This is a genomic window from Aquisphaera insulae (assembly GCF_011064615.1).
Taxonomy (GTDB): Bacteria; Planctomycetota; Planctomycetia; order Isosphaerales; family Isosphaeraceae; genus Aquisphaera; species Aquisphaera insulae.
The window spans coordinates 173014-230684 of the sequence record NZ_JAALJH010000001.1; the positions used below are offsets into that span (position 1 = coordinate 173014).

The 57671-nt window shown below is 67.3% G+C and carries 43 protein-coding genes and 3 tRNA genes; 27 read left to right on the top strand and 19 right to left on the bottom strand.

Annotated features, from left to right (window positions below; translation table 11 throughout):
* Positions 1 to 124 precede the first annotated feature (124 nt).
* Together G6O54_RS00595 and G6O54_RS00600 are read left to right on the top strand one after the other, a co-directional pair.
* Positions 125 to 874 carry a cytidylate kinase-like family protein gene (locus G6O54_RS00595; RefSeq protein ID WP_165219161.1) on the top strand — a complete coding sequence of 250 codons (750 nt, stop codon included), beginning with the start codon at positions 125 to 127 and terminating at the stop codon, positions 872 to 874.
* 121 nt (positions 875 to 995) lie between these two features.
* Complete coding sequence (locus G6O54_RS00600; RefSeq protein WP_165219163.1) at positions 996 to 2222, top strand: tetratricopeptide repeat protein; 1227 nt, start codon at positions 996 to 998, stop codon at positions 2220 to 2222.
* A gap of 10 nt (positions 2223 to 2232) precedes the next feature.
* Here the strand turns inward: G6O54_RS00600 and G6O54_RS00605 are convergent, their stop codons facing one another.
* Positions 2233 to 3534, bottom strand: coding sequence for a tetratricopeptide repeat protein (locus tag G6O54_RS00605; protein ID WP_165219165.1), 1302 nt, complete (start codon positions 3532 to 3534; stop codon positions 2233 to 2235).
* Between the two features lie 173 nt (positions 3535 to 3707).
* On the opposite strand from G6O54_RS00605, the gene G6O54_RS00610 reads away from it, so the two are divergent.
* From G6O54_RS00610 to G6O54_RS00620, 3 genes are all read left to right on the top strand, one after another.
* Positions 3708 to 5687, top strand: coding sequence for a sulfatase (locus tag G6O54_RS00610; protein ID WP_165219167.1), 1980 nt, complete (start codon positions 3708 to 3710; stop codon positions 5685 to 5687).
* A gap of 138 nt (positions 5688 to 5825) precedes the next feature.
* Positions 5826 to 5996, top strand: coding sequence for a hypothetical protein (locus G6O54_RS00615; protein ID WP_165219169.1), 171 nt, complete (start codon positions 5826 to 5828; stop codon positions 5994 to 5996).
* Between the two features lie 12 nt (positions 5997 to 6008).
* A complete protein-coding gene (locus G6O54_RS00620) occupies positions 6009 to 7961 on the top strand; it encodes a sulfatase (protein WP_165219171.1) in 1953 nt (650 codons plus the stop codon).
* Between the two features lie 213 nt (positions 7962 to 8174).
* Here the strand turns inward: G6O54_RS00620 and G6O54_RS00625 are convergent, their stop codons facing one another.
* Positions 8175 to 8381, bottom strand: coding sequence for a hypothetical protein (locus tag G6O54_RS00625; RefSeq protein ID WP_165219173.1), 207 nt, complete (start codon positions 8379 to 8381; stop codon positions 8175 to 8177).
* A gap of 196 nt (positions 8382 to 8577) precedes the next feature.
* A complete protein-coding gene (locus G6O54_RS00630) occupies positions 8578 to 9675 on the bottom strand; it encodes a DUF1559 domain-containing protein (RefSeq protein WP_165219175.1) in 1098 nt (365 codons plus the stop codon).
* Between the two features lie 227 nt (positions 9676 to 9902).
* Here G6O54_RS00630 and G6O54_RS00635 point away from each other — a divergent pair, with 227 nt between their 5' ends.
* Entirely contained in the window at positions 9903 to 11579 is a 1677-nt protein-coding gene (locus G6O54_RS00635; RefSeq protein WP_250846641.1) for an ArnT family glycosyltransferase, read from the top strand.
* 31 nt (positions 11580 to 11610) lie between these two features.
* Positions 11611 to 13200 carry a hypothetical protein gene (locus G6O54_RS00640; protein WP_165219179.1) on the top strand — a complete coding sequence of 530 codons (1590 nt, stop codon included), beginning with the start codon at positions 11611 to 11613 and terminating at the stop codon, positions 13198 to 13200.
* Here the strand turns inward: G6O54_RS00640 and G6O54_RS00645 are convergent.
* Positions 13155 to 14723 carry a hypothetical protein gene (locus G6O54_RS00645; RefSeq protein ID WP_165219181.1) on the bottom strand — a complete coding sequence of 523 codons (1569 nt, stop codon included), beginning with the start codon at positions 14721 to 14723 and terminating at the stop codon, positions 13155 to 13157. The genes G6O54_RS00640 and G6O54_RS00645 overlap by 46 nt on opposite strands.
* A 113-nt stretch (positions 14724 to 14836) precedes the next feature.
* Positions 14837 to 16006, bottom strand: a complete 1170-nt coding sequence (locus G6O54_RS00650; protein WP_165219183.1) for a pyridoxal phosphate-dependent aminotransferase — start codon at positions 16004 to 16006, stop codon at positions 14837 to 14839.
* A 193-nt stretch (positions 16007 to 16199) separates the two neighbouring features.
* Between G6O54_RS00650 and G6O54_RS38680 the strand changes: the two genes are divergently transcribed.
* On the top strand, positions 16200 to 16973 hold the full coding sequence (locus tag G6O54_RS38680) for a DUF1559 family PulG-like putative transporter (RefSeq protein ID WP_205678633.1): 774 nt from the start codon (positions 16200 to 16202) through the stop codon (positions 16971 to 16973).
* A 55-nt stretch (positions 16974 to 17028) separates the two neighbouring features.
* Here the strand turns inward: G6O54_RS38680 and G6O54_RS00660 are convergent, their stop codons facing one another.
* Positions 17029 to 17448 carry a cytochrome c gene (locus G6O54_RS00660; protein ID WP_165219187.1) on the bottom strand — a complete coding sequence of 140 codons (420 nt, stop codon included), beginning with the start codon at positions 17446 to 17448 and terminating at the stop codon, positions 17029 to 17031.
* A 168-nt stretch (positions 17449 to 17616) separates the two neighbouring features.
* Here G6O54_RS00660 and G6O54_RS00665 point away from each other — a divergent pair, with 168 nt between their 5' ends.
* Both G6O54_RS00665 and G6O54_RS00670 read left to right on the top strand, forming a co-directional pair.
* A complete protein-coding gene (locus tag G6O54_RS00665; protein WP_205678634.1) occupies positions 17617 to 18771 on the top strand; it encodes an HAF repeat-containing protein in 1155 nt (384 codons plus the stop codon).
* A 127-nt stretch (positions 18772 to 18898) separates the two neighbouring features.
* A complete protein-coding gene (locus G6O54_RS00670) occupies positions 18899 to 19381 on the top strand; it encodes a hypothetical protein (protein WP_165219189.1) in 483 nt (160 codons plus the stop codon).
* A gap of 161 nt (positions 19382 to 19542) precedes the next feature.
* Here G6O54_RS00670 and G6O54_RS00675 read toward each other — a convergent pair whose 3' ends face one another.
* Positions 19543 to 19773, bottom strand: a complete 231-nt coding sequence (locus G6O54_RS00675; RefSeq protein ID WP_165219191.1) for a hypothetical protein — start codon at positions 19771 to 19773, stop codon at positions 19543 to 19545.
* A gap of 389 nt (positions 19774 to 20162) precedes the next feature.
* On the opposite strand from G6O54_RS00675, the gene G6O54_RS00680 reads away from it, so the two are divergent.
* Positions 20163 to 20717, top strand: coding sequence for a gamma carbonic anhydrase family protein (locus tag G6O54_RS00680; protein WP_165219193.1), 555 nt, complete (start codon positions 20163 to 20165; stop codon positions 20715 to 20717).
* Here the strand turns inward: G6O54_RS00680 and G6O54_RS00685 are convergent.
* The gene (locus G6O54_RS00685; protein WP_165219195.1) at positions 20691 to 22973 is read right to left on the bottom strand and encodes a cellulase family glycosylhydrolase; all 2283 of its coding nucleotides are present in this window, start codon (positions 22971 to 22973) and stop codon (positions 20691 to 20693) included. The genes G6O54_RS00680 and G6O54_RS00685 overlap by 27 nt on opposite strands.
* Before the next feature lie 315 nt (positions 22974 to 23288).
* On the opposite strand from G6O54_RS00685, the gene G6O54_RS00690 reads away from it, so the two are divergent.
* From G6O54_RS00690 to G6O54_RS00700, 3 genes are all read left to right on the top strand, one after another.
* A complete protein-coding gene (locus G6O54_RS00690) occupies positions 23289 to 23660 on the top strand; it encodes a ferredoxin family protein (protein WP_165219197.1) in 372 nt (123 codons plus the stop codon).
* Between the two features lie 181 nt (positions 23661 to 23841).
* Complete coding sequence (locus G6O54_RS00695; protein WP_250846642.1) at positions 23842 to 25119, top strand: cytochrome-c peroxidase; 1278 nt, start codon at positions 23842 to 23844, stop codon at positions 25117 to 25119.
* Positions 25120 to 25306: 187 nt separating this feature from the next.
* Positions 25307 to 28276, top strand: coding sequence for a YfhO family protein (locus tag G6O54_RS00700; RefSeq protein ID WP_165219201.1), 2970 nt, complete (start codon positions 25307 to 25309; stop codon positions 28274 to 28276).
* A gap of 34 nt (positions 28277 to 28310) precedes the next feature.
* Here G6O54_RS00700 and G6O54_RS00705 read toward each other — a convergent pair whose 3' ends face one another.
* From G6O54_RS00705 to G6O54_RS00715, 3 genes are all read right to left on the bottom strand, one after another.
* The gene (locus tag G6O54_RS00705) at positions 28311 to 30611 is read right to left on the bottom strand and encodes an RNA polymerase sigma factor (RefSeq protein WP_165219203.1); all 2301 of its coding nucleotides are present in this window, start codon (positions 30609 to 30611) and stop codon (positions 28311 to 28313) included.
* A gap of 593 nt (positions 30612 to 31204) precedes the next feature.
* The gene (locus G6O54_RS00710; RefSeq protein WP_165219205.1) at positions 31205 to 31795 is read right to left on the bottom strand and encodes a nucleotidyl transferase AbiEii/AbiGii toxin family protein; all 591 of its coding nucleotides are present in this window, start codon (positions 31793 to 31795) and stop codon (positions 31205 to 31207) included.
* A gap of 91 nt (positions 31796 to 31886) precedes the next feature.
* Positions 31887 to 31959 (bottom strand) — tRNA-Val (locus G6O54_RS00715).
* Positions 31960 to 32127: 168 nt separating this feature from the next.
* Between G6O54_RS00715 and xylA the strand changes: the two genes are divergently transcribed.
* Positions 32128 to 33441, top strand: a complete 1314-nt coding sequence (xylA, locus tag G6O54_RS00720; RefSeq protein ID WP_165219346.1) for a xylose isomerase — start codon at positions 32128 to 32130, stop codon at positions 33439 to 33441.
* A 210-nt stretch (positions 33442 to 33651) separates the two neighbouring features.
* Here xylA and G6O54_RS00725 read toward each other — a convergent pair whose 3' ends face one another.
* Positions 33652 to 34182 (bottom strand): type 1 glutamine amidotransferase domain-containing protein, encoded by a 531-nt coding sequence (locus G6O54_RS00725; RefSeq protein WP_165219207.1) that lies wholly within the window; start codon positions 34180 to 34182, stop codon positions 33652 to 33654.
* Complete coding sequence (locus G6O54_RS00730; protein ID WP_165219209.1) at positions 34179 to 35225, bottom strand: NAD-dependent epimerase/dehydratase family protein; 1047 nt, start codon at positions 35223 to 35225, stop codon at positions 34179 to 34181. The genes G6O54_RS00725 and G6O54_RS00730 overlap by 4 nt, the downstream gene beginning before the upstream one ends.
* A gap of 335 nt (positions 35226 to 35560) precedes the next feature.
* Between G6O54_RS00730 and G6O54_RS00735 the strand changes: the two genes are divergently transcribed.
* The 4 genes from G6O54_RS00735 to cobA all read left to right on the top strand — a co-directional run bounded on the left by G6O54_RS00735 (position 35561) and on the right by cobA (position 41343).
* A complete protein-coding gene (locus G6O54_RS00735; protein ID WP_165219211.1) occupies positions 35561 to 38269 on the top strand; it encodes a WD40/YVTN/BNR-like repeat-containing protein in 2709 nt (902 codons plus the stop codon).
* Positions 38270 to 38529: 260 nt separating this feature from the next.
* The gene (locus G6O54_RS00740) at positions 38530 to 38916 is read left to right on the top strand and encodes a TraR/DksA family transcriptional regulator (protein ID WP_165219213.1); all 387 of its coding nucleotides are present in this window, start codon (positions 38530 to 38532) and stop codon (positions 38914 to 38916) included.
* A complete protein-coding gene (gene lspA / locus G6O54_RS00745) occupies positions 38913 to 39560 on the top strand; it encodes a signal peptidase II (protein WP_165219215.1) in 648 nt (215 codons plus the stop codon). Before G6O54_RS00740 ends, lspA begins: the two co-directional genes overlap by 4 nt.
* 7 nt (positions 39561 to 39567) lie before the next feature.
* Entirely contained in the window at positions 39568 to 41343 is a 1776-nt protein-coding gene (cobA, locus tag G6O54_RS00750; RefSeq protein ID WP_250846644.1) for a uroporphyrinogen-III C-methyltransferase, read from the top strand.
* 119 nt (positions 41344 to 41462) lie between these two features.
* Here cobA and G6O54_RS00760 read toward each other — a convergent pair whose 3' ends face one another.
* The 6 genes from G6O54_RS00760 to G6O54_RS00785 form a co-directional block, all read right to left on the bottom strand.
* Positions 41463 to 41933 (bottom strand): Hsp20/alpha crystallin family protein, encoded by a 471-nt coding sequence (locus G6O54_RS00760; RefSeq protein ID WP_165219217.1) that lies wholly within the window; start codon positions 41931 to 41933, stop codon positions 41463 to 41465.
* 72 nt (positions 41934 to 42005) lie between these two features.
* Positions 42006 to 42431 carry an Hsp20/alpha crystallin family protein gene (locus tag G6O54_RS00765; RefSeq protein ID WP_165219219.1) on the bottom strand — a complete coding sequence of 142 codons (426 nt, stop codon included), beginning with the start codon at positions 42429 to 42431 and terminating at the stop codon, positions 42006 to 42008.
* A 66-nt stretch (positions 42432 to 42497) separates the two neighbouring features.
* On the bottom strand, positions 42498 to 42938 hold the full coding sequence (locus G6O54_RS00770) for an Hsp20/alpha crystallin family protein (protein WP_165219220.1): 441 nt from the start codon (positions 42936 to 42938) through the stop codon (positions 42498 to 42500).
* Positions 42939 to 43195: 257 nt separating this feature from the next.
* Positions 43196 to 44731 (bottom strand): M56 family metallopeptidase, encoded by a 1536-nt coding sequence (locus G6O54_RS00775; RefSeq protein WP_165219221.1) that lies wholly within the window; start codon positions 44729 to 44731, stop codon positions 43196 to 43198.
* Positions 44732 to 44908: 177 nt separating this feature from the next.
* Positions 44909 to 45340 carry a BlaI/MecI/CopY family transcriptional regulator gene (locus G6O54_RS00780; protein WP_250846645.1) on the bottom strand — a complete coding sequence of 144 codons (432 nt, stop codon included), beginning with the start codon at positions 45338 to 45340 and terminating at the stop codon, positions 44909 to 44911.
* Positions 45341 to 45528: 188 nt separating this feature from the next.
* Positions 45529 to 46224 carry a uracil-DNA glycosylase family protein gene (locus G6O54_RS00785; RefSeq protein WP_165219222.1) on the bottom strand — a complete coding sequence of 232 codons (696 nt, stop codon included), beginning with the start codon at positions 46222 to 46224 and terminating at the stop codon, positions 45529 to 45531.
* A gap of 187 nt (positions 46225 to 46411) precedes the next feature.
* Between G6O54_RS00785 and cimA the strand changes: the two genes are divergently transcribed.
* The 8 genes from cimA (at position 46412) to G6O54_RS00825 (ending at position 57367) form a co-directional block, all read left to right on the top strand.
* Positions 46412 to 48019: a citramalate synthase gene (gene cimA / locus G6O54_RS00790; protein ID WP_165219223.1), complete on the top strand. Its 1608-nt coding sequence runs from the start codon at positions 46412 to 46414 to the stop codon at positions 48017 to 48019.
* Positions 48020 to 48136: 117 nt separating this feature from the next.
* Positions 48137 to 50938, top strand: coding sequence for a valine--tRNA ligase (locus tag G6O54_RS00795; protein ID WP_165219224.1), 2802 nt, complete (start codon positions 48137 to 48139; stop codon positions 50936 to 50938).
* Between the two features lie 158 nt (positions 50939 to 51096).
* A complete protein-coding gene (locus tag G6O54_RS00800; RefSeq protein ID WP_165219352.1) occupies positions 51097 to 51480 on the top strand; it encodes a bifunctional nuclease family protein in 384 nt (127 codons plus the stop codon).
* Positions 51481 to 51595: 115 nt separating this feature from the next.
* Positions 51596 to 51682 (top strand) — tRNA-Ser (locus G6O54_RS00805).
* A gap of 111 nt (positions 51683 to 51793) precedes the next feature.
* Positions 51794 to 51878, top strand: a tRNA-Leu gene (locus G6O54_RS00810).
* 237 nt (positions 51879 to 52115) lie between these two features.
* Positions 52116 to 52700 carry a rhodanese-like domain-containing protein gene (locus G6O54_RS00815; protein WP_165219225.1) on the top strand — a complete coding sequence of 195 codons (585 nt, stop codon included), beginning with the start codon at positions 52116 to 52118 and terminating at the stop codon, positions 52698 to 52700.
* Between the two features lie 72 nt (positions 52701 to 52772).
* Positions 52773 to 53915 carry an efflux RND transporter periplasmic adaptor subunit gene (locus G6O54_RS00820; protein WP_165219226.1) on the top strand — a complete coding sequence of 381 codons (1143 nt, stop codon included), beginning with the start codon at positions 52773 to 52775 and terminating at the stop codon, positions 53913 to 53915.
* Entirely contained in the window at positions 53912 to 57367 is a 3456-nt protein-coding gene (locus G6O54_RS00825; RefSeq protein WP_165219227.1) for an efflux RND transporter permease subunit, read from the top strand. Before G6O54_RS00820 ends, G6O54_RS00825 begins: the two co-directional genes overlap by 4 nt.
* The last annotated feature ends 304 nt before the right edge of the window (positions 57368 to 57671 follow it).

Here is a 57671-nt window from a genome sequence, read left to right on the forward strand (position 1 = left end):
GGGAGGCCGGGCCATGCGGTCGTTGCACGGCAGACTCCTCTCGTGCCCTTCGCGGTCGTCCGATCGCCGGACCGGGGATCCTATCCCCCTCGGCATCCCCCGCCGGCTTCCTGGGGAGAATGCCATGTACACACGAGAGCAGGCCTTTCGGATCGCCTCTGCGCTCATGCGATCCGGGGAGCATCCCCATCCGCGAGGCATCGAGAGCCTCCCGCCAGCATTCACGATCGCGCTCAGCCGAGAGGCCGGCTCCGGCGGCCTCTTCATCGCCCGCGAGGTCGGGCGACGGCTCAATTGGCCGGTCTACGACGACGAGCTCCTGACCGAGCTCTCTCGGCAGTTGAGGGTCGACGTGCACTCAGTCGAGGCCGTCGACGAACGACCCAGGGGATGGCTCCTGGAGTGTCTCGAGTCGTTCGCCTCGAGGGCGACCGTCAGCGAGGCGAACTACTTCCGCGCCCTCGTCCGGATCATCCTGACCCTGGGGGCCCGCGGGCATTGCATCGTGGTGGGTCGCGGGGCCACCTGCATCCTGCCGGCGGAGACGACACTGCGCGTCCGGGTGGTCGCCCCCCGCGCGTCCCGCGTCGCACTCATCGCGCGCGAACGAGGCTGCGACCAGGAGCAGGCGGCCCGCTTCGTCGATTCCACGGACCTGGAACGGAGCAAGTTCCTGAAGGGCCATTTCCACCAGGACCTGACCGATCCCCTGGGCTATGATCTGATCCTGAACTCCTCCCGCTTTTCCGTGGAGGAGTCCTCCGAGATGGTCATCGAAGGGCTGCGACGAATGCAGGCTCGCCACGCCACGCGGGAGTCCGCACACGAGCACGAGCCGGAACGTCGGCCCGTCGCGTCCGCGAGCGTGGGCTAACAGCATCGCGTCAAAAGTCCGCCGTGCCCGGCGGCGCACTCCGGGGTATCCTGGTAACCAAGGGCGGCGATCGGCGACGTCCGCCGAGGGCTTGCGCCTCGACCCAGCGAGAAAGCCGCGGATGCAACTCGACACGGCGAGGCCGAGGCAGGGAAGGCGACGCACCGGCCTCGTCCTGCTCAGCCTCCCACTCCTGATCGCGATACTGGCATACGGCCTGGTCCAGCGGCGGCGCTCACTTCCGGCGGGCGAGAGCGACCCCGCCCGACTGGACCTGCTCCGCGCCGCCCTCGAGGCGTTCAACGCCCGCGATTACGACCTCGCAACCGCCACCCTGGACCGGCGGAGCGGAGTGGCCAGGCCGACCGCCCTCGACTGGATGCTCCGCGCCCGGATCGCTCGGGCACAGGACAGGAACGAGGACGCCCTCGGATATCTCGAACGGATCCCGGATTCGTCCGCGATCGCCTCGAAGGCCCGACTCTTCGCCGGCCAGATCCTGATCGGCCGCCATCAGGCGCGGCTCGCAGAGCGAGCCTTCCTGCGATCGCTCGAGCTGGAGCCGAGTCAGATCCAGCCGTACCGAGAGCTGATCTCGATCTACACGTTCCAGCAACGGAAGAAGGAGTGCGACGCACTGTTCCGGGAGCTCACGAGGTTCGCCAAGCTGGACAACGTGCTCGCCTTCGCCTGGAGCCAGAACGAATGCGGCCTCCTCGACCCCAAGGAGGCGATCGGCATCCTCCGCGAATGCGTCGAGGCCGACCCCGAGGATCGCGTGAGCCGACTCGCGCTGGCCAGGACCAGCCTCTCGACCCACGCGCATCAGGATGTCCAGTGGGCCCTCGCCCCGCTCTCGCGGGACGACCCGGACGTCCGCGCGATCCTCATCGAGGACGCCCTGGACCGAGCCGAGATCGAGGAGGCGGAAGGACTGGCGAAAGATATCGCCGGCGAGAGCCCCCTGGTGGCTCTCGCCAGGGCGAAGCTGGCCCTGGCGAGAGCCGATCTCCGGGCGGCTGCAAACGCGTTCAGGGTCGTCCTTCGCGACGATCCGTCGTGTCCGGACGCCATCCGAGGCCTGGGCCTGGTCCTCCGCCGGCTGGGCGATCCCGAGGCCGACTCCTTCCTCCGGACCTCGGCCCGACAGGACGAATTGAAGCGGTCGATCCACGCATCGATTCAAGCGGACCAAACCGACCCGATGCTCCATCTCAAACTCGGGATGCTTTGCGAGTCGCTCGACCTGAACGAGCAGGCTCGAGCGTGGTTTCGCCTCGTGCTCGCGAGCGACCCGTCGAATACAAAGGCGCGCGAAGCCCTGGTGCGCCTCGCCGAACGGCCCTGAGTTTCGACGCTCATCGAGGCTCCTCGCCGGTCTCGCTCCTCGCCGCCTCGACCGCGGCGGCCAGCGTGCCTCGGGAGGGGCCCGGACTCACGGGCGCGGCGCGGAGCCTCTCTCGCACGGCGCGAGCAACCGCCCGATCGCCGTCCACGGCCTCCACGATCCGAAGGAACGCACGCGCCTCGAACCATTCGCCAAGATCGAGCGCCAGCCCTGTCATCTCGGCCGCATCACGCAGGGGCTGGACCCGAGCGAGGAGCAGCCTATACCTTCGCTCCTTCGCGTCCACCTCGGCCTTCCTCCGTCTCATCCGCTCGGCGCCGGCGGAGTCTCCCTCACGAGTGGCCAGGTCCGCCAGGCGGTCGAGCGCGGGCCGGTCGGCGGGGGCGACCGCGATCAGACGTTCGAGTGCCTCCTTCTCCGCGGCGGCATCGTGGAGCCGGGCGGCTCGCCACGCGACGATCCGGCGCACATCCGCGGTCGTGGCCCCTTCCGCGGGGAGATGCTCCAGGGCCCGGTCCACATCCGCGGCCTGCCCGAACTCCATCGCCCACGCCAGCCAGGACCGCCAGACCGGCGGGTCATCGGACCGCCGCTTCAGGCAGGCCTCGAGCCACCTCCGGGCGTCGTCGGGCTTCCCTTCGAGGAGGGCGAGGTTCGCTCTTCCCAGCCACACCCGATCATCGTCGGGCGCCAGGCCGGCGGCGTGTTCGATCGCGGCCTGCGTGGCCTGGCGCGGGACCGGAGTTAGCCTCAGCTCCGGATGGACGCGGGCCAGGTTGATCGCGGCTTCCGACGCCCCCTCCCCTTTGTCATCCAGGGCCTGCCATCGCGCCTCGAGGAGCCGGAGCGTCTCCTCCAGGCGGCCCTGCTGACAGAAGAGGGGGCTGAGGAGGATCGGCAGGCTTGCCCCGTCGATCCGGGGATCGGCGAGGGCCTGCTGGACCACAGCCTCCGCCTCGGCGAGCCGGCCGGCCTCGGCCGCGAGTTGCATCCGCCCCTGAATCCCCCGAGGCGCGAAGCTGGATTCCGGCGCGACGCGGGCCCACGCCCGCTCCGCCGCATCGTTCCGGCCTCGAGCCGCCTCGCAGACGCCCAGCAAATACCAGGCTTCATCCGTCGACGGGCGACCGGCCACCAGGTCCGAGAGCTTCCGGGCCGCCAGGCTGTAGCGCCCCTGTTCGAGGTCCGCCTGCGCGTCCGCGAGGCTCGCACGAGACTGGCGAAGGTCGACCGCCCGCAGGCCAATCCAGGCGGGGAACGCAAGCAACGCCGCCGCGAGGAACCATCGGAAATCGAGTCGACCTGCTGCCATTCCCCTCGTCCCCGGACTCCCGGCGGCTGGGCTCGCCTGATTTCCGCATGCGACGCCTCCGTTCGTGAGACTACCCTCCCGCGAACGGTTCTTCCATCCGCAATCTCCCCCGTTCTCCGCCGCCTTCCCCCTTTGCTATGCTGGACCCGATGAGTGAGAGTGATTCGCCAATCGTGGAATCGGAGGGGGCGACGGATAGGGGGGAAGCCTCGCCGGCCGATCCGGGACGCTTCGGATCCCTGCCCCCGCTGCTGCTCCTGGCCTGGTGCGGCCTGCTCGCGGGACACTTCGAGTCGCTGGCGTTCACCGTCCGCAAACGCTGGTTCGACGTCAACCAGTTCCTCTGGACGACGCGGCACTACCCCTGGCTCTTGCCGCTCGTCAACCTCGCCCTCTTCCTGCTGGTGGGCTCGCTCCTGGCGATCCTCCTCCGGGCGGCCCGCGAACGCGGCCGATGGTGGGCAGCCCGAATCCTCTGCACGGCGACCCTCCTCCCCGGTTGCTGGGCGGTATCATCGAGGATCTATGCCATCGCCGGTCTCCTGTTCTCGACCGGCTGTGCCGTACGCTTGACCCCGGAGCTGGCCAGGCATCCCCAGGCGGTTCGCCGCGCGGTCCTGGGCACGTTCCCGTTGCTGGTGGCGTTGACCCTCGCCCTGGCCGCCATTCCCTGGCGGGACGATCGACGTGCCCTGTCGACGGAAACCGCCGCCCCCTTGCCCCCGACGGGGACGCCGAACGTCCTCCTGATCGTCCTGGACACGGTCGCCGCCGAGCACCTCAGCCTGCACGGCTACTCGCGACGGACCAGCCCGACCCTGGAGGAGCTGGCGGCACGCGGGATCCGTTTCGATCGTGCCGTGTCCACGGCGTCGTGGACGCTCCCTTCCCATGCGAGCCTGTTCACCGGGAGATGGCCACATGAGCTTTCGAGCGGCTGGAACACCCCCCTCGACGGGACGCACGCGACCCTCGCGGAGATTCTCACCAGGCGCGGCTTCGCGACGGCGGGGTTCGTCGGCAATCGATGGTATTGCTCCCGGGATTCGGGGCTGGCTCGAGGGTTCGCCCGATATGCGGACGACTCGTTCCCGAGGCTGACGCCGTTCGGCAAGGCCGAGCTCGTGGCTCGTCCCCTCCTCGGCCTCCAGACCGCGAGCCGATTCCTGGAGGACTGGCTGGCCATCGAGGTCCAGAGGCCGATCGTGGATTGGCTGACGCGACAACTCCAGTTGAATCGAAGGGGGACGGAGGACATCCGTCGCGAGTTCGTCGCCTGGCTGGAGGCACGACCGCAGCCGGAGCGGCCGTTCTTCGCGTTCGTCAACCTCTACGATGCACATTACCCCTACGAGCTCGCCGAGCCCAGCATCCATCGATTCCGTTCGCGGGCGCGGGCGGAGCGAGACGCGAACCTCCTGCGAGACTGGGTCTCGATCGTTGGAAAGTCGCCGACGGCGGAGCAGGTCGAGCTCGGACGCGATTTCTACGACGATTGCATCGCCGACCAGGACGAGCGCCTCGGAAGGCTCCTCGACCAGCTCGCCGAGAGGAAGGCCCTGGACCGAACCTGGATCATCGTCACGGCCGACCACGGCGAGAGCTTCGGCGAGCAGCCGGGCGTCTTCTGGCACGGCACCAGCCTCTTCCAGGCGCAGATCCACGTCCCCCTGCTCATCGTCCCGCCAGGCGGACTGGAGGAGCCGCGCGTCGTGGCCGACGCCGTCAGCCTCCGCGACCTGCCGTCCACGATCCTGGATGTGCTAGGGCCTGGCGGCAAGTCCGAGGACTCGCTCCCCGGCACCTCGCTGGCCCACCTCTGGACTCGGCCTCGCGGGGAAAGTCCAACGGCCACCCGCCGCGACGTCGGCCCGGCCCTCTCCGAGCTGATCCCGCTCGATGCCTTCGGCGCCAATCCGAGCGAGTGGGTCCACGCACCGGCCTGGCCCACGTCCAGCCTGACGCAGACCGGCCTGTCCTACATCCGCCGCGGTAAGGACGGAGCCGAGCTGCTGTTCGACCTTGCCGTCGACCCTGGTCAACAGAAGGACCTTGCGGCCGATCCGGCGTCCCGGCCGCGTCTCGACGCCATCCGGCGCGAGATCGACCGCCTCACCGACGGACCCTTGACTCCGGATCGATTTCGTCCCTGAGCCTCCGGACATCGCGGGAAAAGGGGAGGACATGGGGTCACTCGGATGTGTAGAATGTCCGCCGAAGCGGGCGTCGCTCGGCTCGGACCTGGCACATCGGCTCGCACCGCCTCACTCGATGACGAACGGGGTATCTTCATGATCATCGCATATGCCGGCCCGGAGACCATGCTTCCCATCGCCTCGGTCCTCGCCGGGGCCGTCGGCGTCGTCATGATGTTCGGGCGGAATGTCCTCGCGATCGGCCGCAGGGCGATCGCGAAATGCCTCCCCCGGTCCGGCGGCAATGCCGGCAAGCCGAAGGCCTGAGCCGAGGGTCCCTTGCACCCCACGACGGCCTCGCCACGGCTTCAGCTCATCCTCCCTTCCCTGGTGCTCGGGCTCTGCGGCGGGCTCCTCGAGGCGATCCTCATCGTCCTCCGGAAGTATTCCTGGAACGAATCCGGGAACCTGGAGACCGGTGCGGATTTCGCCTGGTCCGTGCCCCTGGTCCATGCGATCGCCCTGACGCTCGCCGGGCTCCTGATCCTGCTGGCGGACCGCCTTCGGAGCGGATGGATCACGTCCCGGGCCGCGACCTGGATGGTCGCGACCCTGGCCCTGTGGGGAGCCCTGCTTCGGCTACCCCTCTACGGCGCGGCGAGCTTCCTGCTGGCCGCCGGGATGGCCCGGCCCCTCTCGTCCTGGCTGGATTCGCGAGTCTTCGCGTCGCGACGCTCGTCGTGGGTCGCGGCGTCGGTGCTGGCCGGACTCGTCGCCTCGATCGCGGCCGGGACATCGGGGCGGTGGGCGATTGCGGAGCGAGCGGCCAGGGCCGCCCTGCCCCCCTCGCCTCCCGAGGCTCGCAACGTCCTGCTGATCGTCTGGGACACGGTCCGGGCCTCGAGCCTGTCGGCCTACGGCTACCCGCGGGACACCACGCCGAACCTGGCCCGCTGGGCCCGCAGGGGCGTGAGGTTCGAGCGGGCGCTCTCCACGGCGCCATGGACCTTCCCCTCGCATGCGAGCTTCTTCACCGGCGAGTGGCCCTATCGCATCAACTCACAATGGGACCATCGCCTTGTCGGCTCAGTCCCAACGCTCGCGTCTCACCTGGCGTCCCGAGGATTCGAGACCGCCGGCTTCGCCGCGAACACGAGCTACTGCAGCTATGAGAACGGGCTGAACCGCGGCTTCCTGCACTACGAGGATTTCCCGCTTTCGGTCGCCGGACTGCTGGGCCGGACGGCGGCCGGGAACTGGCTGCTGCAACGGGTCGTCCATCGAGGCGATGCCTATCGGCGGAAATGGGACAATCGCCAATCGAGGGACGGGGAGAGTCTCAACCAGGCGTTCCTGCGCTGGTTCGACGGGCGGCGGAAGGACCGTCCCTTCCTCGCATTCCTCAACTACTTCGACGCTCATGATCCGTACATGCCGCCGGACCGATTCGTCGGGAAATTCGGCAGCCGACCGACGAGCGCCGACGACGAGCAATTCCTGGAGGAGCTCGCCCACTCGGCCCGGAGCTTTGGGCTCAGGGAGGCGATCCTGGCGCGAGACTGTTACGACGACTGCGTCGCGGCGCTCGATGATCAGCTCGGACGCCTGCTCGCCGAGCTCGATCGGCGTGGGACCCTCGCCAACACCATTGTTGTCATCACCTCGGACCACGGCGAATCGTTCGGCGTCCACGGCAACTTCGGCCATGGCGGCAGTCTTTACCTGGACGAGGTGGGAGTCCCGCTGGTGATCATCGGGCCGGCGGTGCCCACCGACCGCGTCATCACCGCTCCCGTGAGCCTTCGCGACCTGCCGGCGACGGTCGTGGACCTGGCCCGGCCGGGGGAGCCGGCTCCCTTCCCGGGGCGAGCCCTGTCGTCCCTATGGCTCAATCCCGCGTCCGGAGGCGGAGTGAACGTCTCGGCCAGCTTTTCCGAGCTGGCGCACAAGCCGGCGGAGGAGGAACGCTCGGCCCAGGGCAAGAGCAAGAAGCTCCAGTTCTCGCTGGTGGCAGATGGCTACCATTACGTCCGCGACGGCCTGGGGAGGGAGCACCTCTTCGACCTGGGGCAAGACCCTAACGAGCGGTCCGACGTGGCGGGCAAGGAAGGGACGTCCGCTCGCACATTGCGGTTCCGTCGGTCCTTGCGAGACCTCCTCGATGCCGAGCGAGGGGCAGCCCCCATCGAGGAGGCCTATCTGAACCGCTTTCGCGAGGAGTTGCAGGCCGCGATCGGCGAGGGCGGTGCGGGCCCCGAGGAAGGTCGAGGGCCCGCAACTCTGCCTCACTGAGCGAGAGCAGGGACGTCATGGCCAGGGGACGCCGAGCGGCCTCCCCGGAAGCGAAGCGACACGAACAGCAAGCGAACCGGAGAGATCCAGAGAATCGCCTCCACAAAGGACGGCGATCCCCCGGCTCGCGGTTCGCTTCCAGAGTGACCCATCGCAGCTCATGCACGTCGAGCTGTGGACTTACGTTTCGGCGGTCGGAGGGGGTGGGTGAGATCACTTGCCCTTGGTCGCGGCCGCCTTGTTGGGGTTGCTCCTCATCCCCATCTTGTTGCCGGCCTTCTGCATGTACTCCTTGAACTCGGGCGTCGCCTGGGTGAGGCCGCCGCTCGGGTTCGCCGAGGTCGTGGGGCCGCTGTTGCCACAGCCAACGAAGGCGGACGCAACGAAGCAAACGGTCAAGGTGAAACAAAGTCGCTTCATGAAATGCAACCTCATGGGGATACCGCGTCCTGCCTAGCACGGAGTCAGGGAGATCGTCCGGCGGAGCGTGCGTGACGCGGTGGCGGATGAAAGAGTCAATCGAGCAAGGGCTCGGCGGTCGGATGACGATCACGGCATGCCCGCGATCGTCATCCGCGGCGAGTCGGTGGAGAATTCACGCCGATCCGGCGTCGGCTCAATACTGGTCGGAGCTGATGACCTCGCCGCCGGCCCGCGTCCCGAGGGCCCACCAGGCCTGGAGACCGACCGAGTCCTTGATGAACTTGACGGAGCCGTCGGAGAAGCAGATGTTGACGCCGCCGGGGTGATTGCTCGTCGGCGGTGCCGAGCCGTGGGGCTGCACGAAGTAGAGCCACGACAGGGACGCGAAGGAGCCCTGGGAGTTGTTGCAGGCGGGTCCATTCGGCGGGCCGGCGTGCAGGTAGTCGTTGACCACGACGTGGAGGGGGTATCCGGCGAACCAGTAGGCCCCGCTACCCCAGGTCGCGTGGGCTGCGGTCGAGCCGGGCAATCCCTGACACGCCTGCACGAAAGCCTGCGCACCCGCGGGCCCGGTGCCCTGGCCGGCATTGACCGAAGGGGCCGGTGCATCGAAGACCGCCCGCTTGAAGTTATTGCTCGCACGGGTCACCTGGGCGGGCGGCACATTGTTCAGTCCCACCAGCCGCTCGCTGAACAGGGCGGTGTTCGAAGTGCCGTCGGTGATCTTCGCGAGGCTGACCGCACCGGCGTTCCCCGTGTCCGGGCCCCAGCCGACCGAGCCGGAGACGACGGTCCCCGTGAACATCCCCATCTGTCCGGGGCCACCCATGTTGCCCACGTAATTCGAGCGGCCGAAGCCCGGCTGCGGGCCCTGGTCGACGGAGTCCGAGGGACAGATCAACGCAGAAAGCTGCATCGATGCGATCGTGTCATTTCCGTGCTGCACCGTATCGCCGCTCGAGTTGCCGAACATGCCGGCCGAGAAGTTGAAGTTGTTGAACATCGTCCCCTGCTCCAGGAACGGGGCGACCGCCAGGGCCCAGGAGTAGCTCCATCCCCAGCTCTGGATCTGACCCGCCGGGAAGGTCGTGTGCATGGGGAGGACGTTGTTCTGCGAGAGATAATTGTGCGCGGCGAGGCCGAGCTGCTTGAGATTGTTGATGCACTGGGCTCGCCGGGCTGCCTCTCGGGCACTCTGCACGGCCGGGAGTAACAACGCGATCAGCACCGCGATGATCGCGATGACGACCAACAGCTCGATCAAGGTGAAGCCGGGCCGACGCTTGGACATGGACTTGCCTCCGATACTAAGAATTGATGGATGCCAAGGAACGTGACGCGAGGAACGAGAGGATCACCGAAGACGATCCCTGAAGTAGGATCGTAAAGGACCGGCGGAAGCGGGTGGAAAGGTGTGAGAGGTCCCCGCGCTCCCGCCCTGGTATACGCGACGGAACGATGAACGAACAAACTAAGATCAGAAAAATGAAACCTCCCGATATCCCATGGCGATCGAGAGTGTGGTTCGCAGGCTACGTCAATGGGCCGGGCCTGCTGGTCGCCGCGGCCTGCCTCGGAGTGATGTTGATCAGCGAGCCCTGGCTCGTGATCGCCTGGGACGAAGGCTACAGTCTTGGCCGGGAGGACAGGATCCGGCAGTGGTGCCGAGCCATGGCCGATCCGGTGGCCTTCGCGGGCCGCTGGAAACCTCCCGTCGAGGAGCTCGTCCCGCCGAACCGGCTGGCCGTGCCCAGCGGCGACGAGCTGGACAGTCGGCGAGACCTGATCCGCCCGCCCGCCGTCGATTGGTTCTGGCCGTTCGCTCGAGAAGAGCCGGACGGGCACCCTCCCGTCTACGCCCTGGTCGGGATGATCGGCGACGTCCTGACCCCCTGGCGAGATCCGCTCCCCCGAGCGAGGCTGGGGCCGATCCTGGTCTTCAGCCTTACCTGCGGGGCTATTTTTGTCTTCATGCGTAAGAGGTATGGAGCGTGGTCCGCCGGGGCCGCGGCGGCCGCGTGGATCTTCCAACCCCATCTGTTCGCACTGGCTCACTACGCGACCTACGACGGCCTGCTGACCTGCTTCTGGACCGGGTCTTGCCTGGCCTTCGCCAAGGCCGTCGAGGGCGAGGGCGAACGCCCCCGCATCCCCTGGGTCCTGGCCTTTGCCGGCACCCTGGCCCTGGCCGCCGGGACCAAGCTGACGGGCTGGTTCCTGCCGATCCCATTCCTTGCCTGGATTTTGTGTACCCGCAGTCGCAAGGGAGCCGTGGCCCTGATCGCCGGTACCGCGCTGGCCATCCCGCTCCTGATCTTGCTGATACCGCCGTGGTGGCACGATCCAATCCTCGGGATCGATCGGTTCTTCCAATCGAATCTCACTCGGGCCCAGACGATCCCCAAGAAGACGCTCTTCCTGGGTCAAATCTACAACACGCCGGGAGGCTCGCTCCCCTGGTACAACACAATCGTCTGGACACTGCTGGTCACCCCCGTCGGCTTCCAGCTCCTGGCGGCCGCGGGGATACTCCGGACGATCTCGAAGAAAGAGCGGGACGCCTTCGTGTCGCTCTCGGTCATTCACTGGGCCTTCCTCATGGCGCTGAGATCCCTGCCGCATACCCCAGGACATGATGCCGTACGCCAGTTCCTGCCCGCATTCGGAATGCTGGCCTTGCTGGTCGGTCTGGGGGCGGGATGGGTGGTGAGCCGCCGGAGAGGGATTGGCAGCTCGCTCATCGTCGCTGCGGTCGTCGAGGGAGGCGTGACCGTCGCGGTGATGATACCGGTCCCCCTATCGTATTTCAACCCGATGTTCGGCGGACTCCCGGGCGCCGTCCGGATGGGCATGGAGCCGACGTTCTACTGGGATGCGCTCCAGCCCGAAATCCTCGACTGGTTGAATGAACATTCCTTGCCGGGTCAGAAAGTGCGCTTCGCGCGCTATCCGACATCCTGGCTCTATCTTAGGCAAACAGGCCGGCTAAGGCCGGGGATCCTGCCGACCGACCCGGGGGACTGGACCTGGTACGTGGTCCAGAACCGGCCCGGCGACCTCAGCGACCTGGATCGGCACCTGGTCGCCCATGCCGTCCCGGCCAGGGTGTATTCCCGGTTCGGCGTGCCCCTGATCTGGGTCTTCCCGTACGATGAGGTCCGTTCCTGGCAGGCCCAGCCGGCGCGGTCGCGCTGATCGGGACCGTCGGGGTGGAGCGAGGCGGACGATGATCCGACCGGGGTGGCGACTCCGTGATGAGGCGGGAGCAGCGCTGCTCCTCGCCGCGTTCTGTGCCTTCTGGTTCGCGGACACCGTGGCCGACCCGGACCTCTGGGGCCACGTCCGGTTTGGCCAGGACCTGCTCCGGACCGGCTCGATCGTCCGGGCGGATACTTATTCTTACCGCGCGGACGGGCAGCCCTGGATCAACCACGAATGGCTCGCCGAGGTGGCCTTCGCCTGGGACTACGACCACCTCGGCTCGGCCGGCCTGATCGGCGGCAAGCTGGCCGTCGCCCTCGGAATCCTGGGCGCCTGCCTCGTCCATCTCCGCCGAGGAGGGATGGGTGCCCTTCTCGCCGCCGCCCTGCTCATCCTCGCCAGCATCCCCTTCCGGATGGGGATGGGGACGATCCGGCCCCAGCTCTTCACCTACCTCGGCTATCTGATCCTGCTCCTGATCCTGCACGGGGCGAGGGACCGGCCCGCCCCACGGCGACTCTGGTTGTTGCCCCCGTTGCTCGCCCTCTGGGTGAACCTCCACGGCGGCGTCCTCGCGGGTTCGGCGGTCGCCGCCATCTGGATCGTCGCGCGGATGATCCGCCTGACGCGGCGGGGCGGGGTCGACCAGAATCGTCGCGACCTGGCCGTGCTCGGCGGCCTCGCGGTCGCCTGCGGCGTCTCCCTCATGATCAATCCCTGGGGATGGGGGTTGATCGCGTTCCTCCTCAGGACGGCCACCGTGCCCCGCCTGGAGATCTCGGAGTGGGCCCCCCTTGCCCCGGTCAGCCTTCCGGGGGGGATCGTCCTGGGCCTCATGGTCGCGGGCCTCGCGAGCGTGGCCACCAGCCGCCGCCGGCCGCAACCGGAGTCGCTCGTCGTCCTTGTCGCCTCGTCCGTGCTGCCACTCGCCGCCAGCCGCCACTATCCTCTCTTCGCCCTGGCGCTCGTCGTCATCGGTGGAGAATCGATGGCCGACGCCTGGGAGCGGGCGCGGGCCCTGATCGGAGTGCGTCGTGAACGTCGATCCTGGATCACGGCACTCTGCCTCGCGGCCTCGCTGGTGCTCGCCACGTTGGTCCCCGGCCGCCTGAACTGCATCCGGCTGGATCCCTACTTCTTCAACTTCCCCGCCCGCGCGGTGGAGTACCTTCGACGGGGTCAGGCGGAGGGGAACATGGCCGTCCCCTTCGACTGGGGCGAATACGTTCTCTGGCACCTGGGACCCCGCGTCAGGGTCTCGATGGACGGACGCCGAGAGACCCTCTATGCCGAGGACGAGTATCGTCGGGCCCGTGAATTCGAGCGCGGGACCGAAGCCTGGGACGAGCTCCTCCGAACCGGGCCGAGGACCGACTTGATCCTCACGCCGGTCGGCTCGCCGACCGTTCCGCGCCTGGCCCGCGAGGACGATTGGGTCCCCCTCTACCGCGATCGGACATGCGTCGTCTTCGTCCGCAAGGGCATGCCGGGCCTCGATCGCCTCCTCGGCACGCCGATACCGACGCTCCCCGACGACGGTGGCGGGCTCTGCTTCCCGGGACCGAGGGATCAGCCGCCGGGCGGGAGCAAGCCCTCCGCCCGAGCCCGCTCGTAGCGATCGGGCCGGAGCGCGAACCAGGCCCCCCCCGCGCGGACGGCATGGTAGGGATGCCGGCGGAAGAACTCGGTGATCGCCGCCTGCTGTCCCGCCGCGCGGGGAGCGACCCGGACATCCCCGGACACGACCACGAGTGCGGGGGGATCGCGCTCCAGCTCCTCGCGATACCACGCCGGCTCCGCGAAACGCCTCAGGGTTGGGATCCGCCTCAGGACCTGCTCCGCGTCGAAGCCGGACGGGTCGTATGTGCTGAACCAGAGCATGAAGGCATCGCGCCGAACGATCGGATGGAGAGGAGGTGCGGCGGCCACCCGGTCGGCCGGGAGCGTGACCCTGGCCATCCAGGAAATCAGCTCGCGCTGGGACCTGGCCTCGTCGGCGACCGCCCACGATCGCGCCAGGAGCAGCGATTGGACGACCAGGGCCGCACAGCACGCCAGGAAGATCGGGGTCCCCCACCGCCGGGGGATCGAGGCGATGACGGAGCCGAGCGGGAACGCGAACGCCGTCGCGACGAGGAACCACGGGGCATAGTATTGCTTGAACGGGTAGGAGACCACGCACGCCTGGAAGACCAGCCAGGTCAGGATCGCCAGATGGACCATGCCGGCCCGCTTTCCTCGGCGGGCGAAGGCCGCGAGCCAGAGCCAGGCCGAGACGCCCGCGACGACGACTCCAAGCGGCAGTGTATCGTGGGCGATGCTATGACGCAGCCTTTCGGCATAGCCGGCGTTCGCATTGTGAATGGCGTTGAAGGCGAACACCATGTCGGAGAATCGAGCGAACGGGATTCGCTCCCATCCGAGATACGCGGCGAAGAGCCCGCACCCCGCCAGCCCCCCCCCGAAAAAGGCAGCCGAGCGAGCCAGCCGCTCCCGCACCGCCCGCCCCGGAGCCAGGATCTCTCCCCCGACGATCAGCGCGGTGAGGATCGCCAGCTTCGGGCAGAGCAACAGGGCCGCGAACGTGCCGACGAATCCGATCTCGCAGAAGCGAGATGCCCTGTCCGCGTCGCGGCGGAGTCGGACGAGGCTCCACGTGGCCAACGCATAGGCCCACCCGTCGACGCGGAACTCGACCAGGAAGGTGAGGATCGTCGGATGCAAGGCGATGGCCAGGAAACCGAGCATCCCCCAGAGAGAGGCAGGCTCGCCCACACGGCTTCCGAGCCGCGTCGCCGGCTCGCTCGAGCCCTCCGCGGCCCTCGATCCGGGCGGTTGGGAAATCAGGCCGAACGCCGCAAGCCCGCCGAGGAAGAGGAGGTTCCCCACCAGGCTGAACCGCCTCAGGTTCCAGAGCGAGGCGACCGGATCGCCATCGGGACGGCCTGCCAGGGGGACGAGGAGCGGGAAATACGGCGGATGCGAGTCCAGGAAATCGACATAGGGGACCAGCCCCTGGCCGGCGAGCCAGACCGAGTGGGCCTTCGTGACCTCGTCGTGGTCGTAGGGGAGGGACGCGATGCCCACCGCCCAGGCCGCCAGCCCGGCGATCGCCGCCGAGGCCAGCGCGAGAGACATCGCGTAACTTCGGACGGCCGGCCCCTGAGATACCTCGCGGGACCTCGTCTCCTCGGCCGGAATGGGACCCGCTCCCGCCATGGACGTTCACGCCTCGAGCCGCCCCGGGGCGGTCAGATGACGACCTGCAAGGACCTCAACCGCTCGGCCGCCAGGTCCAGCGTCTCGTCCCGCTTGCAGAAGCAGAAGCGGACGTAGCCGCGGCCGAGCGACGGGTCACGCGAGAAGCTCGAGCCGGGCACGGTGGCCACGCCGATGTCGCGGACCAGGTGGTGAGCGAAGGCCACGTCGTCCTCGACGCCGAAGGCGTCGATCCGGGCCATGATGTAATACGCCCCCTCGGGCGGGGCGAACGCGAATCCGACCTCCCAGAGGGCCTTCGAGAGCCGGTCGCGGCGGGCCTGGTAGTCGGCCGCGAGCTCCACGTAATACGAGCGCGGCATCCGGTAGGCCACCGCGCCGGCCTGCTGCAACGGGGCCGCGGCGCCGATCGAGACGAAATCGTGGACCTGGCGGAATGACCGCGTCAGCTCCGGGCTGGCCGTGATCGTCCCGATCCTCCAGCCGGTGACCGCATAGGTCTTGGACATCCCGCTGATCGTGATGCTGCGGTCCCGCATGCCGTCGAGCGTGGCGATGGCGGTGTGCGTCCGGCCCTCGTAGAGGATGTGCTCATAGATCTCGTCGGTGATCGCCAGGACGTCCCACTTGCGGCAGAGCGCCGCGATCGCCTCGAGCTCCTCGCGCGTGAAGACCGCGCCGGTGGGGTTGTTCGGGTTGCAGAGGACGATGGCCTTGGTGTGGTCATTGAATGCGGCGGCCAGCTCGTCGGGGTCGAACTTCCAGCCGGGGGGCCGGACCGGGACGAACCGGGGTGTCGCCCCGGCGAGGACGCAATCGGGCCAGTAGTTCTCGTAGAAGGGCTGCGAGAGGATGACCTCGTCCCCGGGGTTGATCACCGCCAGGAGCGCGACGAGCATCGCCTCCGTGCTGCCGCAGGTGACCGTGATCTCGGCCTCGGGATCGACGTCCAGGCCGAGGTGCCAGGCCGAGTGCTCCGCGATGGCATGGCGGAGCTCCCGGGCCCCCCAGGTGATCGCGTACTGATTCACGTCCTCCTGGATCGCCCGGCAAGCGGCGTCCTTGATCGCCCTCGGGGCCGGGAAATCCGGCATGCCCTGCGCCAGGTTCACCGCATCGTACTTCGAAGCCTCGATGGACATCCCGCGGATCACGCTCTCGGTGAACCGCGACGCCCGCTCGCTGATCCGGGGAAACTTCATCGTCTGCTCGCCTCGACCGTGGGCCGTCGCTCGAACTCGATCGTCCAATCATCGGCGCCCGCACCGGCAACCTGCAATGCGGTTTTCCGGGCTTTCCGGTCGTCGCGACCCGCTTGACCGGGTTCCGACGCCGGTATTACGATTTTTCAGAGACGGCATACGATTCACCCGTCCGATCGATACGGAGGACGACGTGGTCCGCAGGGCGTTCACGCTGATCGAGCTGCTGGTGGTGATTGCGATCATCGCCGTCCTGATCGGGCTCCTCTTGCCCGCGGTTCAGGCGGCGCGGGAGGCCGCTCGGCGGATGGACTGCCAGTCGCACCTGCATCAGATCGGCCTGGGGATGCTCCAGTACTTCGACGACTGGAACGGCCAGTTCTTCCTCCACCACCCGTTCCTGTGCGACGTCCTCTCGGAGACGACGAAGGCGGAGTCCTTCGCCGAGATCTACTGGGAGGACAAGATCATGCCGTATGTGAATCCCTCGTATGCGAGGGATGAGATCGCCCAGGGCGGGGTCCAGGTCGCCGACGCCCAGATCTTCCGCTGCATGTCGGACATCTCGGAGCCGAAGCCCTTCAGGGGCGACGACGGGCGGATCGACGGCGTCGGCGATCGGACCAGCTACCTGATGAACTCGCTGCTGACCCACAAGACCCGGCGGTACGGCCGGTGGTCATTCCCGCGCATCCAGTCGGAGATCGGCACCTCGAACTTCGTGATCTTCAACGAGAGGAACGCCGCCGGGATCGCGGCCAGCCCCGAGGCCGGCGATCCGCGGCAGGACGACTACGACATCTGGCTCGGCACGGACGTGCTCGACACCTGGATCCCCTGGGACCGGCACGGTGCCTCGAATGTCCTCTACCTCGACGGCCACGCGCGGAGTGTCAACCGATCCGAGGCGGTCCGGGCCATGTATCCCGGCGGAGAGCCCTACCGGGATCCTCGCTTCTACCCGTGAGGATTCGGGCCGGCCCACGGGACCAAGCCATCTGGGCCGGCCGGCAGGGGTTGCGTCACTCCTCGCGGTGCTTCTCGTGGCACTCCTTGCAGGAGCCGCCGATCTTGCTGAAGGCGGCCTTGCTGCCGGCGAGGTCTTCCTTCTTGGCCGAGTCCTCGAGCTTCTTGGCGAAGTCGGCGTATTCCTTGCAGAGCTTCTTCCAGCTCGCGGCGTCCCCCTTGGGGGCGTCGTTCTTGCCCAGGTCGGCGGAGAGCTTGGCGTAGGTGCCGGCTTCCTTCTGGACTTCCGGCCAGGCCGGCGTCGCGGACTTGAGCTGTGTCTTGAGCACCGCCATCGGTGCCTTCTTGCCCTTGTGCAGCTTCGACATGATCTTGCCGACCGATTCCGGGCCGTCCGCGGCGCCGGAGGTCGGGATGAGGGCCCCCGCCAGCAGCAGGAGGCTCATCGCGGTCGCGATGCAGATCAGGCGCTTCATCAAGTACTCCTCATTCCTGATAAGGGGATGGATCGGCCCACGTGGCCAGGTGCCAACATGGGAACATAGCATCGCAAGGAAAGCAACGGCACCGCCTCCTTCTCTCCGGCCGCGCCCCCTGCGATGATGGGGCGGACCCGGATCCCGGAACAGCGGTCGGAGGCTTGCATGCGAATTTCACGATGCCTGGGTGCCCTGGCGATCGCCCTCATCAGCGCAACGGCCAGGGCCGATGAGCCCGCCCGTCGGCTCCAGGTCGTCCTCGCGCGGTCGGATGGACTCATCGCCGCCGGCATCAACGGCAAGGGGGACACGACCGGCTTTCTCTGGGTGGAGAGCAAGGAATTCCCGGGGGTGCTCGACCAGTCTCCGTTCCATTGCGCCGGCGGGAAGGTCACCACGATCCCCAAGCTCCAGGGTTACACCGCGGTCTTTCCCTATGCCCTCAGCGATGACGGCACGGTCGTCGGCCGGGTCAGCAAGCCGATCACCCCGGAGCGGTTCACCCCCATGAGCAACCAGGCCTTCGCCTGGGACGCCGCCGGCGGGATTCGGGGGCTCGGCGCCCTCGCCGAGGACACGGCCTCGTTCGCGACCGACATCAGCCGGGACGGGAGGCGGATCGCGGGCTTCTCCATCGGCAACAACCGCGTCCGCGCCTGCTACTGGGACCGCCAACCCGGCGGCTGGAAGGCGAAGCGACTGCCCGGACGCGGCATGCTCGGCTCGAACCTGGTCAGCCTCAGCGACGACGGCAAGTCGGTGGCCGCCGTCGACGATGGCAAGTTCTGCCTCTGGACGCAGCAGTCCGAGAACGAGTGGAAGCAAGAGCTCCTCGGCTCCTCCACACTCCTGATCCCCCGCGGAGTCAACGACAGCGGCCTGATCGTCGGCGTCCGGTTCACCCCGGACGGGAATGTGCACGCCGTCTGCTGGAGCCGCGACGGCGGCGTCAGGCTCCTGGATGGGCTCGAGGGGTACACGCGCTCCGAGGCCAACGCCGTGAACAACCGGGGCCTGATCGTCGGCATGCTCGACGGCCCCCACGGCTCGAAGATCGACCCCCGGGCCTGTGCCTGGGAGGCGGGCAAGGCCCGGATCATCGACGAGGCCGGCCCGGACTTCTCCAACGCCACCGCCATCAACGACCGCGATCAGGTGACCGGCGTCCTCGACGTCGAGGAGGACGAGGAGCCGAAGCCGGGAGCCGAGGCGAAGCCGGCCCCCGAGAAGTCCGATGCCCCGCCCCGGCCGGGCTCCCAGCAGCGCCCCCAGGCTCCGGCCGGAGGGCCCGTCAATCCCCCCACCCCGAAGGGACGCTGAAGAGCCGGTCCGTTCCGTTTCGCGAATCGTCGAGGCAACCCGAGATCCGGATGGACCACTTCGCGACGGAATCGTGTAGGATCGATCGATCCTATCCATCCGTCATCCCGTCCCTCGAGGTCTCGTCATGCCCACCGATCACCGACCGATGGTCCGCGGTCCGATGCGGACGTGGCTGAAGTTCGTTCTGGAGTCCGGACTGCTCGAGACGCTGGCCCCGTGCTCGTCAACCGCCGGCGAGCCCCCCCTTGCTTACGCACGCGGGCTGCTCGCCCGGCTCCGCGAGGCGGACGGTGGGCTCAGGCCCGATGACCCGCTCGCCGTCGAGTTCCGGGAGCTCCGAAGCTGGGTCGAGGCGGAGCGGCGGGCCAGGCTGTCCAAGACGCTCGCCGGGGAGCCGCGACGTCGACGAGTCTGGGCGACCGAGGAGTCCCCGCCGGCCGGTAACCAGGTCGTCGAGAAGCCCATCGCCGTGGGCAAGCCCGAGAAACAATCGGCGCGTTTGCCGTCAACCCACTGGCTGAGGTGGGTTTGCTCGATGGCGGGACGCCGCCGAATCCGGACCCTCGACCTGGGTGATCCGCTCTGGGATCGGTGGATCGACGGATGAGCCGGCGAGGTTTGCACCGTACCAGGAATCACCGGCGAGGGCTGGCCACCCCTCGCACGCTCAAAGCGTCCCCGAGTGGGGCTTGCATCGCAGCGATTCCGCCACGCCGGCACCAGGGGAGCCGTGGCACCCGAGGCATTCTCAAAGCGACCTCGTCGACGTCAGCCGGGACCGACCGGGCCCGACGGCGGCAACGGCGGGACGAGGATCGGCGGCTCGTCGATCGGCAGCGGCCCGGGGTCCGGCTCCGGCTTCGGCGGCGGATCCACGGTCGGGTCATTGATCGGTTTGTCGAAACGGACACGTACCGTGGCGACCGGCATCACGGCGGCGATCGCGATGCTCTGCAGCAGCTTCCCTTCCAGGCTCTCGAAGGCGAGTTGGCGCTTCACGGGGACCTCCAGTGTGGTCGATCGCGTGGGGCGGCACGGGCGCAGTGCGGCCCCGTGGCCGACGCTACGGTCCATCGGTCGTCTCATCGCGCGGTGCGCAGCCGGCAGCCAGAACCGGCGAACGCGTGATCGCTACCAGGATCGGGCGGGGAGCCCCGGGGTTTGCATCTCTGGCGGGCCTGGCTTAATTGCTCGCATGGAGCAAATCGTCCCTACACTCAAGATGGTAGGCCACAAAGCGTGGGGACGCCAAATCGCGATTCGAGAAAGTGGATCGGGCCGGCGCCGGGGACGTGGAATGGGTCGGGAATGGAGCCCGAACATCGTGCCGGAGGTTGGCGTGAAGGAGTATGGTCGCGGTATCTTCGAGGGGGAAAGGGAGGCCATCCGTGATTGAGCCCTCGGCTTTCATTGCTCCCGGCGCGATCGTCATGGGAGACGTCCACCTCGGCGCCTGGTCGAGCATCTGGTTCCAGTCGGTCATCCGGGGCGACACCGAGCGGATCCGGATCGGCGATCGGACGAACGTCCAGGATTTCACGATGATCCACGCGGATCCGGGGGTCTCCTGCCTGATCGGGAGCCGGGTCACGGTCGGGCATCGGGTGATCCTCCACGGCTGCGTCGTCGAGGACGATTGCCTGATCGGGATGGGGGCCATCCTGCTCAACCGGGTGAAGGTGGGGGCCGGCTCGCTCATCGGCGCCGGGGCCCTGCTGACGGAGCGCATGGAGGTTCCGCCGGGCTCGCTCGTGCTGGGTTCGCCGGCCCGGGTCATCAAGCCCGTCGGCGACGGGATGCGTCAGCGGATGGAACGGACCTGGCAACATTACGTCGCGCTGGCACGCCGACACGCGGCGGGCGAGTTCCCGCCGGTGCCGGCCACGTCCGGCCCGCTGCCGGAATTCCTCGGCGGCTCAGCGGTCGAAGACGTGGAAGGGTGAGGCGAACGCCATCGTCCGGGGCGGCGACTTCTCGTCGCGATGCACGGAGTCGATGAGGAGAAGCGCTTCCCACCGGAGGGGCGGATGCGGCACGCCATCGTTGGCGCCACCCCAGTGACTGGTTCCCTCCGACCCGTCGAGCGGGATCGTCATCGGCGACCATCCGGGCTTCGTCAGGTTGCCGAGGTGCACCTGGAACGTCTGACCGGTCCTGTCACTGAACCGGCAGTTGAGGACGTCGCCCGAGGTATTGCCGCGGACCCAGACGATCGCGGCCCGGGCACCCGCGGGGATCTCCATCGGCTTCTCGGGGCCGATCGTGAGATAGCGCCAGCCGGCGTCGAACTGGTAGGGGACCTCGATGGCGTGTGATGCCGGATCCTCCGCCGTGGCCTTCGACACGGCCAGCGGTTTCGGCCCCGTCCCCGCGTTGTCCACGTGGAGGTCCGCGTTGAAGGCGACATCGGGAGGACGGGCTTCATGGAAGCCGACGAAAAGCTCGTAGCGACGGGGAGCCAGGTAGGCCAGAGGCCGCTTGCCGGGCTCCTCGAACTCGATCCCCGACTGGGCCTTCTTGAGGGGAACCTGGACCGGGACCTCGACCCGGCCCTTGAGCGGCCTGACCCGCAGCCGCTCCTTGCCGTCGGCCCGGTCTGCCCCGCCCCGGACCACGAGCGCCCCCTCGACGATCGTGTTGCGGTGATTGGCCACGACCACTTCGAGGGCGCCGCGCCGCGGGGCGGCGGAGAGGGTGACCGGCTCGGTTCGCCAGATTTCAATCGGCGCGAGGGCCGGGAGTGGTTCTCCGTTCCAGGTGATGCTCAACATGACGGCGCCGCGGCTCGCGGCATCCAGTGCCTGGGGTTGTAAGGGGAGGCTCTTGGTGATGGACTCCGATGGGGCGACGTCGAACCGATAGCGTGCAACCCTGCCCGGTTTGGCGGTCGATTCGCTCGCGAACTCGATCCTGGCCGGGCTGGCCTCGGGATTGGTGATCCGGGTATGAAGGAGAGGCGCCTCGCCGGGGTCCGCGACGAGCGCTCCCGGCCGCCATCGGATGGCGGCGAGCCTGCGCAGGTCCCGGCCCTCGGGCGCCGCATCGTCCACCTTACGATACTCGGGCGCCGTGCCGCCGGCCTCGCCCGGCCGGCTTCCGGACGCATGCCAGGTCGCGACGACCAGCGGAGCGTGCGCCGCGTTCGGTCCGTCGGCCGCGACGAAGAGGAGCTTCCATTCGTCCGGAGTCGAGCCCTTGAGGCGATGCCGGAATGTATATCCGCGGAGGCTCCGAATCAGGGCCTGCGCCGCCAGGAACGACGGCTTGGGCTCGAGGTCTCGCCGCACGGTCCCGAACCGATGTTCCGGCTCCTTCGGGTCGTCGCCGTCATCCTTCCAGTCGTAGAAGATGGAGGTGTTCACCCCCGAGGCGAGGTTGGCAAGCCACTGCCGGGGGAGATACATCGCCTGCGTCGCCTCGCTCACGTTGACCGTCGAGTAACCCCACTCGGAAGAGATAATCGGCAAGTCCTGCTTCGACGGGGATTTGGCGTGGAGTCCGATGAGCGCGCGCAGTCGGCCGTAGTCTTCCGAGGCGGACTCCGGGGGGCCGCCGCGATAGGGATGGATCGAGACGGCGTCGATGTCCTCGATCAATCCGGCGGCGAACGCGGTTTCCAGGAACTCCCAGGGGAAACCGGAACTACCGGGGGCCAGGATCGTGGCTTCGGGATCGGCCGCGCGCATGGCCTTCGCCGTGACGACCGCGAGCTTCGCGTAATCGTGCTGGTTGGCCTTCGGTTTCCAGAAACCGTCCAGGTTCGGCTCGTTCCAGATCTCGAAGAGGACTCGTTTGCCGCGGAAGTGGCTCGCGGCCGCCGCGGCGAACCGGGCGAACGCGGCACGGTCGGCGTCGGTGGTCGGCGCCAGGCCGTTGTTGTAGAGCGGATTCGCATAATCGAGAATGTAGATGGGCCGCGCGCCGACCTTCGAAAGGTGGCCAAGCAGCTCATCGTGGTCGGAGAAGTCATACGTCCCGCGGGTGCGCTCGATTCCCGCCCACGGCATGTCCATGCGGACGAGCCCGAAGCCGGCCTCCGCGAATCGCTTCATCTCGCCCGGGCCGGGGCGGGTGAAGTGGATGTTGACCCCCTGCCCCGCGGGGATCTCCGGCGGCGGGAGGTCCGCCCCGAAGGCGCCCCGCGAGCCGAGTCCGAGGGCCATCGCAAGCCAGAGATACCTCGCCGTGCGACCCGACATCGTTCCCGCCATCGTTCCAGCCTCGATCCAGGTGTGCCGAGGAAGTCCATCCCCACGGCGACGCGGTTGAATTCGTTCCTTCCCGTTGTAATCGATCCGTCAGTCGGAAGCACCCGTGGAGCCGGCTTCACCTCGAGGGGCCTGCTTGACTCGGTTCGGCGGTAGATCCATAATCGAGCGCGATGGGTCCGGGACTGCGCGAAGGCGCATGGCCCCGCGTGTCGATAGAAGCCCCGGGACGGGCGCGCGGAGAAGGGTCCTCCGGATCGTCCCCGGACGAGGTGCCAGGTTCCTTCCCTTGTGGAGTTCGTGTCCATGGCAGCTCCGTCGCTCGCCGGCAAGCCCCGCAAGGTGATACCCAAGATCCTGGCCGTGATCCACGCCGACGGCTGCACCGGCTGCGAGGCATGCGTCGAAGTCTGCCCGGTGGATTGCATCTACAAGGTCAGTCCCGGCGAGTATCCCGGCCTCCAGGGCTTCTGCGACATCGACCTGGACCGTTGCATCGGGTGCAAGCATTGCGCCCAGGTCTGCCCCTGGGATGCGATCGACATGGTGGACACAATCGACGTGGCCTACCACGTCGCGGTCAAGGGTGGACCGCCCCAGTACGTGGCCGAAGAATGGGACACGCTGGTGGATGCCGCACAGCGGAACGCCGAAGGATTGCTCGCCAAGAAGAAGTGAGTAGACGGGCGCGGCCGGCGCCGCGCGGCTCCCTCCGTCGGGCTCGACCATGAGGAGTTCGCCCACCGCCGGCGACTCGTCCAAGTGTCCCCTCGATGATCATCCGCGCGGGTCGCATCGCCGCGACTTTGCCGTACCCGGATTTCCCACTTATCGACCAATCGAAATGAGGTCCAGAAGGATGGTACGACTCCGCAGTTTTCTCGGCATGCTCGCGCCCGGCCTGCTGGTCGCCGGGGCCTTCTGCGCCTGGACGGGGCGGATCGTGGAGACCCCGAGTCTCGCCCAGGAAGAGCCGCACAAGCCGCCGGACGAGGATCCGACCAGCCCGGCCGAATTCCTCTGGCATGCCCCGAAGCCGGAGCTCATCCACGATGAGCCCCTCGAGGTGAAGGCCCCCGTCGGGCTGATGCCGCTGACTCCGAAGGTCGTGGTCCCGGCCGGCAACCCCCTCACCAAGGGCAAGTATGAGCTGGGCCGCCAGCTCTACTTCGATCCGCGGATCTCGCTCGACGGCAAGGAGAGCTGCGCGAGCTGCCACAACCCGGACCTGGGCTGGTCCGACGGCCACAAGACGTCGACCGGCATCAAGGGGCAGAAGGGGAATCGCAACGCCCCGACCGTGTTCAACACCGTCTACGGCAAGACCATGTTCTGGGACGGCCGCGCCGGGTCGCTCGAAGGCCAGGCCCAGGGGCCGATGATCAACCCCATCGAGATGGGCGATCAGAAGCACCAGGCCATCGTCGAGCGGATCCGCAAGGTCCCCGGCTACAAGCAGCAATTCGAGAAGGTGTTCGGCACCAACGTCACCCTCGACGGCATGGCCAAGGCCATCGCCACCTTCGAACGGGTCGCGGCGCTCTCGGGCAACTCGAAGTACGACAAGTACAACGCGGGGGACAACGCCGCCCTCTCGGAGAGCGAGAAGCGGGGCATGGTCCTCTTCGGCCTGCGGCTCAGCACGGACGACGAGTTCAAGACGGACGTGGAGCTCCAGAAGGCCAAGTGCACCATCTGCCACGTCGGCTCGAACTTCACCGACGAGCAGTTCCACAACCTTGGCGTCGGCTGGGACGAGTCCAAGAAGAAGCATGCGGACATCGGCCGTTGGGCCCCGGTCCCCATCGGTCAGAAGTGCGATACGGACCTCGGCTCGTTCAAGACGCCGACCTGCCGCAATGTCGAGTTGTCCGCGCCGTACATGCACGACGGCAGCCTCAAGACTCTTGAGGAGGTGGTCGAGCATTACGACAAGGGGGGCAACGCCAACCCGTCGCTCGACCCCGACATGAAGCCTCTCAAGCTGACGGCCCAGGAGAAGGCGGACCTGGTCGCCTTCATGAAGGCCCTCACCGGCGAGCACAAGTCCCTGGCCGAGCTCCTGCCGACCCTGCCGCCCAACGCCGACGGCTCCGCGGTCGATCCGGGCGTGGCCCTGACGACGGCCGCGGAATAGCGAGGCCCGGGCCAGGCGCTCAACCTCGCCTCGTTTTCGACACGGGCCCGGCGGCACGCCTTGCCGCTCGGGCCCGTCCCCTGCGCACCGTTGGCTCCGCGCGGTAAGATGGCCGGGTCGGCGTCGGGCCGGGCGGGGCGGAGTCTGCCCCGAGGCTCGACCGCACCCGTCCTCGCCCCGAGGGGTCATGAGACATTCGGCCTGGCGCACGCTCCTCTGGGTGGCCATCTCGTTTGCTATCGTCTTCCTCGCTTGCATCGGCAAGGGCCTGCGTGGGGACCGACAGTTCGCCTTCCGCGACGCGGCCCACTACTACTATCCGCTCTACGAGCGCGTGCAGCACGAGTGGAACGCGGGGCGGTGGCCCCTCTGGGAGCCCGAAGAGAACGCCGGGATGCCGCTCCTGGGCAACCCCACCGCCGCGGTGCTCTACCCCGGAAAGCTCATCTATGCCGCCCTCCCCTACGCCTGGGCCGCGCGCGTCTACATCGCGGCGCATGTCGCCCTCGCCTTCGCGGGGATGCTCGTCACGCTCCGCGCCTGGGGTGTCAGCGGGATCGGCTCCGCCCTGGGGGCGCTCACCTACGCGTTCGGGGCACCGATCCTCTACCAGTACTGCAACATCATCTACCTCGTCGGCGCCGCGTGGTTGCCGCTCGGGTTCCTGGCGGTCGAGCGATGGCTCGCCACGGGGAGCCGCTGGGCGCTCCTCGGCCTGGCCCTCGTCCTGGCCATGCAGACGCTCGGAGGGGATCCGCAGGCGGCCTACCTCCTGGGCCTCTGCGGCGGCGGCTATGCCGTGGGGCTGGCCTGGTCGAAGTCGAAGGCCGCCGCCGCCGACGCGGGGTCCGCGGCCGAGTCGCGTCGCCGAAACTGGTGGCCGATCCTCATCGGCCTGCTGGCAGTCGTCTCCTGGGCCGTCGGCACCGTGATCCTGGCGGGGATCCTGCCGAAACTCCGGGAGCGAGGGAATCCGCCCCCCGCGCTCTGGTGGATGCCCCATGTCCCCGCGGTGATGCTCGCGGCCTGGGGCCTGGCCGGGCTGGTCGTCGCGGTCCGATGGCTTCGGGGCGGATGCCGCGGCTGGCTCGGCGGAGCCTTTCTGGGGATGGCCGGGGCGGCGATCCTGGCGGCCGGCCTGGCCGCGGCGCAGTTGCTGCCGGTGCTGGAGTTCACCCGCCAGACGACTAGGGCCGAGGCGGACGGGCCGCATGACATCTACCCCTTCAGCGTCGCTCCGTTCCGGGTCGTCGAGGCGGTCTGGCCGGGCATCCTGGGCTCGGTCGCCCGGTCGAATGCGCTCTGGGTCGACGCGTTCCGATTCCCAGGCGCCAGACAGAAGATCTGGGTGCCCTCGAACTATCTCGGCCTGATCGGGCTGCTGCTGGGCCTGGCCGCGTTCGGACTTCGCCGCAGCCCCGCGCGCAAGGCCTGGCTGTCGGCGATCGTGCTCGCCAGCCTGGTCGGCGGTATCGGGGAGTACTCGAGTCCGATCTGGGCGGCCCGCGCCCTGCATGCGACGACCGGGATCGACGTGGGGGACGTCGGCCCGCAGGACGACGACGGCATGACCCCGATCCGCAGGGATCGCTACCTGAGGGACGGCGACGGCGGCCTCTACTGGCTGATGACGAACGTCTTTCCGGGCTTCAAGCAATTCCGCTACCCGGCGAAGTTGATCACGTTCACGACCTTCGGCCTGGCCGCGCTGGCGGGGATGGGCTGGGACGAGCTGGTCCGCGACCGCCGTCGCCAGCTGCTGGTCGTCGCGGCGGCCCTCGCCGGCCTCTCGTTGGTCCTCCTGGGCCTGGTGCTGGCCAACCGCGAGGGGCTCGTCACGAGACTCTCGACGCGGTCGGTCACCTCGCTCTTCGGGCCGCTCGATCCCCGCGTCTCGATCCGGGGAGTGATCTCGGCGCTGATTCACGGGAGCGTGGTCGCCGCCGCGCTGGCCGTGGTGGCCCACTTCGCCAGGCAAGGACGCCGGAGTGACGTCCTGGGAGCGGCGGTCCTCCTGACGGCGGCGTTGGACCTCGCGGTGGCCAACTCGCCGCTGGTCACGGTCATCGCGCAATCGAATTTCGAGGGGGAGCCGAAGACGGTCCGGATCATCCGCGAGGCCGAGGAGGCGGACCCTTCTCCGGGCCCCTTCCGGATCCACCGGATGCCCACCTGGAGCCCGGTCGGCTGGTATCTCAAGAACTCGACCGAACGCGAGACCGAGCTCGTCGCCTGGGAGCGGGCGACGATCCAGCCCAAGTACGGGATCAATCACGGCATCGAGTACGCCTACACCAAGGGCGTGGCCGAGCTCTACGACCTGGAGTGGTTCTACGCCGGTTTCGAACGGTCCGCCCGGGGCAAGGTCGCCTCGGACCTGGGCGTGCCGGAGGGGACACAGATCGTCGTCTTCCCCAGGCGGTCGTTCGACCTCTGGAATTGCCGATACTTCCTTCTGCCGTTCCAGTCCAACGGCTGGAAGACGGAGGACCGGGGCTACGCGTCGATGCTGGAAGCGACCGAGCCCATCGAGCCGTCGCCGGAATTCCTCCGCTCGAAGGAGAAGGAGCCGGAGCGCCGGGCCTGGGCCGAGAATCAGGATTTCCAGATCCGACGGAACCACCAGGCGTTCCCCCGCGCCTGGGTCGTCCGCGAGTTTCGGCCATTGCCGGCCCTGGAGCGTCTCTCGCGGATCGAGCGTGGCGCCCCGATGCAGGAAATGCTCCACGCCGGCGACGCGATCTGGAACGATCCGACCCTCCCCGTCCTGGATCCGCATCGAGTCGCCTGGGTCCCTTCCGACGACGTACCGAGTCTGCGCCCTTTCCTGAACGGCCCTCCCCAGAGGGGTACCGAGACGGTCAAGGTGAGCTACCCGCGTCCCGATCGGGTCGTCATCGAGGCGAGGCTCGACGACCCGGGTTTGATCGTCCTGGCCGACGTCTATTATCCCGGCTGGACGCTCACCATCGACGACAAGCCCGCGCCCATCTACAAGGTCAACACCCTGATGCGCGGGGCCGCCGTCGAGGCGGGCACGCACACGCTCGTCTACCGCTACGAGCCGCGAAGCTTCCGGGTGGGCGGATTCATCACCATGGCGAGCCTGGCGCTCTTCGTGCTGCTGACGTTCGCCGCCTTCCTTCGCCGAAAGTGAGAGTCCCGGGGAATTCTCCCTGGCCAGCGCGTGATCAATCACGTTTCCCGACGGGGGAGACCTGTTTCGCCTCGCCCGTCCCGGCGTCCCCCGCGCTCTCCGGAATGGCCGAGGCGTCGAAATGATCCCAGGTCAGGTTCTTCTTGTTGAATGTGTAGAGGTGAGGCCCGAGGTCGTAGGCGATCGAACCCTCGCCGGTCACGACCGGTGTCGCGTTCCCGTCCACGGGCTCGACGAGATCGTGCGCGTACCACGTCGACGATGTGAGGTCGAAGGCCGCGATGCGCCGGATTTTCGAGCCCGTGATGGTCGGGGCGATGATCGAGGAGCGCGACCCGGACTGGCCCGCGAAGCTCACCCGGAGCGGATGATCCTTCGAAGCCTTCAGCTCAATCGCGGTGGACCGCCGACTGATCGGGTCATACGCCACGAGACGGTTGCCCGACGGCGATGCGGCGAAGATGAAGCCACCGATCCGACCGTGGCCAGTGGTTTCGGCCTCGGGCGAAGGCTCGCCGAGCACCGAGGGAGGCGTGCCGGGCATCGGGGGCGGTTCGGAGATGGCAGGCTCGGCGTCGGGCCGGGGAATGGTCATATCGGGAGCCGCGGATTGAGTCTCGGCGTGATTGAGGGACCCGTCGGGGAGCCCGGCTGAGAAATCAACCGCTTTCGTTCGGTCTGAGTAGAGTTCGCTCAGCCCGTTCCGATCGAGGAGGCGATGGATCGCCTTCGGAGCGACGTAAATCCCCCGATCCCCCTTCGGCTCCGAGAAGCTACAGATTCCCGCGAGATATCCATCCGTGGTGAACAGGCCGCCGCCCGTCCTCCCCTGCTTCGGGGCACTGCGGCACGCGATCCCCTCGTAGGCAGGAAAGCTCGAGAGTTGAACGGCCAACTGAGTGATCACGGTCTGCCAAGGGGTGGGATCGTTTCCGTCCGAGCATCCGACGTTCAGCATCAGCATTCGAAGCTTCGGCTCCCACCTTCGAGGCACGATGGGAGAGCTCGGTAGCTGCCTGCCGGGTCGGATCCGGACCAGTGCGATGAGGTGGTCGAAATCGTAGTCGACGACCTCACCTCCCGTCCTCATCTGAAAACGAACGTGGGGCGGCTCGTACGAGAGCTTCCCATCAAAGAGGTCGACCTGGACCTTCTTTGGAAAGTCCCGCGGAGGCACCTGGCTAGGACCGTCCAGCTTGAACGGACTCGAGGCGGTCAGGATCAGAGACTCGTCGCGTGTGCTGCGGATGATCGTCCCCGAGGCGAAGCCGACCGAATGCTCGTCCAGGATCTGGATCCGCACGGCCGTCTCCCAGGGCGCGGGGATGGGCGGACCCGGGAGCCCCGGGGGCGAGGCGACGGGCTGCAAAGGGTCCTTCCGCGATGCGGGTTTCGACGCCACCTCGATCTTCGCGGTCGAGGCCGATTCGGCGCGAGGCTCCTGCTCGCTCGCCCGAACCCGCAGGACGCCGCCAGCAAGCCATCCGGTCAGGGAAATCATGCTGCCACTCACCGCCAGAACGACCAACGCCGACTTTGCCTTGTTCAGAACCATGGTTCGGATCCCTCCTTCCGCAAGACTAAGGACACGGGCCGACAGTCCTCCCGCGAGGGCTGTCCGGGCTGCGACCTGCTCGGCGGCCTGGGCCGTACTCCGCAAGAGCTTCGCCGGAGCTTCGGCCGTTCCGATCACGGCTGAAAGCGGGCTCACACCGCGACGGCCAAGTCGCGCCCGGAGCGACTCTCGTCCCCGCGCCAGACGGCTCTTGACCGTCCCCACGGGGAGGCTGAGCGTCCTGGCCGCCTGTTCGTAGCTCAGGTCCTCGAGGTCGCAGAGGACAACGACCCGTCGATAGCGTTCCGGGAGGCGGAGCAATTCCGCGTCCACGATCGCTTTCAGGTCTAAAGTCTCGACTCGTGTCGGCGAGTCGCTCCGCCCGGCAAGCTCGGCATGACGTTGTTCATGCCTGCGCCGTCGGACGGCAGCCGAGCGGGCCGAGCAGGAGAGGCGGTAGGCCACCCCGTGAAGCCAGCTCGCCAGCGATCCGTGATTGCGAATCGTCCGAGCCCGGCGCACGAGAATCACGAAGGTGGCCTGGAAGGCGTCCTCGACGTCGCAAGCATCCTCGAGCACCCGGCGACAGACCGCCAGGACCATCGACGCGTGACGTTCGAGGAGAGCCGCGAACGCGAGCTCGGAACCCTCGCCCGTTCGAGCCAGGAAGCGGTCCAGGAGTTCCTCATCGGAGAGCCCGCTCAATGGTCCTACCCCGAACAGGAGCCGGACCTGGGTCGTGATCCCGGAGTCTCCCCTGCAATCGATGCCCATCGGCATGCCACTCCCGTCCTGACAGGGTCGCTACTGGTCTCCACCAGAATAGTCCGAGGAGGAGGCCGGATTGTTCCGGATTTCTGGGCGAGGAATCGGACACAACACGCAAGCACGATGGGATTCAAGCTTAGGCTGAAGCGATCGACATTGACGGTTGTCCGGTTTCGGCGGATTCCGGTCGGGATTCACGCGGGAAAACGCGCCTTGAATAGGTCGCGAACAGCGAGACATGGCGCACTCTCTTTATAGAGAGGCGACACGCCATGGAGGGAGTGCGCGCTGATCGATCTTCGTGACGTACCGTCCTGGCGGAGGTCCCCGGATGACATGCGTGCTGGAGAGACCGGGCCCAGCGATGTCCTCGCGGAATTCCGTAGAGCGAACGCTCGCGGGGCCTGGGTCGGTTCGCCGCTCCTCGCTCCTCGAAGTCCGGGACCATCAAGCCTGGTCTGGCACGAGCAAAGCCAAACCAGCAACCACGCTTAACGCCTAACCACGATTGGACTTACGACATCCGATCAGCATTCCTTGATCGACGAGCGAACCCAATTTGAGTCCCTCGCGTCCCAGGCGTTATCGGAGCAGATCCTCGCCGATCAGCCGTCCGGCGTATCGAGCAGGACTTGCAACCGAGGCCGCAGCACCTCGGGCAACCGGGGCAGCCAGGACGCATCGACGAGTCCCACGTCGATCATGTCGCGGAGATGGGTTCGGTCCTTGTCGCGGAAGGACGTGAGCTTCATGCGCACAAGGGCGTCCAGCCGGACGACGCGGAACGCCTCGCTCGGTTCCGACTCGGCGATCTCAGGCGCCGGCATGACGTGGTCGGGACGGACTCGTTCTCCGGCGAAGACAAGACGGACAGCGTCTCTTGGCCTGGCGTCGGGGCCGTCGAGGAAGATATCCAGACTGGCCACGTGCCGGTAAACAAAGCCCTCGGCTTCAAGCGCGGCCCGAATGACTTCAAGGTCGCACCGGGAGATCAAAAGATCGACATCCTGAGTGTATCGTACGGCTCCCTCGTCCACTCGCCCAACCCAGACGGCGACGGCGTTACCGCCAACCACCATGTAGGGAACCCCAGCCTTCTCCAGAGCCGCAGTTGCGCGCAGCAGTCGATTCTTGACCTTGTCCACGGCCCGACGGCTACGCTCCCAGGATGGTAAGCCAAGCGGCACCAGAGTCATCGATCGATCTCTGCCGCTATTGATATGGCATGCAGGAGTTTACGACTCAACGGTAGGCTGAGTCACCTGCTTGCCTAATGAAGAGCCGGAATGGGCGGCACTGGATTCGAACCAGTGACTTCCACCGTGTGAGGATGGCACTCTAACCGCTGAGTTAGCCGCCCGGCCGATGAGGTCGCAACGACGTTCCGTCGCTCAAGAGAATCTAACGCCTACGAGCCCCCGGGGCAAGGGCGCCCCTCGTTCTTGGGGCTTGCCGGGGTCTCCAGGGGGTCTTAGATTGGGAACCTGAATCCGAGTTCGTTTGACCACGGATCGTGCGAGACCTGATGATGACTGAGTTCTTCCCCGACGTCCCGAAGATCGTATACGGGGGACCGAAGTCCAGGAACCCCCTGGAGTTCAAGTGGTACAACCCGGACGAGATCGTCGGCGAGAAGACGATGAAGGAGCATCTCCGTTTCTCGGTCGTCTACTGGCATACCTTTTGTAACTCCCTCTCGGATCCCTTCGGCGTGGGGACGGCCCAGCGCCCCTGGGATGACGGGACGAACTCCGTCGCCAACGCAACGCAGCGGGTCCGGGTCGCCTTCGAGTTCTTCGAAAAGCTCGGCGTCCCCTTCTACGCCTTCCACGACCGCGACGTCGCGCCCGAGGGCAAGACGATCAAGGAGAGCCACGCGAATCTCGACGAGATCGTCAAGGTGCTCAAGGAGGAGCAGGCCCGGACGAAGATCAAGCTCCTCTGGGGGACGGCCAACCTCTTCACGAATCCTCGATACATGCACGGGGCGGCCACCAGCCCCAATTTCGATGTCTTCGCCTTCGCCGCGGCCCAGGTGAAGAAGGCCATGGAGGTGACCATGGACCTTGGAGGGGCCGGGTACACCTTCTGGGGGGGCCGCGAAGGGTACTCCACGCTCTGGAACACGGACATGAAGCGGGAGATCGACCATCTGGGGAAGTTCCTCACGATGGCCGTGGACTACAAGAAGCAGATCGGCTTCCAGGGGCAGTTCTACATCGAGCCCAAGCCCAGGGAGCCGACCAAGCACCAGTACGACTCCGACGCCGCGGCCTGCCTGAACTTCCTGAGAACGTACAACCTGCTGCCCCATTTCAAGCTCAACCTCGAGACCAACCACGCGACCCTGGCGGGCCACGAGATGATGCACGAGATGGAGGTGGCGATCGGGGCGGGTGCGCTCGGCTCGATCGACGCCAACACGGGCGACGCTCTCCTGGGCTGGGACACCGACCAGTTCCCGACCGACGTCTACCTGACGACCAAGTGCATGATCAGCATCCTGAACATGGGGGGCTTCACGACCGGCGGCGTCAACTTCGACGCCAAGGTGCGCCGGGAGAGCTTCGAGCCGATCGACCTGTTCTACGCCCACATCGGCGGGATGGACGCGTTCGCACGAGGACTCAAGACCGCGCAGGCGATCCTGTCCGACGGCCGGCTCGCCGAGCTCCTGAAGGCGCGATATCACAGTTGGGATGCAGAGCCCGGCCGTCGCGTCGAGGCCGGCCAGTCCAACTTCGGTGACCTGGAGGCGTACATCCTCCCGAAGGGGGACGCCGCGAAGAACGTCAGCGGGCGCCAGGAGCTGCTGGAGAATCTGATCAACGAGTTCATCTGATTCGATCGCGCCCCGCAGAGTCAGGGGAGAGACGATCGAACTCGTCGGAGCTTGTGTTTCGGGTTGGGTAGCCGGACAGGCTGGAAGGGGGTAGAGGACAGGCCGGAATGCCTGTCCTCCCGCTCGCCTCGGATGAATGACCGGGGGACGGACAGTCCGGCCTCTCCTTCTCCCCGATGACTCGATGGAGGCCGAGTCCAGGGGTTCAGTTCACATGGACTCGACCATGGCGGCGAAGATGCCCTTCATGAAATCGGGCAGGTCGTCGGGCGTCCGGCTGGTGACGATGTTGCCGTCGCGGACGCAGGCCGCGTCCTCCCAGATCCCGCCGGCATTGACCACGTCGTCCTTGATGGCGAAGAAGCCGGTGACCCTCCTCTTGCCCAGGCAGTGGGCCGAGCAGAGCATCCATGGCCCGTGACAGATCGCCGCCACGACCTTGTTCAACTGGGCGGCCCTGGTGACCAGGTCCACCATCGCCGGATGCCGTCGCATGTGGTCCGGGGAGTAGCCGCCGGGGATGATCACCGCATCGAGGTCGTCGGCGTTCACGTCGGCCGCGGCCACGTCCGACTTCGCGGGGTAGCCGTGCTTCGAAGCGTACGTCTCGCCGGCCTTGGGGCCGACGATCTTGACGTCGCAGCCGGCCTCCCTGAGCCTCAGGACGGGATACCAGAGTTCGAGGTCCTCGTAGAACTTCTCGACCAGGACGGCCACGCGCTTGCCCTGAAGAAGACTCATACCTTGACTCCTTGATTCCTGGACGGTTCGCCCGCGGCCGCCTCGGGGGGCCGATGCTCGGCCATCGCTCGCCCGATCGCCTCGTCGAAGCGGTAGGGCGGTGAGTAGCCCAGCACCTCGCGCGCCTTGGCGATGGAGTAGTCGAGATTCAGCCCCAGGAACTTGTAGCGGGCCTTGTTGATCAGCGGCGGGTTCTTGGCCCCCCTCAGCTTCGCCACCCCCTCCACGACGGTGGCAAGGACCCTGGCGAGGCGGAGCGGGATGTGGCGGGTCGGGGGTTTGAGCCCGGCGAGCTCCGCGACCCGGCCGACGAACCGGACCTTGCTGACGGGCTCGCCGTCGGTGAGGTTGAAGACCTCGCCCACGGCGGCGGGATTCTCCGCGGCCAGGAAGATCCCGTGGACCAGGTTCTTGGCGTAGATGCAGTTGAGGGCCTGGTCGCCGGAGCCGAAGTAGGCGAACGTGCCGCGGCGGAGGTTCGTCAGCAACTTGGGGAGGACGGTCCGATCGCGCTCGCCGTAGATGAAACCCGGCCGGACGACCGCCGCGGGCAGGCCCCGGGTCCTCGCGTACTCGAGCACCAGGGCCTCGGCCTCGGTCTTGGACCGGGTGTAGGCGTCCAGCGAGTCGGCCGCGGGGGGTACGGTCTCGTCCGTCCCGTGATGATCGCGCCCCTCGTAGACCCCCAGCGAGCTGACGTGGACGAAGCGGCCGACGCGGGCGGCGACCGCCGCATCCAGCAGGAGCCGGAGGGCCTCGACGTTGAGCCGGCGGAATTCCGCGAGCGTGCCCCAATCGCCGACCTTGGCGGCGCAGTTGAAGATCCAGTCGGCCCCCTCGGCACCCCGCCGCAGGGCCGCCTCGTCCTCGAGGTCGCCGACGACCTTCTCGACGCCCAGCCGGTCGAGCCACCGGGTATCGCTGCTGCCGCGCACCAGGGCCCTGACGCGATGACCTCGCGCGACGGCCTCCTCGGCCGCGTGGCCGCCGACCAGTCCCGTCGCGCCCGTGATGAAGATCGTCTTCCCGGCGTTCTCATCCATGCGGTTGTTCCCCCGGCCCGACCGTCGGATGGCCGCCTCGCACGAGAGGGATGGCCCCCTGGGTCAGCCTGGATCGTAACCGATCCGCGGTGTCGCCTCCATGGCCCGCCGTTCCTCGAGATCGTCCGCCGCCCGCTCCCTGCGCGACATTCGGGCCGAGAATTTTCCGGACGAGTGTCAGAAACCGACCCCAGGTGCCTGATAAGCTCTCGAGGGTCTCGCGAACGTCCGTGAATCCTCCGTCCGAGAAGACGAACCTGAAGCCGCCCCGAGGGTTGACGATCATGTTGCGAAACGACCAGCGTTGTCGGCCATCGCGTCGGGCAATCCGCCCCATGGCGCCCGGCATGGAAGTCCTGGAGGTCCGGACGATGCTCCACGCGGCCGCCTCGACGGCCGCCATCGCCGCAATCTCCGGGGCGGATGTCGCCTCGGCGTCCGATCGCCGCTACGTGGAGCGCCTGATCGGCTCCGAGGCCCTGGCCAGCCGCTCCGGCAGGGTGCTTCGCGACCGGATGGTCGCCGCCCTCGAGCACGGAACTCCCCGGACGACGGTCGCCCTGCGAATCTTGCGGGACCCCGCAGGCCTCGGGCAGGACGTCGAGTCCGCCTACAGGGTGGTCCTGGGCCGCGCCCCCAGCCGCGCCGAGCTGCAGGCCGGCCGCCAGCTCATCGGAGCCGGTGCGGATTCGCGGAGCCTCGTCGCCAGACTCGTCGGGCGGCCGGAGTTCCTCGCCCGCCACGGAAACGACCCGGGCCAGGCCGTCACCGCCCTCTTCCAGATCATCCTTCACCGCAACCCGTCGGCCGCCGAACGATCGGCCTGGACGGCCCGGGCCGCGGGCCGGTCACCCCGCCGCATGGAGGCGCTGGCCCGCGCATTCCTCCGCAGCCCCGAAGGGCTCGAGGTGGCGGCACGGTCAACGCTGTTGCCTCAGGCCGCGGCCGATCCGGCCATCCTCAGGGCGGCCCTCAAGACCGTCCGGCGTCCCGGCGGCCTGCTCCGAGCACAGGCCGCCGGCCTCGCCAGCACGGCCACGTACACCTGGCTCGCCGATCCGTCGACCGTCCTCGAGACGGATCCCCGGGTGACCCAGCCGATCATGGGCCTTGTGAACGACGGCGACTTCGACAACAACGTCCCCCAGGCCCCCGGATTCAACCTCCGGAGCGCGGTGAACAACTTGCCTTCCACCGTTTCCATCGGCCTGATCGGGGTGCCCGTGCCCCTGAACCTCACCAGCCTGGGCGCCGATGGCTCGCTCTGGGCGAGCGACGGCATGACCCTGTACCAGCTCGCCCCCGGCGCGACCGCCTGGACGATCCTGGGCTCTCCCGGAATCGGCACGCCCCTCACGGACCTGGCGGCCGTCTCGAGCACCACGCTTTGGGCCCTCGCCGGCAGCTCGATCCTGACCGACTCGGGAGGTGCCTGGGCTTACGTCTCCGCCCTGCCCAATGACGATACGCCGAAGGCCATCGCCGCCGGCGATGCCACGGCCGTCTACGTCCTGGGTAGCTCCGGCCAGATCTACGAGTACAATTCCGGCCAGCAGGCCTGGTCCACGATACCGGGCGGGCCCGCCGACTCGATCGTGACCATCAAGGCCGGCGGCACCGCCTACCTCGCGGCCGTCACCACCGGCACAGGGCCCTCCGCCCGCGGGCTCTGGACCTACACGGCCGGCAACGGCTGGCAGCAGGTTTCGGGCGCGCCGGCGCTCTCCGACGCGGCCATCGGCGGCGACGGCTCGCTCTGGGTCTGGACCGACCGCGGGACCAGCGTCGCCGTCCAGAACCCCGACGGCTCCTGGACGATCCCGCCCCAGGCCTCACTCCTGCAAGCCGGCCAGACGATCGAGTACGTGATGGCCCAGTCGATCAGCGCCGCGGTCGTCATCGTCTCGCCCACCTCGACCAGTCCGTGGGCCGCGCCCATGCAGCTCCTGTACGGCCTGCTCGACCGTCCGACCGTCCCCTTCCCCGCGTTCACGGAGACGGGACAGGTCACGTCCTACAACGCCATCACCACCGCACTGGGGCTGATCAACCCGCTCGGCGTGCGCTCGCAGTATGCCAACACCGATTTCAACGTCCAGCACGCCATCTCCACGGTCCAGATGATGACCGCCCCGGCCGGCGTCTCGAATGCGGACTGGCAGGCCGTCCAGCAGCAGATCCTCACCGAGCTGAACGACGTCCAGACGATCGTCGACAACCTGTACGGCAACGTCTACCAGCTCATCAACGACCTGGGCACGCTCTCCAACACGGTCTTCGTCACGGCGGCCGACAAGGTCCTCGGCTCCGTGAACGGGCCCGATTCCAACCAGACCGCCACGCTCGTCCTCGAGGGCCTGGCCGACGCCATCCTCTGGGGGATCGCCGCGGCCGGCCTGCCCGCCGGCGCGGCGGTCGCCACGTCGTTCCTCGCCTCGGCCGTCGGTTCGGTCTTCAGCGGCTTCCTGGCGAGCAATCCGCCGGACGCCAACGGCGCGGTGGACATCAAGGCCGGCCAGCTCGGCCAGACGATCGCCGACCAGTACACCGCGTCGCTCCTGAGCGCGAGCAACGATGAGAAGACGATCCTCAGCAACTGGAATACCCTCCAGGCCGTGGGCCAGCAGCTCAGCAGCGGCGCCTGGGACTGGGACGTCACCCAGACCCCGGCGATGGTGGCCGCCGCGGAACCGGCCTTCGAGCTCTATTTCCTCCAGGCCCTGATGCCGGCGAAATGGCAGATCATCGGGTTCGCCTACGCGGACTATCAGAAGTATCCGCTCAGCCAGTCGCTCGACGCGCCGACGTACGACGTCTACACCCAACCCCAGGGCTACAAGCATGGCCGCCCGTGGGAATACGTCTACTTCCTGAACCAGCAGGGTGCCAACAAGAACCCCTTCGACGATCAGTACGTCGGCCCGTACCCCAGCCAGGACCTGATCGACACCCTGTTCGACGACCTGAACGTGAGCCAGTACGACTTCTGGATGGGCAACGGGGGCTGGGGCGAGATCCCGTACTTCTTCGTCAAGCCGGCATGACGCCGCGATGGGTCGGATCGAAGCGGCGAGAGCGGTTTCGCGGCCACCGTCGAATTCACCGTCTTGGGGGTAGTCTCGTCGCCGCTCGGCCGGTTACGCTGGGAATTTGAGGGTCGCGAAGCCCTCGATCGAGATGATGTGCGGGCGCCGGGCCGTCGCGGTTCGGATTGACGGAATATCGCCTTGCCCCTACGATTCCACGTCCTACTCCCCGTCCGACGCGCAGGCGTGGGCGGCGATCCAGAAGGGTTGGTTCCATCATGGCCGGAGCCTTCAAATCCGATGAGCTTGAGCCGTTTCGCCGCACGCTCCAGGGCCTTCGATCCCGGCTGACGGGCGACCTCAGTCAGATGACCGACGAGGCTCTCCGGCGCAATTCCGCGAGCGGGTCCAGCAACCTCTCGAACGTGCCGCTCCACATGGCCGACGTCGGCACGGAGAATCATGACCAGGAATTCACCCTCGGCCTGATCCAGAATGAACAGGGGACGCTCGAGCTGGTCAACGAGGCGCTCGAGCGAATGAACCAGGGGTCGTTCGGGCTTTGCGTCGAATGCGGGGAAGCGATCGCCCGGCCCAGGCTGCAGGCGCTACCCTACACGAAGCTCTGCATCAAGTGCGCGAGGCAGGTGGAGAACGGCGGATGACGCGACGCACCTGGCTGGGACGATGGCTGCTCTTCTCGATCATCGCGTTCGGCGGGGCGTACTTCGATATCGCCTCCAAGGACCTGATCTTCCGGCATTACGGCTGGCCCGCGCGGGCCGGCCTTCACGCCAGCACCTGGTATCCGCAACCCGAGGCCGTCCGGGCCGCGGCGGAAGAATCGGTGCCGAGGCGCGTCAGCCTGGTCCCGGGGATCCTGGACATTCAGACGAGCCTCAACAACGGGGCGATGTACGGGCTGGGCGGCTCCTTTCCCTACAGCAGTCAGATCTTCGCCGGCCTGTCGATCGTGGTGGGCCTTGCCATCGTCTACTACCTGTTCGTCGCCGGCGCCGCGACCAATCTCATGCTCACCATCGCCCTGGGGTTGATCACGGCGGGCGCGATGGGGAATTGCTTCGATCGCCTGGTCTTCGGATTCGTCCGGGACTTCGCCCACCTCCATCTCGGCTCCACCGGCATCGAGACCGCCATCTTCAACTTCGCCGACAACATGCTCGTCATCGGCTGCGTGATGCTCGTCTTCATCGTCCTCCGCGCCGAAACGGCCAGCCCCGCCGAGGCGACGGAACCGGCTCGCGTCCCCCTCGTGGCCGAGCCCGCGGGCGGGGCGAACCCCGCCTGAGGTCGACATGGGCTCGAGTACGGGCATCGTCTACCTGGTGGGTGCCGGACCGGGCGACCCCGGCCTCCTGACACGCCGGGGGGCCCAGGTCCTCGGCATGGCGGATGTCGTGATCTACGACCATCTGGCCAATGCCCGCCTGCTGGACCTGGCGCCGGCCGGCGCCCTCGTGATCTGCGCGGGGAAGTCGAGCGGCCATTGCACCCTGCATCAGTCGCGAATCAACGAGCTGCTCGCCGAGCACGCGATCGCGGGCCGCGTGGTCGTCCGTCTCAAGGGGGGGGATCCGTTTGTCTTCGGCCGCGGCGGGGAAGAGGCGGAGTATCTGTCAGGCTGCGGGGTCCGCTTCGAGATCATCCCCGGCGTGACGGCGGGGATCGGCGCGACCGCTTATGCGGGCATCCCGGTGACCCATCGCGACCTCGCCTCCGCCGTGGCCTTCGTCACCGGGCACAGCGATCCCGAGTCCGCAGGCGCGTCCGGCTCGCCGGAGTCCGGCCGGGCACCCCTGGACTGGGAGGCCCTGGCCAGGTTCCCGGGGACGCTCATCGTCTACATGGGGGTGACTCGCCTGGAAGCGATATGCCGGACGCTCGTACGCCACGGTAAGGATGGGGAGACACCGGCCGCGGTCGTCGAGTCCGGCACTCTGGCGGCGCAGCGCGTGGTCGTCGGGACTCTGGCGGATATCGCGGTGAAGGCCGCGGCGTCCGCGATACGCCCCCCTGCCCTCCTCGTCGTCGGGACGGTCGTTCGCCGTCGAGACGCGATCGCCTGGTTCGAATCGCTCCCTCTGAGCGGGCTGCGAATCGTCGTGACGCGTCCCGCCGAGGACGCCCAGCAATCCGCGACGATGCTCGAGGCCATGGGGGCGGAGGTCCTCCTCGCACCGACCATCGAGGTTCGTCCCCTCCCCCAGGCAGAAACCGGCCCGCTCGACGCGGCACTGGCCCGGCTCGGCGAGTTCGACTGGCTCGTCTTCACGTCGTCGAACGGCGTCCGCTTCTTCGTGGAGCACCTGATCGCGAGCGGGCGAGACCTGCGGGCCCTCGGCTCCTTGCAGCTCGCCGCCATCGGCCCCGGCACGGCCCGGGCCCTGGAGAGATATCACCTGAAGGCCGACCTGATCCCGTCGTCATTCCGCTCCGAGGCGCTCGCCCAGGCCCTGGCGGGGCGGGCCGCGGGCCAGCGGATCCTCCTCGCCCGCGCCGACCGCGGCAGGACCGTCCTCAGCGAGGAACTCTCGCGGATCGCCCACGTGGAACAGGTGGCGGTCTACTCGAACGCGGACGCGGCGACCATCCCGCCGACCGTGCTCGATCGGATCTCGGAAGGTTCGGTCGACTGGATCACCGTCACGAGCTCCGCCATGGCGGAGCGCCTCTTCGGCCTGCTGCCGGAAGAGGCACGCGCACGCATCCGGGACGGTCATCCGAGGCTCGCGAGCCTGAGCCCCGTGACCTCAGACACGATCCGTCGCCTCGGCTGGCCGGTTGCCCTCGAAGCGAGCACCTACACCTGGGACGGGCTCATCGGGGCCCTGATCGGCATGACGCGGGGGGCCGAAGGCGTCTCATCCCCCTCAGCGGAGCTCGAGGATGGTCTCCACGCCTTGCCAGAGCAGCACGGCGCCGCCCAGGATGAACAATATGTCCATGGCGATGTTGCGCCCGAAGATGCCAGCCGCAAGGTCGAGGAGGAAGATCAGGATGACCAGGCCGGCAATCCCGACCGCCGTGTAGGTGACGACCTTCTCGGTCTGCATGACGCGACTCTCCGCTGAGTAGGGGACGTTATCCGTCGCATCCAATTTACCATAAATTCCGAGTGTGGCGAGGTCGCCGGGGGAAGATGGGAGGGGGCGAAAGCACGGGGCCACATGCCTCCGCCCCGATCGTGCGGTTAATTCGGCCGGATCGGGATGGTCCTGGGCTTCGCGGCCTTCTTCTTCGGCAGGCGAATCGTGAGCACGCCGTTCCTCGCATCGGCCTCGGAGGCTTCGAAATCCACGTCGTTGGAGACCATCACCTGGCGCAGGAAGGTCCCGAAGCGTCGCTCCCGCGCCTGGAGCTGCCCTTCCGGCAGTTCTCCGGGGGCCTTGGTGCCCCGGAGGACGAGGAGGTTGCCGGTGATCGAAAGCTCCACGCCGGTGGGGTCGACGCCCGGTATCTCGGCCACGACCACCGTCTCCTCGGGAGTCTCGTAGACGTCGATCATGGGGGTCCAGCCCGTCGGATCCAGATCGGTGGGTGCCGATTCGCGACTGGCCTGACCGCCAGGCTGGAGGTACTGGTCCAGCATGCGTGCCAGCTCGCTTTGGAGGAAATGGAAGGGGACGAATGGTTCTCGTCTCCACGGATTCGACCGAGACATGCGTCAACTCCTGGCCATGGCCTGCGTGGGTTCGGTGTAACTCTCAGGTGAACTCGAGGTGGAGCTGATGATTCACGACCGGATCTCGATCCGTCGAGAACGCGCCCGATCGGCCTTGGGCAAGACCAGGCAGAGGACGCCATTCTTGAGCTCGGCCGTGATCCGCTCGCGGTCGACCTCATCGCTCAGGATGAAGGAGCGGTAGAAATCGCCCACCAGGTATTCTTCGTGGATCGGCCTCGCAGATTCGTCCACCGGTGGTTCGACCCGGCCGTGGAGGCTGAGGACGTTGTCCTCGAGTTGGATGACCAGGTTCTTCTCCGTGACACCCGGCAGGTCGGCATGGAGGACCAGCCCCTCCGGACCCTCATGAATATCGATGGGAGGAGTCGCTGCGCGGGCGGCCCGGGTCTCCTCGTTCTGCTGCGCCGTCGACGGGCCCCCCTCCGGCTCGCCCGCCCCGACGACCACACGGATCGATGGGTTCGTGACGTTCATGCGTCGATTGCTCCCGATGTTTCCTGGAACTTCTGGCCGAAACGCTCTCACCCGTTGACTCTGCGATCAGGCCCCACCCGCGACCGTGATGTGCCGGGGCTTCGCCCCTTCCACCTTGGGAATCCGAACGCTCAGGACTCCATTGCTGAAGCTCGCGGAGACCTGGGCACTGTCCACCCGATCCGGCAGTGTGATCGTCCTCGACCATCGCCCGACGAGTCGCTCTTGCCGTCGATAGCTATCGTCCTTGACTCCCTCCGGCCGCTTCCGCTCGCCCCGCATGGTGAGGGTTTCGCCTGTGATCGTCAGCTCGACCTCCTCGGCCGACACGCCCGGCAACTGGGCCGTCAGGACGTAGCTTTCTCCCGCATCGTAGACGTTGATCGGCGGAAAGGGTCGCAGTTGGCGGAGCGCGGGGAGGCCCTCGAGTCCGCCGAAGAACCGACCCATCTCGCGATGCAACTCACGGAGCGGATCCCATCGATTCTGCCAAAGAACTCCACTCATCGTACTCCTCCCAGAGAAAGTCACGATCGCCTGATTTCAGCCCATCGCATGCGTCGTGCCAGAATGGCGCCCAACCAGCAGACAGGCCGGTCGAATACACATAACCACAGAATTTATAATGAGATATGACTCGCAGAAAGGAACCGGACCCAGCTCTCAGTGAGTGCATGACGGGATTCGGCCTGCTGACAAAATGGCACCCTCGGCAGCCTAAGTCCCGAAGACCGCCATTCTGGCACCCCCGGAGTGACGGGGCGTTACCAGGCGATGCTCAGGTCGCGAAGGATGATGGTGTCATCCGCCGGAGGCTCAATCGTGAGCCACTCCGAGACGTGGTCGCGAAGGAGGTTAACCCTGACGCGATTCTCATCGATGCTGAGGCGGAGGAGCATCCCATCACGCTCGAGCCTGACGCGGTGGATTGCGGCGTGCGAAGGGGAGGGTTCGGTCTCGGATCGAGGCGGAGGAGGCTGATCCCAGTCTCGCAGGGGAAGACCCGCAAGTCTTGTCCTTGCCAGGCTTTCCGGACTGGCCTCGACATCCACGTGGAGAGAGAAACGCTCCGGCAGGAGCACGGGAAGGACGTGAGGGGCGCTGCGGCCGATGCGAACGAGTCCCCTGGGAACCGCGACGAAGTGCTCGACCCGAAACTGGTTTTCGACGGGAGCGGAGAAGGCCGCGGGATCCTCCGTCGCGGGATTCGGCTCCTGCGACCAGATTGTCCAGGAGGAGGCGAAGAGGGCCGTCGTCGAGCTAAACAGGAGGACCGCCACGTTCCACCATCGGGGCGACTTCCGTTCGATCGGAAAGGGGCAATGGAGGAGCATCACGACCCGTTGCAGGAGCGGATTGCGGAACCCCCCGGCCCACCACCAGCCCGGTCGAGGAAGGCTGGCGAGGAGGCGATCGCGATTCGCGACGTCGGGTTCCTTGCCAGCATCGGAATCCGTGGCCAGGCCGACGAGCCGCGTGGCATACCGCGAACGCGAGCCGAGGATCTCGGCCGTCCTCTGGTCTGCCAGGAATTCCCGATCAATTCGGAGCTGCGCCAGGATCCACCAGACGTGGGGGAGGAAGAACCAGAGCCCCTGACAGAGCCCCGCCAGGGGCTGGAATTGCGGGTCTCCTTCGCGAGCGTGGGCCAGCTCGTGGAGGAGGACGATCCTCAGCGATTCGGAATTGAGTTCGCCGCCTTCGAATGCAGGCGGGATGAGGATCGACACTCGACGGGCGCCGGTCACGACGGGCCGACGAATCCGCGAGCAGATGGCGATTCGGAATTCTTCCGGATCAAGTCCGTGCTCTCGAGCGGCCTGGATGTAAAGAGACTTCGTCACGGGGCTGGGGGGGATCGAGCCACGGACAAGCCGGGCGCCCCCCCAGAGGCCCAGGACGTTCCAGGCGACGGCGAGGCCCGCCCCGAACAGGTAAACCAGGGTCAGCTCGCGGATGATCCGATGGGTGAACTCCCCGGCCGCGATCGTTCGGACGGTCGATGCCGTGCCCTCCTCCCGCGAGTCCGGAAGCCGAGGATTCGCCGCCCAGAAGCCGGAACCGATCGCACCCGAACTCTCCCGGGACAGCCAGGAGAGGGAGTGCGAGTCTCGCCACGGGTTCATGCAGACCAGCAGCGGCATGACCGCCGCAAGGATGATCGCCCATCGGGCGACGATCATCCGCCGGACCGGCTGCTCGCAGAAGAGCATCACCAGCACCATACCGCTGAGCAGGACCGTGGTCGCGAGCGTCGCATCGATCAAGGTCCGGCTGAAGCGATCCAGCTCGAACCACATGGTCGGGGCCTCGGCGGCAAGGGAGCGGAGACGGGTCGCATAGTCGGGGAGGGGATGCGTGGCCTTGAGGTCGCGAGGAAAACGGCGAGGACCGGCAGACGGCCCGCGCCAGGCGCGTCATCCCCGGTCCTCTTCCTCAAGCGTCAGATTGAGCATGACAGGCACAGGCGAGCGGCGTCAAGCCAACTCGGCGACTTCCTCTCGCGTCGCGACCGGATGATCCGAGGAGGCCCGTTCGGCCTCATCGATCATGGCCCTCAGTCGGTCCAGGTCCTCCGGAGTCGGCGGCTTGGAGTCGAACAGTGCCACCATCATGCGATCCAGGGCGCCATCGAAGACCCGATCCACGAACCGACTGGTCAGCTCGCGAATGGTCCGTTCCGAGGACTTCTTCGGGTGATAGATGAATGTCCGCCCCTCGACAACGTGTCGGACCAGGCCTTTCTTCTCCTCCATGATATTCAGCAAGGTCTGAACCGTGCTGTAGGCGACAGGTCCCGCGTCCCGGTTCAGGTCGTCCTGAACCTCCCGGACGCTTGCCTTACCCCGAGCCCACAAGATCTTCATGATCTCGAGCTCTCGATCGGTCACCATCTGAGTCTTGCGCACGATTGCCTCCGCGGGATGACGAGAAATATAGAGATGATCTTACCCGTAAGCTAACCTGCGGTAGGGGCCTACGCAAGACTAATTCTATCGGAAATGAAATGACGCCAAGCCTTCGGCGAAGTCGGGAAGCGGGGACTGGAAAGGTGGCCGATCCCACCAGGTCGCCCGCGCTGGCCCGTCACTCCCCCTCAGCTCTCGCGGACCTGGTTCAACCTCCGATCCAGGAGGTTCGGAAACTGAGCGATCCAACGGCGGTTGAGGGGGGACGGATGCGGCAGCGGCAGCACGACCACATCCTTCTGGAGGACACTCGCCGCATCACCGGTCGTCGCGACCAGGCGGCAGGGGAAGGCCGCCTCGTATCGCTCGTCGGTCTTGCCCAACGTCTCGAACTCGGGCCCCGTTGCATAACGGGCGAACCAGGCGAACGCCTCGGTCCCCAGGGTGATGATGGACGATCCTCCCCAGAATTCGATCAGGAGCCTGGCCACGAAGGGGCGGAATCGCTCCTTGACGGAATCCGCGTAAGCCTTGTTCCCCGGCGGCTTGTAGGGCACCGTATTGGTCAGCAGGACGAACTCGAGGGCCGCCTCCAGGTCCTCCCGCGACGGCCGGGTGCCCGCCCTCGCCGGGGCGAAGGCTCGGAGGACCCCCTCCCGGACGAGCTTGCCCCCGGCCCCGACCAGCGGCTGACCGTGCTTGACCTCATCCTTCCCCAGGTCGCGGCCGAAGACGCAAGCCGGGGCGCCCAGCGAGCCCGCGAACAGGATCGGGACCGCGGGATCCTTCCCGTGCTTCTCATAAACCTCGCGGTCGACGGGGAAGTCCGCGCGATCCGCCTCGGTCCGGATATCCTCGAGTAATCCCGTCAGCCCGCGCGTCATGGTGCATCCTCGCGTTGGGGGGATGGCCGGGATTTCCCCGGCAAGGGCGAATCGGAGCTTGCTGTCGAACCCCGGCCGGCCGCTGGTGTCGGTCCTCTGTAACTCGCGAGCATCATACTGCTAGAATGGCAAGCCGTATCGGGCCGTCCGGCCCGCGACCTCCGCGAACCACGCTGGCCGACCCGACATGACTCGTATTGCAATCTACGACACGACCCTCCGTGACGGCAGCCAGGGAGAGGGGGTGAACTTCTCGCTCCAGGACAAGCTGCTCATCACCGCGCGCCTCGATGACCTGGGGGTGGATTACGTGGAAGGGGGCTATCCCCTGTCCAATCCCAAGGATACGTCTTATTTCCATGCCCTCCGCGACCTCCCCCTCCGGCACGCGAAGGTGGCGGCCTTCGGGATGACCCGCCGCCGCGACGTGTCGGCGGAGGACGATCAGGGCATGAAGGCCCTGGTCCAGGCACGGACCGACGTGGTGACGATCGTCGGCAAGACCTGGGACATGCACGCGCGTGAGGTCCTCGGGGTCTCCCTCGAGGAGAACCTCCGGATGATCGGCGACTCCGTCGCCTTCTGCGCCGCGAGCGTCCGGGAAGTGATCTACGATGCCGAGCACTTCTTCGACGGATTCCGGCGGAACCCGGATTACGCCCTCGAGACGATCCGCGCCGCGGCCGACGCCGGCGCGGCCTGGGTGGTCCTCTGCGACACCAACGGCGGAGCCCTGCCGGAGGACGTGGCCGAGGCCGTCCAGCGGGTTTCCCGCGCGATCCGGATCCCCCTGGGAATCCACACGCACAACGACGGCGACCTCGCCGTGGCCAATGCCCTGTCCGCCGTGCGCAACGGGGCGAGGCAGGTGCAAGGCACCGTCAACGGGCTGGGAGAGCGTTGCGGCAATGCCGACCTCTGCAGCGTCGTCGCCAACCTCGCGCTCAAGTATGCCGATTTCGAGGTGCTCGGCCCGGGCCAGGTCGCCCGAATCACGGAGATCTCCCGGTTCGTCTACGAGATCGCCAACATGAACTTCCGGCCCGGACAGCCGTTCGTGGGCACCAGCGCGTTCGCCCACAAGGGGGGGATGCACGTCCACGGCGTGCGGAAGAACGCGTCGAGCTACGAGCACATCGAGCCGGAGTCCGTCGGCAACGAGCGGCGGGTCCTCGTCAGCGAGCTGTCCGGCAAGTCGAACATCGCCGAGAAGCTCGCGGAGTACGGCCTCGAACACGACTCCGCGCTGCTCGCACGGGTCCTCGACTCGGTCCAGGACATGGAGAACGAGGGCTACCAGTTCGAGGCCGCCGAGGCATCCTTCGTCCTCCTGGTCGACCGGCTGGCCGGGCGGGGGCCGGACTGGTTCGAGCTGCTCAACTACCGCGTCAACGTCACCGGCAAGCCGGGCCGCGACGCGCTCACCGAGGCGACGGTCAAGCTCTCGGTCGGTGGCCAGGTCGAGCACACCGTCAGCGAGGGCGACGGGCCGGTGAACGCGCTCGATGCCGCCCTCCGGAAGGCCCTGGAGACGCATTACCCCCGGCTCCGCGAGATGGACCTGGTCGATTACAAGGTCCGCGTCATCAACGACCGCGCGGGCTCCGCCGCGAGGGTGCGCGTCGTCATCGAGAGCCGCGATCGCGACGACGTCTGGGGGACCGTGGGCGTCTCCGAGAACGTCATCACGGCGAGCTGGCTGGCGCTTCGTGACGCCTTCGAGTACAAGCTCGCCAAGGATGGTCGCCCATCCCGCACGGCGATCCCCGCCGCCGCGGCGGGTGTCGCCGACTAACGAGCCGTCCACGCCGCGACCTCGCCAGCCGTGCCGAACCGACTTGACCCGGCGCGACGCGATGGGGCGGCCGCCGAGATCGCCCTCGAATCGTTCCCAACGCTCGAAAGACCCGACATGAGCCAGACCGAGATCCCCAAGCAGTATGACCCCAAGGCCGCCCAGGACCGCTGGTACGCGTACTGGGTCGACCGGGGCGTCTTCCATGCCGACCCCAGGAGCGACCGCCCGGCTTACTGCATCGTGATCCCGCCGCCGAACGTCACCGGCGCGCTCCACCTGGGCCATGCCCTCAACAACACGATCCAGGACATCCTGATCCGTTGGCGGCGCATGCAGGGGTACGAGTGCCTCTGGATGCCCGGCACCGATCACGCCGGGATCGCCACCCAGGCCGTCGTCGAGAAGCGCATCTTCGAGGAGGAGAAGAAGAGCCGCCACGACCTCGGTCGCCAGGCGCTCGTGGAGCGGATCTGGGCCTGGAAGGACGAGTACGAGCGACGAATCCTCGGGCAGCTCCGCCTGATGGGATGCTCGTGCGACTGGGACCGGACCCGGTTCACCCTGGATGAGGTCTGCTCGCGGGCCGTCCGCCGGACTTTCGCCCGGCTCTTCCGCGCCGGCAAGATCTTCCGCGGCAAGCGGCTGGTCAACTGGGACACCCAGCTACGCACGGCGGTCGCCGATGACGAGATCTACTACGAGGAAATCCAGGGCCATATCTGGACCATCAAGTATCCGGTCTCCGGCACCGACGAGGTCCTCCACGTCGCCACGACGCGGCCGGAGACCATGCTCGGCGACACCGCCGTGGCCGTCCACCCCGACGACCCTCGCTACCAGCACCTGATCGGCAAGCTCGTGGACCTTCCCCTGACCGGGCGGCAGATCCCGATCATCGCCGACGGGATCCTCGTGGACATGGCCTTCGGCACCGGCTGCGTCAAGGTCACCCCCGGCCACGACCCGAACGACTACGTCTGCGGCCAGCGGAACAACCTCCCGACCATCGACCTGATGGAGCCCGACGGCACCTTCGCCGCGGTGGCGGGCCCCTACGCGGGCCTGAACGGCCGAGCCGTGCGCAAGAAGCTGCTGGCGGACCTGGAGGCCGGCAACTTCCTCGAGCGGGTCGACCCGCACACGCTCCGCCAGGGCCATTCCGACCGGTCCAAGACGCCCATCGAGCCGATCCGCTCCGACCAGTGGTTCATCCGCATGGGGGAGGATCACGGCGAGTCGCCCGGCTTCGCCCAGCAGGCGATGGATGCCGTGACGTCCGGGCGCGTGAAGATCCACCCCGAACGGTATTCTCGCAGCTACCTGGATTGGCTCGCCGAGAAGCGGGACTGGTGCATCAGCCGGCAGCTCTGGTGGGGCCACCGGATCCCCATCTGGTCGTGCGCGACGTGCTCGGAGGCCGATCTGGAGCGAGCCTTCTCCGGCCGCGACGACGTCTCCTGGCGGCCGGCTGAGTCGGGCGGCTGGCTGATCTCGGCGGAGACCGACCTCTCGGCGGATGCCCTCGGGACGGGCCATACGCTGGTGCAGGATCCGGACGTGCTGGACACCTGGTTCAGCTCGGCCCTCTGGCCCCACTCGACGCTCGGCTGGCCCGAGGAGACTCCGGAGTTGGGGAAGTTCTACCCGACGAGCGTCCTCTCGACGGCTCGCGACATCATCACCCTCTGGGTCGCCCGGATGGTGATTTTCGGCCAGTTCAACATGGGCGACGTCCCTTTCCGGGACGTGTATATCCACCCGGTCATCCAGGACGGGAACGGCAAGCGGATGTCCAAGTCGGCCGGCAATGGCGTCGATCCGGTGGACATCATCGAGATCTACGGCGCCGATGCCCTGCGCTACACGCTTGCCCTGGGAGCCACGGAGACCCAGGACCTGCGCATCCCCGTGGAGAAGGTGAAGCGCCCCGACGGCCGGACGATCAACACCTCGGAGCGGTTCGAACAGGGCCGCAACTTCGCCAACAAGTTCTGGAACGTCGCCCGCCTGGCGATGATGAACCTGGAAGGCTTCGAGCCGGGGCCCCTCGACATCGCCGGCCTCCCGACCGAGGACCGATGGATCCTCGCCGGGCTCGACCAGACGATCGCCGAGACGACCGCCGACCTGGAGGCGTTCCGCTTCTCCGAGGCGACTCGCCGCCTCCGCGAGTTCACCTGGAACGAGTTCTGCGACTGGTACGTGGAGTTCGCCAAGAGCCGACTCCGCGACCCGGAGGCTCGTCCGGTGGCCCAGCGCGTGCTGGCCCATCTGGTCGATGCGCTCTGCCGCCTGCTCCACCCGATCATGCCGTTCGTCACCGAGCAGATCTGGCAGTCGCTGGCCGGCCTTGCCCCCTCCCGCGGCGTCCCCGAGCCCAGGCTCGCCGAGGAGTCCGTCTGCACGGCCGCCTGGCCCAGGCCGCTGGGGTGGTCGGACGCCGAGGCGCTCGCCACCGTGGCCCAGTGGCAGGAGAAGATCCAGGCAATCCGCAATCTCAAGGCCGAGCGAAACGTCCCCAAGGAGGCGAAGATCGCCCCCATCATCGTCGCCGAGGAGCCCGTCCGCGGCCGCCTGATCCAGGGAGAGGCCTTCCTCCGGAGCATGACGAACGCGGCGTCGGTCTCCTTCGATCCCCCCGCGACGCGGCCGAAAGAGGCGGCGATCGCGGTGCTCGGCGATGCCGAGTTGATCCTGCCCCTGGAAGGACTCATCGACCGAGAGGCCGAGAAGGCCAAGCTGATCAAGAATCGATCCGACATCGAGAAGCAGTTGGGCGGCCTTCGGGCGAAACTCGGCAATGAGTCCTTCGTCGCGAGGGCGCCCGCCGAGGTCGTCGAGGCGCAACGGGCGAAGCTCGCGGAGCTCGAAGCCCAGCTTGCCGCCGTGACGGCCCTGATCGCGGCGTCCGACTGAGCCCGGTCCACCAAGTTGACGCCCCTCCGTAATCCACTTTATGATCATCGACGGTAGGGACTTGAGTCCGCGCCGTGGCGCGGCACGATGGGCCTGGACGGCCACCGCCGGGGTCCGGAATTCTCGACCGAGGAGGGTGTGCTACCGTGCGGGCCCAGATGGAACTCATGCGGATCATCATCAACGAGAACAGCGACCAGCAGATCCTCTTCCTCAAGGAGGTGGAGGGGGATCGAATGTTCCCGATCGTGATTGGCGTCTTCGAGGCCAAGGCCATCGAGCGGCGGGTCAAGAACGAGACCGCCCCCCGCCCCCTGACCCACGACCTGCTGGCCAGCACGATCGAGCTCCTCGGCGGCGAGCTACAGGACATCTTCATCAACGAGCTCCGCGATCACACCTACTTCGCGAAGCTCCGGATCCGCCGCGACGGCGAGATCATCGAAGTAGACTCGCGGCCCAGCGACGCGATCGCCCTGGCCGTGACCGTGGACGTGCCGATCTACGTCGCGCCGGACATCATCGACGAGGTCGGGCAATAGGCTCCCGCGAGCCGAACCTCCGGCGTGCAGGGGGTGTCCCAGGTTTCCGGATCCCGGGACGGATTCCCCTTGCCTTTCGCCGGTCGTTATCGAGAATCAAGCGGTCGACTGATCCGGAGGGGTGCCAGAGTGGTCGATTGGGACGGTCTTGAAAACCGTAGGTGCCGCAAGGTTCCCGTGGGTTCGAATCCCACCCCCTCCGCTGACCTTGATTAACTTGCCCGGGTCGGTCCTCCGATCGACTCGGGGTGGGTCCATCCGAGCGAGAGGCCCTGACGCCTCGGCCCCGGACAACCCTCCGCGAAGATCCCGCGCCGGCGTGGCGAAACGGCAGACGCTGAGGACTTAAAATCCTCTCCTGGGGAACCAGGGTGTGGGTTCGAATCCCACCGCCGGTACTTGCATGAGGCCACATCTCACGTCTCGATCGATGGTGACCGTCCCCCCCGGAACGGCGACGACGGTACTCCAACCACCCCCAGATCCTCAAGTCCACGCAGCACCCAGTCCGTAGCGGCCTGGGGCCCAGTTCATCCTTGACTTTATCGCTATATAGGAATATAGTCGACTGCCATGCCGGTGATTCCCGGCACCGATCGAAGGTCCTCGCGCAAAACACGGGGAAGGAGCGAGCGATGAGCCTGCCGGAAAGCCACGCCGGGATTCCCACGATCACGCCCCAGCAGCTTCAGGAGAAGATCGAGAGCGGAGAGGCGATCGACCTGATCGACGTCCGGACGAAGTCCGAGTACAAGGGACTTCACGCGGCCCCGGCGCAGGTCGTCCCGCTCGACGACCTGACGCCCTACGCGGTTGATCAGGTGCGGACGACCCCGAAAGACAGGCCATTGTTCCTGATCTGCCGTTCCGGGGTAAGGAGCGAGAAGGGCTGCATGAAGCTGCTGAGGGCCGGCTACCCGAACGTGGTCAGCGTGGCGGGCGGCACTCTCGCCTGGGAGCAGGCGGGGCTTCCCATCGTCCGTGGCACGCGGCAGATCCTGCCGCTGGACCGGCAGGTGCAACTCGCGGCGGGGAGCATGAACCTGGCGGGCGTACTGCTCGGCTGGTTCTCGAACCCTAACTGGTACTTGCTGTCGGGTTTCATCGGCCTCGGCCTGATCTTCGCCGGGTCGACCGGAATCTGCCCGCTCGGCTGGGTTATCGCGAAGATGCCCTGGAATCAGGCCAGGGTCGACTCGGCGTCGTGCTGCTCACGCTGATCGCCGTCTTCCTGAGTCTCGCTCCTCACGTAGTCAGGTTCCGTGTCGAATGACGGCCGATGGAGAGACGCAATGACCCCCGTCGACGAGAAGGCCCTGGCGCCGGCCCACACCGGCCATCGGGGCGGGTGGCTGAAAGCGATCGGGTCGCTCGGACTGCTGGGCCTCTTCTCGGCCGGCATCGTGATCCTGATGATGGTGCTTGCCGGCAGGTTCCATCCGAAGGTCCCAACCGAGTCGACCGCCCCGCCCGTCGAGTTGAGCGCAGCCGGGGAGACCGTCGAAGTTCGACTGATCCGGCGGCCGAGAACCGAGTCGGCCGTGGGCACGATACGGGCGATGTACGAGGTCAACGTGGCCTCGAAGATCCTGGCCCGGGTCAAGGAGATCCGGGTCAAGGCCGGCCTGGACGTGAAGGCCGACGACGTGCTGGCGGTGCTGGATGACGCCGACCTGAAGGCGAAGCATCAGCAGGCGATCGCCTCCGAGGCCGCCGCGGCGGCGAAGCTCGAGCAGGCCCGGATTGATCATGCCCGCGCCGATCGGCTCCGGAAACAGCAGTCGGTCTCGCAGCAGGAGCTCGAGCTTGCCGCGACCGCGTTGCGGACCGCGATCGCGGAGCACGACCGGTCCCGGCAGGCGGTGAAGGAGGCGAGCATCGTCGAGGGTTACGCGACGGTCCGCGCGCCGATCAGTGGCAGGATCGTCGACAAGCGTGTCAACGAGGGGGATACCGTCACCCCCGGCCAGGTGCTGATCTCGATGTACGACCCGGGTCGGATGCAAATGGTGGCCTCGGTCCGCGACTCTCTGGCGATGCGGCTCCAGGTCGGCCAGGACGTCCCCGCCCGGCTCGACGCGCTGGGCCTTGAGTGCCACGCCCGCATCATGGAGATCGTCCCCGAATCGCAGGCAGATAGCCGCTCGTTCCAGGTGAAGGTCTCCGGTCCGTGCCCGCCGAACGTCCACAGCGGCATGTTCGGCCGGATCTTCATCCCACTGGACGAGGAAGACGTGCTGGTGATCCCCGCCGCGGCCATTCGACGCGTCGGCCAGCTCGACGAGGTCCTGGTCGCGGACGGCTCCGCGGCACATCGGCGTGCCATCCAGCTCGGCCGCACCTTGGGTACGGACCGCGAGGTCCTTTCGGGACTGAAGGCCGGCGAACGCGTCGTCTTGCCGGGCCCCCTCAAGAATGCGGAGGGCCGGTCATGAACCACGACGAAACGGCCGCGGAATCCCCCCCTGCCCTCGGCAAGCACGACTTCCTGAACGGGATCGTCCACCAGTTCCTCAACTCCAATTTCTCGATCATCCTGATCCTGGTCTCGCTCCTCATCGGCCTGGCGGCGCTGTTCGTCACGCCACGGGAGGAGGATCCCCAGATCGTCGTTCCGCTGGCGGACGTCCACGTGAATGCGCCGGGGCTTTCGGCGGATCAGGTCGAACAGCTCGTCTCCACGCCGCTGGAGAAATACCTGTACCAGATCGACGGCGTGGAATACGTCTACAGCATGTCTCGTGAGAACCAGGCCATCATCACCGTCCGCTTCCACGTCGGGCAGGATCGAGAGCGCAGCCTGGTCAAGCTCTTCAAGAAGCTCGACGAGAACCAGGATCGGGTGCCCCCGGGCGTGTCCGGCTGGGTCGTCAAGCCGGTCGAGATCGACGACGTGCCCGTCGTGACGTTGGCCCTGACCTCGGAGAAGGCCGATGGCGATGGCCACGCCCTGCGACGAATCGGCGAGGAGATTGTCCAGCGGTTGTCCTCGCTGTCGAGCGTCTCGCGGGCCGATGTCATCGGCGGCGAGCCCCGGATCGTCCGCGTGGACCTGGATCCCGAACGGCTGCAGGGATACAGCCTGAGCCCGATCGAGGTCCAGCAGGCCCTCGGGGGGGCCATCGTCGTACGGCCGTCGGGCGAATACGCACACGGTGATTCGGTCTTTCGGGTCGAGGCGGGGATGGTCGTCGACCGTCCCGAGCAGTTGCCGCAGATCGTCATCGGGGTCTTCGAGGGCCGCCCCGTCTTCCTCAAGGACGTGGCCACCGTCCGGGACGGCGCGGCGGAAGTCTCGAGCTACGTGCGTCACGGCTGGGGACCGGCGCGGTTCGCGGAAGGCGAGCACGGATCGGTCGGGACGCTCGTGGGTGAGGATGCCGAAGAGTCCTCGGCCCGATACTGGAAGACTCCCGGGAATGGCGAATCTTCGGTCGGTGTCCGCGAGGCCACCCCGGCCGTCACGATCGCCATCTCCAAGCAGAAGGGGACCAACGCGGTCGCCGTCTCGCAGTCCATCCTGAAGGCCGCGGATCGGCTCCGCGACGAGGTCCTCCCGTCGGACGTCGAGATGGTCGTCACGCGCAATTCGGGCCTCACCGCCGACGAGAAGGTCAACGAGCTCATCGAGGCCCTCTGGGTCGCGATCCTGATCGTCGTCGGGCTCCTGACGCTCAGCCTCGGATGGCGAGAGGCGATCATCGTCGCCGTGGCGGTGCCGGTCGTCTTCGGCCTGACGCTCGGCGTGAACCTCCTCCTCGGCTACACGATCAACCGTGTCACCCTCTTCGCGCTCATCCTCTCGCTCGGCCTGCTGGTGGACGACCCGATCGTGGACGTCGAGAACATCGCCCGCCACTTCGCGATGCGGGGCAAGGCCACCCGGGACGTTGTCCTGGAGGCCGTCGCGGAGATCCGGCCGCCGCTCATCAGCGCGACCCTCGCTGTGATCGTCAGCTTCCTGCCGATGTTCTTCATCACGGGGATGATGGGGCCGTACATGGCACCCATGGCGCTCAACGTCCCGGTGGCCATGATGATGTCCATGGTCGTGGCCTTCACGATCACCCCGTGGCTGGCGTATCGCGTGCTCCACCGGAAATTCGCCCACGGGGGCGGCGGCCTCCACGGCCACGAGCCCGACGATCCGGACGCGATCAAGGAGACGCGGCTCTACAAGATCTTCCATCCGCTGATGAGGCCGTTGCTCCACTCGAGGCTGACGGCCGGGGCCTTCCTGGTGTTCATCTTCGCGCTCACGGTCGCCGCGATGGGGCTGGCCGCGTATCGCCTCGTGCCCCTCAAGATGCTGCCGTTCGACAACAAGAACGAGCTGCTCCTGACGCTCGACATGGACGAGGGGACGACTCTCGAGCGGACCAACGCCGTGGTCCGGGAGATCGAGTCTGCGATCGGCGCGGTGCCGGAGGTGATGGACTTCACCAGCTATGTCGGCGTCCCGGGCCCGATCGACTTCAACGGCCTGGTCCGACACTACTACTTGCGGCGGATGCCTCACCAGGCGGAGGTCCGGCTCAGCCTGGTCGGGAAGAAGCACCGAGGCGCGCAAAGCCACGCAATCGCCCTCCGCCTGCACGAACCACTCGCGAAGCTCGCCGATCGGCATCACGCCGTGCTCAAGGTCGTCGAGCTTCCGCCCGGCCCGCCGGTCCTCTCGTCGATCGTGGCCGAGGTCTACGGCCGGCCCGAGCACGGATATGGCGACCTGACGGCCGCGGCCGGGATCGTCAGCGACCGACTCCGCAGGGAGCCCGGGATCATCGAGGTCGATGACATGGTCGAGGCGGCCGCTCCGAAGGTGGTCTTCGCGACCGATCAGGAGAAGGCCGCACTCAGCGGGGTCTCGGTCGATGAGGTCGCCCGCACGCTCCAGGTGGCCCTCGGCGGCGTCCCGGCCGGCACCGTCCGCCTGAACGGCGAGCGAAATCCGCTGGGCATCGAATTGCGGCTCCCGCGATCGGTCCGGTCGAGCACCCAGGACCTGGACCGAATCCGCGTCAAGGGTCGCTCCGGCCGCCTCGTCCCCCTGGCAGAGATCGGCACCTGGAAGACGTCGCGCGTCGACCAGACGATTTATCACAAGAACCTCGAGCGAGTGATGTACGTCTACGCCGAGACGGCGGGCCGGACTCCGGCCGAGTGCGTCCTGGACGTCAGCTTCGATCGCACACCCGGTGGCACGTCACGCGTCGGCACGGTCTCCGATGCACCGCCCCGCCCCCTCGAGGTCCGGACGTTCTTCTCGATCGGCGGCGGCATCCCGTGGTCGGTGCCGGAGGGGATTCGAGTCGAGTTCGCCGGCGAGGGAGAGTGGAAGATCACGCTCGACGTCTTCCGCGACCTGGGCCTGGCCTTCGCCGCGGCGATGCTGATGATCTACGTGATCCTCGTCGCCCAGACCGATTCGTTCCTGATCCCGGTCGTGGTCATGCTCGCCATCCCGCTCACGGTGCTGGGCGTGATGCCGGGATTCTGGCTGCTCAACCGGATCTCCGGCCAGACGGTGGGCGGTTTCGCGGACCCGGTCTTCTTCACCGCGACGGCGATGATCGGCATGATCGCGCTGGCGGGAATCGTCACGCGGGACTCGATCATCCTGGTCGACTTCATCCATCAGTCGGTCGCCAAGGGGCGGCCGCTGTTCGACGCAATCATGGAGAGCCGCGTCATCCGCCTGCGGCCGATCCTCCTCACCGCCGGGGCGGCGATGCTCTCGAGCATCCCGATCACCCTCGACCCGATCTTCTCCGGCCTGGCCTGGTCGTTGATCTTCGGCCTGATCGCGTCGACGGTGTTCACGCTGTTCGTCATCCCGGTCACCTACTGGCTCCTCTACGCGGGAAGGGCACCCGGGCGGAGCGACTAACCGCAAAGGCACCGACCACGAATCGAGGACATGAAGCCGCGATCCGGGCGAGGCCGATCGGGATCCACGAGCCGGACGACGGCTCGCCGGCTCGCCGATTCCCACGATCGCTCTTGCGGCATCCGGCGACCGAGGTTACCTTGCGGCCCACCTCGGCGGTCTCCAGCAGCGAGGGCGGCATGGCCATGCCTTGCCCGGCCTCCCCCGCGCATGACAGAAGGACGGGATTTCGATCCTTGCTTGGCTCGATTCGTCGCGCGATGAGTCGGTCGCGGTCGTCGATGCCGCAGGGCTTCAGGGCGTT

Bases quoted from the DNA above. Each gene is read 5' to 3' on its own strand.
- G6O54_RS00725 (WP_165219207.1), bottom strand. From the start codon at position 34,182: ATGAGTCTTCTTCAGGGCAAGCGCGTGGCCGTCCTGGTCGAGAAGTTC.
- G6O54_RS00825 (WP_165219227.1), top strand. From the start codon at position 53,912: ATGAACCACGACGAAACGGCCGCGGAATCCCCCCCTGCCCTCGGCAAG.
- G6O54_RS00645 (WP_165219181.1), bottom strand. From the start codon at position 14,723: ATGTCTCTCGCGCTGGCCTCGGCGGCGATCGCCGGGCTGGCGGCCTGG.
- lspA (WP_165219215.1), top strand. From the start codon at position 38,913: ATGACGCGACGCACCTGGCTGGGACGATGGCTGCTCTTCTCGATCATC.
- G6O54_RS00685 (WP_165219195.1), bottom strand. From the start codon at position 22,973: ATGTCGGGTCGCACGGCGAGGTATCTCTGGCTTGCGATGGCCCTCGGA.
- G6O54_RS00600 (WP_165219163.1), top strand. From the start codon at position 996: ATGCAACTCGACACGGCGAGGCCGAGGCAGGGAAGGCGACGCACCGGC.
- G6O54_RS00730 (WP_165219209.1), bottom strand. From the start codon at position 35,225: ATGGATGAGAACGCCGGGAAGACGATCTTCATCACGGGCGCGACGGGA.
- xylA (WP_165219346.1), top strand. From the start codon at position 32,128: ATGACTGAGTTCTTCCCCGACGTCCCGAAGATCGTATACGGGGGACCG.
- G6O54_RS00815 (WP_165219225.1), top strand. From the start codon at position 52,116: ATGAGCCTGCCGGAAAGCCACGCCGGGATTCCCACGATCACGCCCCAG.
- G6O54_RS00705 (WP_165219203.1), bottom strand. From the start codon at position 30,611: ATGCCGATGGGCATCGATTGCAGGGGAGACTCCGGGATCACGACCCAG.
- G6O54_RS00765 (WP_165219219.1), bottom strand. From the start codon at position 42,431: ATGAACGTCACGAACCCATCGATCCGTGTGGTCGTCGGGGCGGGCGAG.
- G6O54_RS00775 (WP_165219221.1), bottom strand. From the start codon at position 44,731: ATGTGGTTCGAGCTGGATCGCTTCAGCCGGACCTTGATCGATGCGACG.
- G6O54_RS00595 (WP_165219161.1), top strand. From the start codon at position 125: ATGTACACACGAGAGCAGGCCTTTCGGATCGCCTCTGCGCTCATGCGA.
- G6O54_RS00795 (WP_165219224.1), top strand. From the start codon at position 48,137: ATGAGCCAGACCGAGATCCCCAAGCAGTATGACCCCAAGGCCGCCCAG.
- G6O54_RS00615 (WP_165219169.1), top strand. From the start codon at position 5,826: ATGATCATCGCATATGCCGGCCCGGAGACCATGCTTCCCATCGCCTCG.
- G6O54_RS00735 (WP_165219211.1), top strand. From the start codon at position 35,561: ATGGCGCCCGGCATGGAAGTCCTGGAGGTCCGGACGATGCTCCACGCG.
- G6O54_RS00665 (WP_205678634.1), top strand. From the start codon at position 17,617: ATGCGAATTTCACGATGCCTGGGTGCCCTGGCGATCGCCCTCATCAGC.
- cimA (WP_165219223.1), top strand. From the start codon at position 46,412: ATGACTCGTATTGCAATCTACGACACGACCCTCCGTGACGGCAGCCAG.
- G6O54_RS00760 (WP_165219217.1), bottom strand. From the start codon at position 41,933: ATGTCTCGGTCGAATCCGTGGAGACGAGAACCATTCGTCCCCTTCCAT.
- G6O54_RS00630 (WP_165219175.1), bottom strand. From the start codon at position 9,675: ATGTCCAAGCGTCGGCCCGGCTTCACCTTGATCGAGCTGTTGGTCGTC.
- G6O54_RS00625 (WP_165219173.1), bottom strand. From the start codon at position 8,381: ATGAAGCGACTTTGTTTCACCTTGACCGTTTGCTTCGTTGCGTCCGCC.
- G6O54_RS00640 (WP_165219179.1), top strand. From the start codon at position 11,611: ATGATCCGACCGGGGTGGCGACTCCGTGATGAGGCGGGAGCAGCGCTG.
- G6O54_RS00700 (WP_165219201.1), top strand. From the start codon at position 25,307: ATGAGACATTCGGCCTGGCGCACGCTCCTCTGGGTGGCCATCTCGTTT.
- cobA (WP_250846644.1), top strand. From the start codon at position 39,568: ATGGGCTCGAGTACGGGCATCGTCTACCTGGTGGGTGCCGGACCGGGC.
- G6O54_RS00690 (WP_165219197.1), top strand. From the start codon at position 23,289: ATGGCAGCTCCGTCGCTCGCCGGCAAGCCCCGCAAGGTGATACCCAAG.
- G6O54_RS00800 (WP_165219352.1), top strand. From the start codon at position 51,097: ATGGAACTCATGCGGATCATCATCAACGAGAACAGCGACCAGCAGATC.
- G6O54_RS00650 (WP_165219183.1), bottom strand. From the start codon at position 16,006: ATGAAGTTTCCCCGGATCAGCGAGCGGGCGTCGCGGTTCACCGAGAGC.
- G6O54_RS00740 (WP_165219213.1), top strand. From the start codon at position 38,530: ATGGCCGGAGCCTTCAAATCCGATGAGCTTGAGCCGTTTCGCCGCACG.
- G6O54_RS00820 (WP_165219226.1), top strand. From the start codon at position 52,773: ATGACCCCCGTCGACGAGAAGGCCCTGGCGCCGGCCCACACCGGCCAT.
- G6O54_RS00710 (WP_165219205.1), bottom strand. From the start codon at position 31,795: ATGACTCTGGTGCCGCTTGGCTTACCATCCTGGGAGCGTAGCCGTCGG.
- G6O54_RS00785 (WP_165219222.1), bottom strand. From the start codon at position 46,224: ATGACGCGCGGGCTGACGGGATTACTCGAGGATATCCGGACCGAGGCG.
- G6O54_RS00670 (WP_165219189.1), top strand. From the start codon at position 18,899: ATGCCCACCGATCACCGACCGATGGTCCGCGGTCCGATGCGGACGTGG.
- G6O54_RS00770 (WP_165219220.1), bottom strand. From the start codon at position 42,938: ATGAGTGGAGTTCTTTGGCAGAATCGATGGGATCCGCTCCGTGAGTTG.
- G6O54_RS00660 (WP_165219187.1), bottom strand. From the start codon at position 17,448: ATGAAGCGCCTGATCTGCATCGCGACCGCGATGAGCCTCCTGCTGCTG.
- G6O54_RS00695 (WP_250846642.1), top strand. From the start codon at position 23,842: ATGGTACGACTCCGCAGTTTTCTCGGCATGCTCGCGCCCGGCCTGCTG.
- G6O54_RS00605 (WP_165219165.1), bottom strand. From the start codon at position 3,534: ATGGCAGCAGGTCGACTCGATTTCCGATGGTTCCTCGCGGCGGCGTTG.